Genomic DNA, 56891 nt, shown 5'->3' on the forward strand with positions numbered 1-56891 from the left:
CGGCGGCGGGCGAGCGTGAACACGACCTCTTCGCGGGGGTGGAGGCGTGACCGGCGCCCTGACGGCGGGCCGGATCGCCGGCTGCCTGGGCCTGCTGGTGCTGGGCGCCCTGACCGGCCTGGCCGGCTGGCTGGTCGTGGACCTGTGGTTCCCCGGCGGGCTGCTGCTCGCACTGCTGGCCCTCTTCGGGCTGTTCCTCGGCGGCCGGATCGCCCTCGGGACCGGCCTCGGGGTGGGCGGCGGGGTCCTCGGCTGGTTCCTTTCCTACGTGATGCTCGGCGTCCCGCGCCCCGAGGGGGACTTCCTGCTCAGTTCGTCCGGAATCGGCATGTACGCCTACCTTTTGGGTGGGGCGGTGCTGGCTGTGATGTGTGCCACGGTCACCCTTCCGGCGGATCGGCCGGTTTCGGCCGCACGGTCCGTCAAGTGACGTGGTGTCGGACCTCGTAGGGAGTCCGGCCGAGGTGCGCGGACGGGGTCGCGTACGGCGCTCCGGGGCGGTTCGGCGGGCTCTCTGAGGAACCCCTGATCCCCGGCAGTCAGTTGCGTGCGGGCGGCGGCCAGTATGGTGGACGGGCCGCCGAGCTGCCCGCGCACGGTATGACGGGCGGCGGAGCCAACCGGGAGAACCTGCCTTGAGTCGTGAAACCGACAGTTCGTCCTCCGGGCCCAAGGGGTCCGGTGGAGCCGCCTACCCCTCGGGTACACCGCCGTACGGAACCGGCCAGTACCCGTCCACGACTGTGCCACCCGGGCCTGGCGCGGCGACCGCCCCGGAGGAGAACCCTGTGACCTCGAATCCGTCCACGCCTGAATCCGACGGGCCCAAGACCGAGACCACCCTGACGACCCGGATCCGGATCAACATTCCGGGCTCGCGGCCGATCCCGCCGGTGGTCGTGCGCAAGTCGATGGGCACCAACTCCGGCACGTCCGGCACCGGGGCGCAGACCCCGCCGGAGCCGGGGCAGGGACCCGGGCAGCAGGACAGGCCCCCGCTCGCGCAGCGTCCGGGGCCCCGGCCGACCCGTGTCGAGGCCGCGCCGGAGCCGGACCCGGCCCCGCCGCAGGCCGAGGAGCCGGCCGCCAACAACTGGTTCGCGCCGCGCAAGCCGCCCGCCGCCGCGCCCGCGCCCGCGGCGCCCGCCGCCGCGCAGATGCCGGCGGCCGCCCCGGCGCCGCCGCTCGCCAAGCGGGTGCCCGGCGCGACGCCGACGCCTCCCGCGCCCGGCGCCGCGTACCCGCCGCACGTCCAGGCCCCGCCCGCGCCGGACGCCGGGTACGCCCCGCCGGTGCAGGACGCCGCGTACGCGCCGCCGCGCACCACCCCGCCGCCGCCCGTCGCCGACTACGGCACGGGCTACGCCCAGCCGCAGGCGCCCGCCCCGGCGGCCCCGATGCCCGGCGGCCCCGGCGTCGGAGCGACCCAGGGCTTCCCGGCATACGGCACCGACCACGGCGACGGCGGCCCGTCCACCGAGGCGTTCCCCGTCTACGACAGCCACGCCGACGCTCCCGCCGGCCCCACCGGTGGCCCCGGCTTCGGCTCCGGCCCCGCCGCGGGCGGTCCGGCGGCCGCGGGCTGGCCCGGTCCCGACCTGGACGGCCCGCTGCCCACCCCGGTGCCGGCGCCCGCGCCGGCCGCGCCCCGGCCCACGCCGCCCGCGGACAAGAAGGCCGCCGCCAAGCCCGCCGCCAAGCCCGCCAAGAAGGGCCGCTCGAAGCTGGTCCTCGTCGGCGGCGGCATCGTGGCACTCGTCGGCGTGGCCTACGGCGCCGGGCTGCTCCTGAACCACTCCGACGTCCCCAAGGGCACCACCGTCCTCGGCGTCGACATCAGCGGCAGCCGCGACGAGGCCGCCGCGAAGCTGCAGACGGCCTTCGGCACCCGCGCCGCGGCCCCGATCCAGCTGAGCGTCGGCGGCAAGCCGGTCGAGCTGAAGCCCGACAAGGCCGGCCTGACCCTGGACGCCCAGACCACGGTCCGCAACGCGGCCGGCAGCGACTACAACCCCATCACGGTCATCGGCTCGCTCCTCGGCAACGAGCGGGTCGCCGACGCCGTGATGCCCGTCGACGAGGAGAAGCTCCGGGTCGCGCTGCAGGAACTCGCGGGCACCGCGGGCTCCGTCACCGAGGGCACGATCACCTTCGAGGGCGGCAAGGCCGTCGCCGTCCCCGGCAAGGCGGGCACCGGCCTGGACGTGGACGGCTCGGTCGACCTCGTCACCAAGGCCTTCCGCGACCAGGTCGGCACCGGCAAGGCGGCCGTCGTGCAGCTGCCGACCGCCACCAGGGAACCGGTCGTGGGCCAGGCCGAACTGGACCGCGCGATGAAGGAGTTCGCCGAGCCCGCGATGTCCGCCAACGCCACCGTCAAGGCGGGCGCCAAGTCCATCGCGTTCGGCAAGCTGTCACTGCCCAAGATCCTCAGCATGCAGGCCGTGGACGGCCGCCTCACGGAGAAGTTCGACCTGGAGGCGCTCAAGTCGACCTACGGGAACACCTTCGACGGCGTCCTGATCACCCGAGGCACCGGTGCCAAGACGGCGGTCACCCCGCAGGACGTCGCCGGCGCGCTCGGCAAGGCCCTGCGCGGCAAGACCCCGGCCGAGCGAACCGTGGTCATCGACACCAACCCCAGCTGACATCCGGCACGACGAGGCCCCCCCGGGCGGGGGCCTCGTCATGCCCGCCGGACGGCCTGTTCCGGCGGTGCGTCCGGCGCCCTGCCGGGGCGTCTCCCCGGCCGCGGAACGGAGCCCGGGGCCGGAACGCACGGCAGCGGTGCGTCCGGCGCCCTGCGGGGATCGCCCCGAAGCCCGCGCCGGCGAGCGCACCACGCCCGGTCACGTCGGGGCCGGGTGGATGCCGGGATGATCCCCGCAGGGCGCCGAACGCACCACCGCGCCCGTTCCGGCCCCGAGTACCGTTCGGCGCCCGAGGAGACACCCCGGCGTGCGCCCGGTCCCGGCGTGACCCCGCACCCCCGAGCCCCCGGCGTGGCCCCCGCACCCCCGGCCCCGCACCCCCAGCGGGAGCGGCAGGCGCACGAGGCGTCAGTTCAGCAGGGCGCGCGCCGAGACCGCCTCGGCCCGGATGCGGGCCGCCGCGTCGTCGTCCACCGCGGCGACCACATCGGCGTACGCGTCCAGCTCGGCCGCCCCCTCCCGGAAGGAGCCCCGCTCCACCAGCAGCCGCGCCCTCTCGTACCGCAGCGACGCCGGATGCGACGGCAGCAGCAGCGACAGCTCCAGCGCCCACAGGGCCACGCCCGAGTGCTCCGGACGGGTCGAGGCCCACGCCCGGATGTTGGTCAGGATCCGCAGCACGATGTCCAGCGTCCTGGCGGGCGTACGGGGCCCCGCCGCCAGCTCCGCCGGCCCCGCGCCCAGCGAGGCGCCCCCGGCGAACGGGTCCACGACCACGCCCTCCTCGGGGTCGCCGAAGCCCACCACGAAGTGCCCCGGCAGCCCCAGCCCGTACACCGGCGCGCCCGCCCGCCGGGCGACCTCCAGCCACACCACCGACAGCAGGATCGGCAGGCCACGCCGGCGCCGCAGCACCTCGTGCAGCAGCGAGGACGACAGCCGCTCGTAGTCCGCCGGGGTGCCGTGGAACCCCAGGCGCCCGCCCAGCAGTTCCGTCACCGCCGTGGCCCACGCCCGGCCGCCCCGCAGGCCGTACGGCAACATCCCGGCCAGCCGGTCCAGCTCGATCTGCGCCCGGTCCATGGCCTGTTCGTCCAGCTCCGGGTCCGCCTCCGCCGCCAGCAGCAGGCACATCAGCGCCAGGTCCGGCCGCTCCGACCGGGCCTGCTCCGCGAACTGCTCCCGCCGGGCCGGCGTGCTCACCGGGCCGCCCGGAAGTGGTGGTAGGAGTGGTGCGCCGCGAAGCCCAGCCCGTCGTACAGCGCCAGCGCCCCCGCGTTGTCCGTCTCCACCTGCAGCCACGCCGCCGAGGCGCCCTCCTCCAGCGCCCGCCGCGCCAGGGCGGCCATCACGGCCGTCGCGAGCCCCTCCCGCCGGTGCTCCGGATCGACCGTCACCGCCGCGAAGCCGGCCCACCGGCCGTCCACCACGCACCGTCCGATCGCCCGCCCGCCGGGCAGTGAGGCGAACCAGACCGACGGCCCCTCCACCAGGACCCGCCGGGCCACGTCCGGGTCGGAGACCCTCCCGTAGCGCCCGAGCCACTCCTCGTCCGGGACACGGGTCAGCGTCACGGACCCGCTCGCGGGCGCGTCCACGTCGCCCACCGGGGCCAGCGCCCCGATCCGTACCTCCGCCGACGCCTCGGACGCCCAGCCGCGGCGCTCCAGCTCCGCGCAGAGCAGCTCCTGCGTTCCGGCGGCTCCCGTGGCGGCCTGCACATAGGCCGGAAGTCCTCGTTCCGCGTACCAGGAGGTCACTCGGGCGAGTGCATCGTCCAGCGGTATCCCCGGGTCGCCGGCCGGTAGTACGGAGTTGGCCCGCCGTGTGAACCCCGCTGCCGCGCGCAGCGTCCACCCGCCCAGCGGCTCGCTCTCCAGCGGCTGCCAGGACCGCGCGCAGACCCTCGACAGCTCCTCGAAGGAGGCCGCCGGACCCCGCCGGCGGGCCGGCGCCGCGGGCACGACCTTGCCCGCCACCAGCGACGATTGCGTGATCCGGACGGACTGGCCGTTCTTCTTTGTGATCAGCAGCACACCCTGGTCCCAGGATGTGAGAACTCCGACCGTGTCCGTGAACTCGGGTGATCCGCTCAGTCCGGTCTCCACCCGTCGTACAGAGACACGTTTACCCACGTCAGCCGGGGTGATTCGGACCTCCAGCAGTCCTCCGGCAGTGATTTCCACAGCTCTGTCCGCCCCTCCTGTTCGGATCGTGCCCGGGAACGGAGATACTAGGTGCGGGCATCGACGACGCCGCGCTCCCGCGCGATATGGAAAGCCCTACCGAGGAGGAACGAGAGCGTGACCTACGTCATCGCGGAGCCTTGTGTCGACGTCAAGGACAAGGCATGCATCGAAGAGTGCCCCGTCGACTGCATCTACGAGGGCCAGCGGTCCCTGTACATCCACCCGGACGAGTGCGTCGACTGTGGTGCGTGTGAGCCGGTCTGCCCGGTCGAGGCCATCTTCTACGAGGACGACACTCCGGAGGAGTGGAAGGACTACTACAAGGCGAACGTCGAGTTCTTCGACGAGCTCGGCTCGCCCGGTGGTGCCTCCAAGCTGGGCCTGATCGAGCGCGACCACCCCTTCGTCGCGGGGCTGCCCGCCGGTATCAACGGCGAGCACTGACCTTCACGGCAGAAGCGACCCCCGGTCCCGTACGGCCTTCCCGCCGCACGGGACCGCGGTGTTTTCCGACCCGTCCCACCCGTACGCACAGAGAGCAGAGACCACCGTGGCCGCAGTATCCGACCGTCTTCCCGCCTTCCCCTGGGACAAGCTGGAGCCGTACAAGAAGACGGCGGCGGCCCACCCGGACGGCATCGTCGACCTGTCCGTCGGCACGCCCGTGGACCCGGTTCCGCAGCTGGTCCGGCAGGCCCTGATCGACGCGGCCGACTCCCCGGGCTACCCGACGGTGTGGGGCACGAAGGAGCTGCGCGACGCCATCACGGGCTGGCTGCGCGGCCGGCTCGGCGCGAGCGCCGCCGGGCACCGCAACGTCCTGCCGGTCGTCGGCTCCAAGGAACTGGTGGCCTGGCTGCCGACCCAGCTCGGTCTCGGCGCCGGCGACAAGGTCGCCTACCCCCGGCTCGCCTACCCGACGTACGAGGTCGGCGCGCGGCTGTGCGGCGCCGAGGCGGTGGTCTACGACGACCCCACCGAGCTCGACCCGGCCGGTGTGCGGCTGCTGTGGCTCAACTCCCCGTCGAACCCGACCGGCAAGGTCCTCGACAAGGACGAACTGGTCCGGATCGTGGCCTGGGCGCGGGAGCACGGGATCCTGCTCTTCAGCGACGAGTGCTACCTGGAGCTGGGCTGGGAGGCCGAGCCCGTCTCCGTCCTCCACGACGACGTGTGCGGCGGCTCCTACGAGGGGATCGTGGCGGTCCACTCCCTCTCCAAGCGCTCCAACCTGGCGGGCTACCGGGCGGCCTTCGTCGCGGGCGACGCGGACGTGCTCGGGGAGCTGCTGGAGATCCGCAAGCACGGCGGCATGATGACCCCCGCCCCGGTCCAGGCGGCCACCGTGGCGGCGCTCGGCGACGACCTGCACGTGGCCGAGCAGCGCGGGCGCTACGCGGCCCGCCGTGCGGCGCTCCGGACGGCCCTGGAGGCCCACGGCTTCCGCGTCGAGCACAGCGAGGCGAGCCTGTACCTGTGGGTGACCCGGGACGAGCCCTGCTGGGACACCGTGGCCCACCTCGCGGACCTGGGCATCCTGGTGGCGCCCGGCGACTTCTACGGCGAGGCGGGCGCGCGCTTCGTGCGCGTCGCCTTCACCGCCACCGACGAGCGCGTGGAGGCCGCGGTCAAGCGCCTCGGCTGACCGGTGACATGCCCGAGGGGGCCGGGAGTGTCTGCCACTCCCGGCCCCCTCGGCGTTCTCCGGGCGTCAGCCGCCCAGCGGCAGGCCGCCGGGCAGGCCACCGCCCAGGGGCAGCGAGGAGACCGGCAGCTCCTGGGTCGTGGGCAGGCCGCCGAGCAGGCCGCCCGCCTGGCCGGCCAGGTCGGACGCGGGCGCCGGCAGGGACTTGGTGGCGGCACCCGCGTTGCCGAGGGCGTCGGCGGCCGTTCCCGTGGCCGTCTCGGCGGTCGCCTCGGGGGCGTCCGTGGCGGTGAGTGCGCCCAGCTGCGGCACGGACTCCAGACCGGCGGCGTTGGCTGCGCCGGCCGCACCGACCACGGGAGCTGCCCCGGCTGCGACGAGCAGCGCGGCACGGGCGATCCGACGGGTCAGGGGGAGGGACATGATGCTCCTAAGCGGTAGCGGCTGAGTACGGCCTGCCTAACCGCTCGCGGGGCGGGTGGAGTTGCGGCACCGCCGGGTAAAGGATCGGTAACGCATCGTTTAATCGGCTTCCGCGACAAGCGCACCGGATCGCGCCGACCAGGGGTTCCGTGCGTTCCCGGGCCCGGCGGGCACGATGGTGATCACCCCCGCAGGAGTGATCACTCGTACGCGCGGCCGGGTGCCCCCGGGGTGCTCCCGAACGCCTCCGCGCGCCCCGTGCGGGCTCCGCCCGGCGTCCGCACGGCGTCCGCACGGATCAGCGGGCCAGGAAGATCCGGACCTCGCCGGGGGCCGCGCCGTAGGGATCGGCGTCGCCGTTCTTCGCGCCCGCGCCGCCCTTGTCCTGCCACCGGCCCCGGTCCTTGCCCGCGACCCAGCCGCGCAGGTCGTAGGACACCCTGGCGATCCCCAGCTCGCGCGAGTTGGCCACCGCCCAGTGGGCCATCGCCCGGCTGCGGCGCGTCGCGGCCTCGCCCGCCTCCTTCTTCTCCACCATCGCGACCTCGGGCTCCTGGACCACCCGGCCACCGCCGCCGTTGCGGCCCGCCTGACCGCCCTGGCCGCCCTCCGGCCCGAAGGTGTGCATCCCGTCCTTGCCGAAGATCCGTACCAGGCCCTCCCGCACCTTCTCCGGGTCGCCGGGTTCCGTGGGCGCCGGCCCGCCGCAGTCCAGGACGCCGCCGCCGGCGAAGGCCGCGGTCAGCACGGTCGCGTCCGGCTCGTGCTTGGCGTAGGCCTGCGGGTAACCGCTGCGCTGCACCTTCTGCGCGGCCACCGTCAGCGGCAGCCGCGAGTACCCGGGCACGTCGACGAGATGGTCGTAGAAGATCGCGGCCGAATAGACCGGGTCCGTGATCTGCTCCGGCGTGCCCCAGCCCATCGACGGCCGCTGCTGGAAGAGGCCCAGCGAGTCGCGGTCGCCGTGGTCGAGGTTGCGCAGGGCGGACTCCTGCATGGCGGTCGCCAGGGCGATGGTGACGGCCCGGTCGGGCAGCCCCTTGGCGATGCCGACGGCGGCTATCGTCGCCGCGTTCGCCGCCTGCTCCGGGGACATCTCGTACTTGTCGGAGCTGCCGTCACGACCGGACGCGTCCGCACTGGCGACACAGAAGGGCGCGCCACCGCCGACCGAGGCGCGCTGCACGGCGAAGTACCCGATCACCGAAAGGAGAACGAGCAGGCCGACGACCACACGCAGCAGCCTGCGGCGGCGAGGACGGGGTTCACGGATCTCGGACACGCGGCCCACCGTACTTGAGGCATATGGCGCGTCCACCGGGCGGACGAGGGACGCTTCGCCACACCCCGGGGCGTTAGGGTCAGTTCCATGTCCGAATCCGAGCTGAACCTCACCCTGGACGCCGCCGAGCTGACCGCCCGGCTCGTCGACATCCCTTCCGTGAGCGGCGACGAGAAGGTACTCGCCGACCTCGTGGAAGAAGCGTTGCGCGGCCTGCCCCACCTGACCGTGGACCGCTTCGGCAACAACGTCGTCGCCCGCACGCACCTCGGCCGCGCCGAGCGCGTCGTACTGGCCGGCCACCTCGACACCGTGCCGATCGCCGGCAACGTCCCGTCGCGCCTCGACGAGAACGGCGTCCTGTGGGGCTGCGGCACCACCGACATGAAGTCCGGCGTCGCCGTGCAGCTGCGCATCGCCGCGACCGTGCCCGAGCCGAACCGCGACCTCACCTTCGTCTTCTACGACCAGGAGGAGGTCGCCGCCGACCTCAACGGTCTCGGCAAGGTCGCCGAGGCCCACCCCGACTGGCTCACGGGCGATTTCGCGGTCCTGCTGGAGCCCTCGAACGCCGAGGTCGAGGGCGGCTGCCAGGGCACCCTGCGGGTGCTGCTGCGCACGTCCGGCGAGCGCGCCCACTCCGCCCGCAGCTGGATGGGCTCCAACGCCATCCACGCGGCGAGCCCGATCCTGGCCCGGCTCGCGGCGTACGAGGCCCGCAAGCCCGTCATCGACGGCCTGGAGTACCACGAGGGCCTCAACGCGGTCCGTATCGAGGGCGGCGTCGCCAACAACGTCATCCCCGACGCCTGCACTGTGACGGTCAACTTCCGCTTCGCCCCGGACCGCAGCATGGACGACGCGATCGGCCATGTCCGGGAGGTCTTCGCGGACTGCGGTGTCGACGAGTTCGTGATCGACGACTTCTCCGGCGGCGCCCTCCCCGGCCTCTCCCACCCGGCCGCGGCCGCGTTCATGGAGGCGGTCGGCGGCCGCGCCATGCCGAAGTTCGGCTGGACGGACGTCTCCCGCTTCAGCGCGCTCGGCGTCCCGGCGGTGAACTACGGTCCGGGCGACGCCCTGCTGGCCCACAAGGTGGACGAGCGCGTGGAGACGAAGGCGATCCTGCACTGCGAGGAACGACTCCGCGCCTGGCTGACCTCCTGAATTCCGCTTCCCGTCACCTTCGTGCGCCTACCCTGATCCAACGATCAGCAGGAGGGAGCACATCATGGGCAACCCCGAAGGCAACGCTCGTCGTCGGCCCGAGGAGCAGCAGCTCGGGCCGGTGCTGAGGCGGCGCAGCCAGGTGCAGGCCGGCAGTACGACGGACCAGCGGCTGCTGGACTCCGCCGGGCCCTCCGAGTGGGTGCACACCGATCCCTGGCGGGTCCTGCGCATCCAGTCGGAGTTCATCGAGGGCTTCGGCACGCTGGCCGAGCTGCCGCCCGCGATCAGCGTGTTCGGCTCGGCCCGCACCCCGGAGGGCTCGCCCGAGTACGAGGCGGGCGTGCGGATCGGCGGCGCGCTCGTCGACGCCGGGTTCGCGGTGATCACCGGCGGCGGTCCGGGAGCGATGGAGGCGGCCAACAAGGGCGCCCGCGAGGCGGACGGGATCTCGGTCGGCCTCGGCATCGAGCTTCCCTTCGAGCAGGGGCTCAACCAGCACGTCGATCTCGGCCTGAACTTCCGGTACTTCTTCGTCCGCAAGACGATGTTCGTGAAGTACAGCCAGGGCTTCGTCGTGCTGCCCGGCGGCCTCGGCACGCTGGACGAGCTGTTCGAGGCGCTGACCCTGGTCCAGACCCAGAAGATCACCCGCTTCCCCATCGTGCTGTTCGGCACGGAGTACTGGAGCGGCCTGGTCGACTGGCTGCGGGGCACGGTGATCGCCCAGGGCAAGGCCTCGGAGAAGGACCTCTACCTCTTCCACGTCACCGACGACGTGGACGAGGCGATCGCCCTGGTGACGAAGGAAGTCGGCAAGTAGCACCACCGCCGCGGGCCGGCCGCGGCCGGCCCGCGGGACCGGGCCGGCCGCCGGGGCGTCAGGCCAGGCCGCGGCGGGCTACTGCCGGGGGGCGGTGGCCCTGGATCGAGCGGACCATGTCCAGGATCTGCCGGGTCTCGGCAACCTCGTGGACGCGGTAGACCTGGGCGCCCAGCCAGGCCGAGACGGCCGTGGTGGCGAGGGTGCCCAGCAGCCGCTCCTTGACCGGCTTGTCGAGGGTCTCGCCGACGAAGTCCTTGTTGGACAGGGAGACCAGCACCGGCCAGCCCGTATCCGTCATCTCCGCCAGCCGCCGGGTCGCCTCCAGCGAGTGGCGGGTGTTCTTCCCGAAGTCGTGACCCGGGTCGATCATGATCGCGTCCCGCCGGACACCGAGGGAGACCGCACGTTCGGCGAGCCCGACCGTGACCCGCAGGATGTCCTCCATCACGTCCTCGTACGCGATCCGGTGCGGCCGGGTGCGCGGCTCGACCTCACCGGCGTGCGTACAGACCAGGCCGACGCCGTGGCGCGCCGCGACCTCGGCGAGCCGGGGGTCCACCCCGCCCCACGCGTCGTTCAGCAGGTCCGCCCCGGCCTCGCACACGGCCTCGCCGACCTCGTGCCGCCAGGTGTCCACACTGATCACCACGTCCGGGTGGCGGCGCCGGACCTCGGCCACGAAACCGACCGTGCGCCGCGCCTCCTCGGCCGCGTCCACGTGCTCGCCCGGGCCCGCCTTGACCCCGCCGATGTCGATGATCGCCGCGCCCTCGGCGACCGCCTGCTCCACCCGGTCCAGCGCCGGCTCGTCGCGGAACGTCGCGCCCTGGTCGTAGAAGGAGTCCGGAGTCCGGTTCACGATGGCCATGATCACCGGCTCGTGGGTGTCGAACTCGCGCCTGCCCAGTCGCAGCATCCTGCTCTTTCCTCCTTCGGCGGCCCTCGCGCCTCGCCTGCGACCTTAACCTGGTGGCCGGAGTCTCTCAGGGGAGTTGATCGTGTTCTTCTTCTTGATGATCGCGCTGGTCGTGGTCGTGGCAGCGGTCACTCTCGCGGTGATCGGCGGCGGCTCGGAGGCCGTCCTGCCGGAGGCGGAGCCGGACCGGGTGGCGGACGGGCTGCCGGAGAGCCGGCCCGTGGTGCGGGAGGACATCGACGCGCTGCGGCTGCCGGTCGCGCCGCGCGGCTACCGGATGGCCGAGGTGGACGACGTACTGGAGCGGCTCGCCGCGGAGCTCGCCGAGCGGGACGCGCGGATCGCACAGCTGACGGCCTCCGCGGACGCGTCCGGCCCGGTCGGCCGGGTCGACCTCAGCAAGGGCGGTGACCGGTGAGCGGAGCGGTCGCGGGCCCCGACGGGCTGCTGCGCTGCCCGTGGGCGCTGTCCACGGGCGCCACCGGCGAGTACATCGCCTACCACGACGGCGAATGGGGCCGTCCGGTCCACGGCGACGACGCCCTGTACGAGCGGCTGTGCCTGGAGGCCTTCCAGTCGGGGCTGTCCTGGCTGACGATCCTGCGCCGCCGCGAGGGCTTCCGCAAAGCCTTCTCCGACTTCTCCATCGCCGCGGTCGCGGAGTTCGGCGCGGCCGACGCGGAGCGGCTGCTGGCCGACGAGGGGATCATCCGCAACCGGGCCAAGATCGAGGCGACCCTGGCCAACGCGAAGGTCCTCGCGGGCTGGGAGGCCGGCGAGCTGGACGCCCTGATCTGGTCCCACGCCCCCGAGGAGCCCGGCCCCGCCCCGCTCACGGTCACCGAGGTCCCGGCGGTCACCGCGCAGTCCACGGCCCTCGCCAAGGCCCTCAAGAAGGCCGGCATCCGCTTCGTCGGCCCGACGACCGCCTACGCCCTGATGCAGGCGTGCGGGCTGGTCAACGACCACCTGGCCGCCTGCGCGCTGCGCGACCCGGCCTGAACCGGGCCGCGCGGCCGCGCGGCTCAGCGGCCGAGGTACTTCGGGGGCTGCTTGGCGAGGAAGGCCTGGACGGCGATGGCGTGGTCCTCGGAGGCCCCTGCACGGGTCTGCAGGACGTCCTCGCGGACCAGGGAGTCCGCGAGGGTGTGGGAGGCCCCGTACGCCAGGGACTCCTTCACGGCGGCGTAGGCGACCGTCGGGCCCTCCGCCAGTGCGCGGGCCACGGCCTCGGCCTCGGCGTGCAGGGAGTCCGAGGGCACCAGGCGGTTGACGATGCCGAGCTCGTACGCCTCCTGCGCCTTGATCGAACGCGGGAAGAGCAGCAGGTCGGAGGCGCGGGAGGCGCCGATCAGGCGGGGCAGGGTCCACGAGACCCCGGAGTCGGCGGTCAGGGCCACGCCGGCGAACGAGGTGTTGAAGGAGGCGGTGTCGGCGACGACCCGGAAGTCGGCCGCCAGGGCGAAACCGAAGCCGGCCCCCGCCGCGACGCCGTTGACGCCGGCCACCACGGGCTTCGGCATCTCGGTGAGCGTCCGCACGATCGGGTTGTAGTGCTCCTTGACCGTGTTCATGGTCAGCGAGGAGCCGGTCTCCCGGTCCGAGACGAGATTCCCGATGTGCTCCTTGAGGTCCTGGCCGACGCAGAAGGCCCGGTTGCCCGCGGCGGTCAGCAGGACCGCACGTACGGCGGTGTCCTCGGCCGCCGCCTGCGCCGCGTCGCGCAGGGCGACCTTGGCCTCGGTGTTCATCGCGTTCATCGCGTCGGGACGGTTGATCGTGATGGTCGCGAGTCCGTCGGTCACTTCGTAGAGCACACTGTCGGCCATGGCGGGGGGTCCCCCTTCGTCGCGGGCTTGGCTACCGGCCGGTACCGGCCGGTGCAAGGGTCAGCATGGCGGACCGGACCCGACGCGCACATGTGATGTGCGTCAAACGAACCCGGAGCCGTTTCCCCGGGTGCGGCGGCGAAGTATCGCAGGCGGATCCCCGAAATGAGTGGTTTTGGCCGAGCGCGTTGCGCAAGCGTTCCCGGGTGATGTTGGTCATCGGGTCCTGACATGCGGGATAATGGCTGGGAAGCAATGTGTTCGATGCCGGGTATTAGGCGCCTGAACGGGGCCGTCGGCTGACGATGAGCTGGTTTCAGGAAGGGGAACGAGCATGGCGGCCATGAAGCCGCGGACGGGCGACGGCCCGCTCGAGGTCACCAAGGAGGGGCGGGGCATCGTCATGCGCGTACCGCTCGAGGGCGGCGGTCGGCTTGTCGTCGAGCTGACCCCCGATGAGGCGGACGCCCTGGGTGACGCCCTGAAGAAGGTCGTCGGCTGACCCGCTGACAGCACTTCCACCTTCTGCTTTCGCATTCTCTGCGCTGCCCCGACCGCGATCAGCGGCCGGGGCAGCGTTGTGTCGTGTCCCAGGGCCGTGTCGTGTCCCAGGAACCCCTGTCCCCACCATCCCGGCGGAGCCGCACGTGACCTTCTCCCCGCCCGCGCCGCCGGCCTTCGCCGACTGCACCCCCCGCCAGAAGGCGGCCCGCGTCCTGTCCGACGTGCTGGCGCCGGCGAACCTGGTGGTCGCCCTGCTGCTGGTCGTCGGAGGGCACAGCACCGGGTCGTGGACGGGGCTCGGCTGGGGCCTGCTCGCCGCCCTGTTCTGCGGTGTCGTCCCGATCGGCATCATCACCGCCGGGGTGCGCCGGGGCGCACTGACCGACCAGCACATACGGGTCCGGCGCCAGCGGGTCCTCCCGATGGCCCTGAGCCTGGTGTCCGTTCTCGCCGGGGTCGCCCTCCTGCGCGTCCTGGGCGCCCCGGCGGCGGTCTTCGCGCTCGTCGTGGCGATGCTCGTCGGCCTGGTCTCGTCCCTGCTGGTGACGGTGGTCTGGCAGATATCCATCCACATGTCGGTGGCCGGTGGCACCGTGATGATCCTGCTGCTCGTCTTCGGCCCGGTCGTGCTCCCGGCGGCCGCGGTGGCCGCCGCCGTCGGCTGGTCCCGTCTGGAGCTGCGGGCCCACACGCCGGCCCAGCTGCTCGCCGGCACCGCGCTCGGCGGTACGGCGGCCCTCACCTTCGCGCTCCTGAGCTGACCCGGCCCCGCCCGGCCCCGCCCCGGACCGCTACGGGGTCAGCGGCGCACGGCGCACAGCAGCCCGTCGCCCACGGGGAGCAGCGCGGCCTCCAGCGCCGGGCTCTCCCGGACGCTGCGCAGCAGCTCGCGGACGCGGAGCACCTCCACCGGCTGGGCCGCGGAGTCGACCGTACGGCCGTCGGAGAAGACCCCCTCGAAGCACACCAGCCCCCCGGGGCGCAGCAGGCGCAACGATTCAGCGAGGTAGTCGAGGGACTCGGTCGGGTCCCCGTCGCAGAAGACGAGGTCGTACCCGCCGTCGGCGAGGCGGGGCAGGACGTCGAGGGCGCGGCCGGGGATGAAGCGGGCGCGGTTGCCCGCGAACCCGGCGGCGCGGAAGGCCTGGCGGGCGAAGGCCTGCCGGTCGGCCTCGGGATCGACCGTGGTCAGCACCCCGTCCGGGCGCATCCCGTGCAGGAGGTGGATGCCGGAGACGCCGGTCCCGGTGCCGATCTCGGCGACCGCCTTGGCGTCCGCGGTCGCGGCCAGCAGGCGCAGCGCGGCGCCGGTCCCGGGGGAGACGGAGCGCAGGCCCGCTTCCCTGGACCGGTCGCGGGCCCATCGCAGAGCGTCGTCCTCGGCGACAAACGCGTCGGCGAACGCCCAGCTCGTCTGCCGGTTGCCGGTAATGACCCTCTCCTGTCCCCATAGTTGGCGCAACGGTGACTGTATCCGTTGACGTCGGGAACCCGCAGATGGGACCGGGCGTTGTGAGGGGTGGAGGCGGGACGAGAAGGACGGCGCCGGGCAGATCGGCGGCGGGGACCGCCCCAGGGCCTAAGGCTTGCGTAAAGATACTGCAAAAACCCTTATCCGGAGCTGACAGAGGGGGTGGCTATGGTAGGGACTCCACTGGACACCACCAGAGCCGACAGGGGAGGTGCGGCTGCGCCTGTGGATCGTCGGGGCGTGTTCAGACGCCTCTTCCGGTCGGCGGGTGAGCCGAAATCCGTGACCTACACTGCTGACCGCTTCCACACCGCAGACACCGCAACCACCGCGACCTTTGCCGCAGATGCGGGATCGCAGGCGTGGACCCCTCCCTCGTGGGAGGAGATCGTCAGCACGCACAGCGCGCGGGTCTACCGCCTTGCCTACCGTCTGACGGGCAACCAGCACGACGCCGAGGACCTGACCCAGGAGGTCTTCGTCCGCGTCTTCCGCTCGCTGTCCACCTACACGCCCGGCACGTTCGAGGGCTGGCTGCACCGCATCACCACGAACCTGTTCCTGGACATGGTGCGCCGCAAGCAGCGGATCCGCTTCGACGCGCTCGCCGACGACGCCGCCGAGCGGCTGCCGAGCCGTGAGCCGTCCCCCCAGCAGGTCCTCCACGACACGCACTTCGACGCGGACGTCCAGCAGGCGCTGGACACCCTCGCCCCCGAGTTCCGCGCGGCCGTGGTGCTGTGCGACATCGAGGGCCTGTCCTACGAGGAGATCGCCGCGACGCTGGGCGTGAAGCTCGGCACCGTGCGCAGCCGTATCCACCGGGGCCGTTCGCACCTGCGCAAGGCGCTCAAGCACCGGTCCCCCGCGGCCCGGGCCGAGCAGCGCGCGCTGGCGGGTGTGGCGACGGGCGCGCCGGTCGCCGGGAGAGAGGGCGGAGCCGAGTGACCGCAGCCAGTTCTTCTCCTGCCGAACAGCACCTGGGCGACCGGCTCGCCGCCCTGGTGGACGGGGAGCTGAAGCACGAGGCGCGCGAGCGCGTCCTGGCCCACCTGGCGACCTGCGCCAAGTGCAAGGCCGAGGCCGATGCCCAGCGCCGTCTGAAGACCATGTTCGTGGAGAGCGCGCCACCACCGCTGTCCGCGGGCCTGCTGGCGCGTCTCCAGGGCCTCCCTGCGGGCGGCCTCGACGGACCGGCCGGCCCCATGGGTCCACCGGGGCCGGGAGCCGCCGAGCCCGACCCCTTCGGGGCCTTCGCGTACGGGCTGCCCGTGGCCGCCGCCCGGCCGCAGGAGGGCTTCCGCATCCACGAGGTGGGCCGTCCGCGCCGCCGGTTCGCCTTCGTCGCCGCGGGAGCGGTGTCGCTGGCGGCCCTCGCGCTGGGCGGCACGCTGCCGCTGGAGGCCACGGAGCCGAACGGCCGGGGTGATTCCCCGGCGCCCGCCTCCAGACCCGGCCCCGCCCTGCCCGTGTCCGATGCGGCGGTGCGCGACCGGCTGCCCACTCCCGCCGCCGTACCGTCCCTCCTGACGGCCGTGGCGAGCCCGCCGGCGCCGCTGCAGCCGTCCCCGTCGGCCTCGGCCCGTCCGGTCTCCCTGCTGCGCTGATGCGGGACCTGGTTGAATCGGCCGGACATGCGCACAGGTACGCGGGGAGTTCCCATGTCCGACAGCCAGCAGACCGACCCGGCTCCGCAGTGGTGGAGCCGGCCCGAGGGCACGGCCGACAGCCGGCGTGACGCGGTCCCGGCCCCGCGGCCCGAGGCCGGCGAGTGCGGGGACGGGGACGAGGGGAGCGGGTCCGCCGGGCAGGCGGCCGGCGCTCCCGGTCCGCCGGCCGGCGCGGTCCGCTACGACCCGTGGGGTGCGCAGCCCCTCCAGGTCGTGGACCGGGGCCGGGACCGCCCCGGGTTCCGGCTGTGGCAGGTGGCGGCCCTCGCCGCCGCCACGGCCCTGTTCGCCGGCGGGATCGGCGGCTATGTGGGCGTGCTCGCCGAGCGGCAGAGCGGCACCCGGCTGGAGCTGCCGCAGGCGGCCGTCGCGGACAAGGGCCGGGCACCCGACAGCGTGGCCGGGATCGCGGCGACCGCACTGCCCGGGGTGGTCACCCTGCACGTGCGGGGCGCGAAGAGCAGCGGCACGGGCACCGGCTTCGTGCTGGACCCCCAGGGACACATCCTGACCAACAACCACGTGGTCGCCGACGCGAAGGAGATAGCGGTCACCTTCAGCTCCGGCGAGAGCGTCACCGCCGAGCTGGTCGGCCGGGACTCCGGCTACGACCTGGCCGTGGTCAAGGTCAGCGGGGTGCGCGGGCTGCGGCCGCTCAGCCTGGGCAACTCCGAGAACGTGCAGGTCGGCGACCCGGTCGTGGCCATCGGCGCACCCTTCGACCTCTCCAACACCGTCACCGCCGGCATCATCAGCGCCACCGGCAGGCCGGTCACCGCGGGCGGAGACAAGGGCGACGGCAGTGACATCAGCTACGTCGACGCGCTGCAGACCGACGCCCCCATCAACCCCGGGAACTCCGGCGGCCCCCTCCTGGACGCCAGGGCGCACGTGGTCGGCATCAACAGCGCGATCCGCGGCGCCGACAAGGACGATCCCACCCGGCAGGGCGGCTCCATCGGCCTGGGCTTCGCCATCCCCATCAACCAGGGCAAGCGCGTCGCCGAGGAACTCATCGCCACGGGCCACGCCACGCACCCCGTCATCGGGGTCACCCTCGACATGGACTACACCGGGGACGGAGCCCGGGTGGGGGACAAGGGGGAGGACGGCAAGCCGTCCGTGACCGCCGGCGGACCGGGCGCGCGCGCCGGGATCAGGCCCGGTGACGTGATCACCAAGGTGGACGGACAGCGGGTCCGCGGCGGCGACGAGCTGATCGTCAAGATCCGGGCCCACCGCCCGGGCGATCCGCTCACCCTCACCGTGCTGCGCGACGGCCGGGAACGCACCCTGGACGTTGTCCTCGGGTCGGCGAACGGTTCATGATCATGGGATGGCCGGGGGATGAAACCCCGGCCGGCCCGGTCCGCGTGTAGGGGCCCGCGGGCAAGGCCGGGTACCGTGTGGTGGGGCCCGAAGTGACAGAGAGCCGAGGAGCGGCAAGGTGTTCAACGACATAGGCGCACTCGAACTCGTCACGATCGTGGTGCTGGCCATTCTCGTTTTCGGTCCGGACAAGCTGCCCAAGGTCATCCAGGACGTCACGGGCTTCGTCCGCAAGGTCCGCGCGTTCTCCGACAGCGCCAAGCAGGACATCCGCTCCGAACTCGGTCCAGACTTCAAGGACTTCGAATTCGAGGACCTGAACCCGAAGACCTTCATCCGCAAGCAGCTCTCGGAGAACGAGGACCTCAAGGAGATCCGCAGCAGCTTCGACCTCCGCAAGGAGATGAACGAGGTCTCGGACGCCGTCAACCGTCCGGAGCACGACCCGGCACCGGCCGCCGCCCCGTCCGGCACCGCCGGTCCTGACCTGCTGAAGAAGCCCGAGGCCCCGGCCGCCGAACAGCGCGTGCGCTTCGACGCCGACGCCACCTGACCCAGCCTGCCCGGGGATCCGCGGTCGGATGGCTATCCTCCATCTGTCCGGATCGCGGGACGCCCGAGGGAGGGGGTCCCCCCAGCGCAGCGAGGGGGAGGGCCGTTCCGGACCCCACGGAACGAGAGGCCGCCCAGATGGAGACGACGAGCAGCAGCCTGGTAGGGGCGCAGACCGCCGAGGCACCCGCCGCCGCGGACGCCGCGCAGGAACCGCATACGAGCCCGCACACGGGGTCGCATACCGGCGACCCGGCCGGGTCGCAGCAGCCGGAGGCCGGCGCACCCGTGCCGGCGGCCCGCCGGACGGCCGAGGGCTTCCTGGCCGCAGATTTCCCCTGGTACGGGCTGGACGAAGCCTTCACCGGGCCCCGCTGGCTCATGCAGGTGGGCACCGCCGCCGACGGCACGGTGGAGCACGGCTCCACCGGCCACGGCGACGAGCCCTCCGCCCGGGGCGAGATCGCCACCGGCGAGAAGGAGCGCTTCGCGGTGGTCATCACCGTGGCGAGCAACCCGCTGCGCCGCAGCGGCGACGGTACGGGCGTCCTGGAGGCCACCTCGGTCTCCTCGGCGGCCTGGCTGGCCGGCTCGGGGCTGCTGGCGTACAGCTGGCCCGGACAGATGGACCACGCCCTGCGCAACGACTGGCTCGACCAGCAGACCGAGGCCGCGTGGGAGCTTGCCGACGACCTCGACGGCGAGGACTGGTCCACGCTGTCGCTGCCGGTGGACGGCGAGCCGACGACCTTCCACTACCGCGAGTCCGAGTTCGGCTGGGTGCTCGCGGGCTCCACCGGCAGCGGGGTCCACCTGGGCGCCTACGGCCGCGGCATGAGCGCCTACGGCCTCGGCTTCTCGGCCATCTCGGACCTCGGCACGTACGAGTAGCCGGACGCCCCGGGCGCGGGCACGGGCACGGGCACGGTACGCAGAAGGGCACCGCCGGCCGGCGGTGCCCTTCTCGCGTGTGCCCCTCAGGGGCGGGAGACCTAGAACTTGTTGCGCGGGGTGATGCCCAGGGACATGCCCGACAGGCCGCGTGCGCGGCCGCCCAGCTTGCCCGCGATCGTGCGCAGGGCCGCACCGGCCGGCGAGTCCGGGTCGGACAGGACGACGGGCTTGCCCTCGTCGCCGCCCTCGCGCAGCCGGACGTCGATCGGGATCGAGCCGAGCACCGGCACCGTCGCGCCGACCGTCTTGGTCAGCCCGTCGGCGACCTTCTGGCCGCCGCCCGAGCCGAAGACGTCCACCATCTCGTCGCAGTGCGGGCACGGCAGGCCCGACATGTTCTCGACGACGCCGACGATCTTCTGGTGGGTCTGCACGGCGATCGAGCCGGCCCGCTCGGCCACCTCGGCCGCGGCCTGCTGCGGGGTGGTGACGACAAGGATCTCGGCGTTCGGCACGAGCTGGGCCACGGAGATCGCGATGTCACCCGTGCCCGGCGGCAGGTCCAGCAGGAGCACGTCCAGGTCGCCCCAGAAGACATCGGCGAGGAACTGCTGCAGGGCGCGGTGCAGCATCGGTCCGCGCCACACGACGGGCGCGTTGCCCGGGGTGAACATGCCGATGGAGATGACCTTCACGCCGTTCGCGGACGGCGGCATGATCATGTTCTCGACCTGGGTGGGACGGCCGTCCACGCCCAGCATGCGCGGCACGCTGTGGCCGTAGATGTCCGCGTCGACCACGCCGACCTTCAGGCCGTCCGCCGCCATCGCCGCGGCCAGGTTGACCGTGACCGAGGACTTGCCTACGCCGCCCTTGCCGGAGGCGACCGCGTACACGCGGGTCAGCGAGCCCGGCTTGGCGAAGGGCACCTCGCGCTCGGCGGTGCCGCCGCGGAGCGTGGCCGCCAGGTCCTTGCGCTGCTCGTCGCTCATCACGTCGAGCGACACGCTGACCGAGGTGACCCCGGCGACCTTCTCGACGGCCTCGGTGACGTTCTTGGTGATGGTCTCGCGCATGGGGCAGCCCGACACGGTCAGGTAGACCGTGACCGCGACCTCGCCGCCGTCGCCGATCTCCACCGATTTGACCATGCCGAGCTCGGTGATCGGCCGGTGGATCTCGGGGTCGTTCACCGTCGCCAGAGCGTCCAGGATCGCGTCCTGCTCAGGCACGGCGGCGGAGCTTGTGTCGGTAGCCATGCCCCGATGGTACGGCTCGGTAGCACGGCTCAGGAAAGCCCGTCAGCGGTCGCCTTCATCACGTTCCGCCGGGAATAGACGCCGCTCGTCCATCTCCTTGATCAGGTCCTGGAACTCCGACCTGATCCAGTCACGCGTGGCGACCTCGCCCAGGCCCATGCGCAGGGCCGCGATCTCCCTCGTCAGGTACTCGGTGTCGGCGATGGAGCGCTCGTTCTGCTTGCGGTCCTGCTCGTGCGTGACGCGGTCCCGGTCGTCCTGCCGGTTCTGCGCCAGCAGGATCAGCGGAGCGGCGTAGGAGGCCTGGAGCGACAGCATCAGCGTCAGGAAGATGAACGGGTACTTGTCGAACCGCAGGTTGTCCGGCGCGAAGACGTTCCACAGCACCCAGAGGATGATGACCAGCGTCATCCAGACGATGAACCGGCCCGTGCCCAGGAACCGCGCCACCCGCTCGGAGAGCCGTCCGAAGGCCTCCGGGTCGTATTCGGGCAGCAGGGACCGCCGCGGCGCCCGCGGCAGGTCCAGCCGGACCCGCGGGCGCGTCAGCGCGCTCGCCCCGGTCGGCGCGGACTTCCCCGCCCGCTCGCCGGAACGTTCCGCCGCCTCCGCCGCCTGCCCGTGCTCGCGCGCCGAGTGCAGCCGCGCCTGTTCGCGCCGCTCCCGGATCTGCTCACGGCGCCGCTCGCGCGACTGCTCGCCGCGCCCGCGCTCAGTGCCCACGCAGAGCCTCCTGCGAGTGGAAGTCCGTCTCGCGCCAGTCGTCCGGCAGCAGGTGGTCCAGTACGTCGTCGACCGTCACCGCGCCCAGCAGCGACCCGCTCTCGTCGACCACCGGCACCGCCACCATGTTGTAGGCCGCCAGGTGCGTGGTGACCGCGGGCAGCGAGGCGTCGGGCCGCAGCGGCGGCAGGTCGGTGTCCACGATCGAGCTGACCAGGGTGAACGGGGGGTCCCGCAGCAGCCGCTGGAAATGCACCATGCCCAGGTACTTGCCCGTCGGCGTCTCGTCCGGCGGCCGGCACACGTACACCTGCGCCGCCAGCGCCGGCGACAGGTCCGCCTGCCGCACGCGGGCCAGCGCGTCCGCGACCGTCGCGTCCGGGCGCAGCACGATCGGCTCGGTGGTCATCAGACCGCCGGCGGTGTTCTCCTCGTAGGACAGCAGGCGGCGCACATCGGCCGCGTCGTCGGGCTGCATCAGCGTCAGCAGCCGCTCCTTGTCGTCCTCCGGCAGTTCCGAGAGCAGGTCGGCTGCGTCGTCGGGGTCCATGGCCTCCAGGACGTCCGCGGCGCGTTCCTCCTTCAGCTTGCCGAGGATCTCCACCTGCTCGTCCTCGGGCAGCTCCTCCAGCACGTCCGCGAGCCGGTCGTCGTCGAGGGCGTTGGCCACCTCGGCGCGCCGCTTCGGCGTCAGGTGGTGCAGGACGTTCGCCACGTCCGCCGGGCGCATCTGCTCGAAGGTGGCGACCAGGCTCTCGGCGCCCTGCCCGTCCTCCTCCAGCGAGAAGCCCGTCACCGCCGACCACTCCACCGTCAGGGCCTCGCCGCGCCGGCGCAGCGCACCCGACTTGCCCTTGCGTACGAAGATCCGGTCGATCTCCCAGTCGCGGCGGGCCGGAAGCTGCTGGATGGCCACGTCCAGGACGGTGACCTCCTCGCCGCTGGAGACCAGCGTCACCCGCCGGTCCAGCAGCTCGCCCAGGACCAGCCGCTCGGTGGGGCGCTGCTCGAAGCGCCGCATGTTGATGACGCCGGTGGTGATGACCTGGCCGGACTCGACTCCGGTGACGCGGGTCATCGGCAGGAAGATCCGGCGCCGGCTGACCACCTCGACCACCAGGCCCAGCAGCCGCGGCGGGCGGCCGCCGACCCGGAGCATCGCGACGAGGTCGCGGACCCGGCCGACCTGGTCGCCGTTGGGATCGAAGACGGGCACACCCGACAGATGCGAGACGAAGATCCGCGGGGCGCCTGCAACCATCCGAGCGCCTCCTAGAGCGTTCATCGTGAGTCGTGCCGCCCCTCAGGCTAGCCCGTGCCCCGCGAAAGCGTCCTGGTGGGGAGGTCCGGCCGGGGCCCGGCGGAGCACGGGGAGCGGTCGCGGGCCGCGACACACGGGCGGGTACGCTGCCTGCTGCCCGCAGACGAACGACGAGAGGCACCTGCCCGTGACCGCCTACTTCCCCGCCGCGCGGCTGCGCCGGGCCGCCTTCATCGGTGTGCTGTGCGCGGGTCTCGCCGTGACCGGTACGGGTTGCGGGGACGACCCGGACGAGGGCACGAACGGCGTCGGCAAGCTCTCCGCCGAAAAGATCGAGGCGAAGGCGAAGGCGGCCGCGACCGAGGCCGACTCGGTGCACCTGTCCGGCACGCTGGTGAGCGGCGGCAAGGCCTTCACCGTCGACATGCGGCTCAAGTCGGACGGCGGCTCCGGCGAGGTGAAGTCGAAGGAGGACACCTTCCAGCTGCTGCGCGTGGGCGAGCAGCTCTACCTGAAGGCCAGCGCGGCCTTCTGGGGCCAGACCGACTCGGCCGGCAAGCTCGGCGACAAGTACGTGAAGGTGCCCGAGGGCGACCCCTCCTACAAGCAGTTCCGCGGCTTCACCGACATGGACGTCCTGCTGGACGGGCTGCTCGGTCTGGAGGGCAAGCTCGCCAAGGGCTCCTACACCAAGGTCGGGCACACCCGCGCCGTCCAGGTCACGGCCGACGAGGGCAAGGGCGGCAAGCTCTCGGTGTCCCTGGAGGGGACCCCGTACCCGCTGCTCATGGAGCGCGCCGGCGGGGCGGGCCGGGTGGAACTCGCCGAGTGGGGCAAACCGTTCCAGCTCGATCCGCCCGCGCAGGACCAGACGGTCGACTACGGCAGCCAGCTGCCGACGACCAAGGGGGAGGGTGGCGAGCCCGCCCCGGCCCCCTCGAAGGGCTCGGGCCAGGGCGCGAACCCCACCAAGCCGTAGGCCCTGCCGGCCCGCGGGGGCGTCAGCCCCGGGCGGTCTTCTTCCGCTTCAGCAGGAGCTTCGGCAGGGCTGCCGGGACCGGGCGGCGGGTCGTCGCCGGGGAGCCCAGCGGGGCCGCGGCCAGCGAGCCGTCCGGCAGCTCGGCCCGTACCGACTCCGGCTCCAGCCGCAGCAGCCGGCACTCCCGCGCCCATCGCTCGGTCATCTCCTCGGAGTCCGGCGCGTTCAGCCGCTTGCCCTTGAGCTCGGCGACGGCCGCCTGCCACTCCTCGCCGCGGGGCGCCAGCTCGCGTACGGTCGCCGTCCAGGCCACCAGCCGGCCGCCCTTGTCCTTGCTCCGCACCGTCACCTCGGCGCCCGCGCCGTCCACCAGCCCCGGGAACGGCTGCTCGCCGGGCCCGTCGCCCAGTACGTGGGCCGCGCCGTCCACCCAGGCGTGCCACAGGGCGCGGTCGGCCCCGGCGCCGCGGACCCAGATCAGGCCGGACTTCTTGGTGGCCTCCTCGACGAGGGCCAGGTCGAGCGTGCTGAGAGTCATGGGCACAGGGTAGGGGGTGCCCCCGCGCCCCCTACAGCCAGCCGTGGCGGCGCAGCGCCCGGTGGATGGTGAAGCACGCACCGAAGATCGTCCCCATCACCATCGGGTAGCCGTACTCCCACCGGAGCTCGGGCATGTGGTCGAAGTTCATCCCGTACACCCCGCAGATCATCGTCGGCACGGCGATGATGGCCGCCCAGGAGGTGATCTTGCGCATGTCCTCGTTCTGCGCGACCGTCGCCTGCGCGAGGTTGGCCTGCAGGATGGAATTCAGGAGCTCGTCGAAGCCCACCACCTGCTCGTGCACCCGCGCGAGGTGGTCGGCGACGTCCCGGAAGTACTTCTGGATGTCCGGGTCCACCAGCCGCATCGGCCGCTCGCTCAGCAGCTCCATCGGCCGCAGCAGCGGCGACACCGCCCGCTTGAACTCCAGCACCTCGCGCTTGAGCTGGTAGATCCGGCCCGCGTCGCCGCCGCGCGCACGGCCCTTGGCGGGCGCTGCGAAGACATCGCTCTCCACCTCGTCGATGTCGTCCTGCATCGCCGCCGCGACCGCGATGTAGCCGTCGACGACGTGGTCGGCGATGGAGTGCAGAACGGCCGAGGGGCCCTTCGACAGCAGTTCGGGGTCGTCCTGGAGACGGTGGCGCAGGCCCTTGAGGGAGCCCTGCCCGCCGTGCCGGACGGTGATGACGAAGTCGGGGCCGGTGAAACACATCACCTCGCCCGTCTCCACCACCTCGCTGGTGGCGGTCAGTTCGGCGTGCTCCACGTAGTGGATCGTCTTGAAGACGGTGAAGAGGGTGTCGTCGTACCGCTCCAGCTTCGGCCGCTGGTGCGCGTGCACCGCGTCCTCCACGGCCAGCGGGTGCAGTCCGAAGGTCGCGGCGATCCCCGCGAACTCGGCCTCCGTCGGCTCGTGCAGGCCGATCCAGGCGAAGCCGCCGTCCTCGCGGACCCGGCGGATCGCCTCACGGGGCGTCAGGCACGCGGGCCCCAGCACCCGTCGGCCGTCGCGGTACACGGCGCAGTCGACCACCGCGCTGCTCGCCGACGGGTCGCGGGTCGCGTCGTAGCCGGGCTGTACGGGAGTGGACTTGCGCAGGGACGGGCGGACGGCCGCACGCAGGTAGGGCAGCATCGACATGGCAGGCTCCTTCGCACGCACGGCTGCGGACCGCACGGGTGGGAGACCCTCCGGCACCGCAGGCGGGCAGGCCCGGGCAGGCGGGAGGGAACAGGACGGGAGGACAACGTTCTGCCGTCGCTCTTCTACTGATCAGAAGATCACAGGGGGCGGGAAACGCCCGCCGGAGAAGCGGAAGAGCGATTGGTACTGCACGATCGACTTCGGTCCACCGCAGCCCCACCTCCTCCGGCCGGTCCCCCGTAGGGGACGTCCTGTCTCCGGGGCCTTGAAACAACGCTTCTGCGTGCGGCCCCGAACAGCTGTCAACACTATCAGCCGACGGATGGTCAAGACCCGCCCTTTACCCGGCTGATACGAGTTCTATGCTCGTTTCATGGCAGAAATTCTGGCCCTCGTCGAGGCCCGGCTGCGCACCGCGTTCGGTGAACCCGACGCCCGCGCCGCCGTCACCTTCCTGGGCACCGACCGCATCGAGGTACTCCGTTTCGCCGAGGGCGACCTCGTGCGGTACGCGACCCTCGGCATGTCCGCGAACCCGATGACCGATCCGACCGCCGTGCTCGCCGACCCCGTACGGGGCCCGCGCGCCGAACTGCTGCTGACCGTACGGGCAGGGCTGGCGGACACCGACAAACTGCTCAGGCCGCTCGCGGTGCTGGCAGCCTCCCCGCAGGTGGAGGGGCTGGTCGTGGCCCCCGGGGCCTCGCTCGACGTGGGCGAGCCGCTGTGGGAGGGGGCGCCGTTCAGCTCCGTCCTCGTGGCGGAACCGGGCGGCCTGGTCGAGGACCTGGAGCTCGACGAGCCCATGGAGGCGGTGCGGTTCCTGCCGCTGCTGCCGATGACGGCGAACGAAGCGGCCTGGAAGCGGGTCCACGGCGCGGCCGCCCTCCAGGAGCGCTGGCTCGCGCGCGGAACGGACCTGCGGGACCCTCTGCGCAGCGCCGTCGCACTGGACTGACAGCCCGGACGGGTGACCATGCCTTGACGGGCGGCCGGGCGGGGAGGAGCGTGGCTACCTATGAGGGGTGAACCAACTTGCCCGAAGTGCGGTGGCCGGGTCAGGGCGCCCGGACTCTTCTCCGACTCCTGGCAGTGCGCGGTGCACGGCGCTGTCCACCCCCTGCAACCCGTGATCCCGCCGAGCGTGGAGGGTCTGGGCGTGGTCGTGCACCGGGCGCGGGTGCCGGTGTGGATGCCGTGGCCGCTGCCGCTCGGATGGCTGTTCACCGGGGTGGCGTCCGCCGGTGACGACCGCAGCGGGGGCCGGGCGACGGTGGTCGCCTGCTCGGGTCCCGGACCGGTGGGAGGCATGGGGGAGCTGCTGCTGATCGCGGAGGAGCTGGGCGTCGGCCTGGGCGCCCGGTATGCGGGCATCGACGGCGTGGACCCCGGCCGGTCCATCAACATGGACGGGCCGCCGCACACCAAGGTGGTCGCGGCGGGCCGGCCGACACCGCTGTGGAACGTCGGCGGCGGTCCGGACGACCGGGCCGTCTTCGCCGGCGAGGCGCGCGGCCTGTGGCTGTGGGCGATCGTCTGGCCGCAGCAGTCCGGCCTCCTGCTGTACGACGAGCTGGTCCTGACCGACCTGCGCGAGGGGGGTGCCGAGGTCGAACTCCTGCCCTGCGGGGCGCTGAGCCCGCGCATCCTGGGTCCCGTCTAGATCACCGCGGCCGTCCGCAGGGAGATCCTTCCGGCGAAAGCGGACCTTCCGCCCGGTTATCCTGAGGTGTCCCCCCGTCCGTACGACCCATGGAGTTCGGCTGTGCGCATCGACCTGCACGCCCACTCCACGGCATCCGACGGTACGGACACCCCCGCCGAGCTGGTGCGCAACGCCGCCGGCGCCGGGCTGGACGTGGTCGCGCTGACCGACCACGACACCGTGGGCGGGTACGGGGAGGCCCTCGCGGCGCTGCCCGCCGGACTGACGCTGGTGACCGGCGCCGAGCTGTCCTGCCGGCTCGACGGGACCGGCGTGCACATGCTCGCCTACCTCTTCGACCCCGAGGAGCCCGAGCTCGCCCGCGAGCGGGAACTCGTCCGGGACGACCGGGTCCCGCGGGCCCGGACCATGGTCGCAAAGCTGCGTGACCTCGGCGTGGACGTCACCTGGGAGCAGGTGGCGCGGATCGCGGGGGACGGTTCGGTCGGGCGGCCGCACATCGCCACCGCCCTGGTCGAGCTGGGCGTCGTGGCCACCGTCTCGGACGCCTTCACGCCGGACTGGCTCGCCGACGGCGGCCGCGCGTACGCCGAGAAGCACGAGCTCGACCCCTTCGACGCCGTACGCCTGGTCAGGGCGGCCGGCGGCGTCACCGTCCTCGCGCACCCCGCCGCGGTCAAGCGCGGCCGGTGCGTGCCGGAGTCCGCGATAGCCGAGCTGGCGGCCGCGGGCCTGGACGGCATCGAGGTGGACCACATGGACCACGACGCCGGCACCCGCGCGCGCCTGCGCGGTCTGGCGGCGGAGCTCGGGCTGCTCACCACCGGCTCCAGCGACTACCACGGCAGCCGCAAGACCTGCCGTCTGGGCGAGTACACGACCGACCCCGAGGTCTACGGCGAGATCACGCGCCGCGCGACCGGGGCCTTCCCGGTGCCCGGCGCCGGCGGACGCGAGCGCTGACCGGCCACTTCGCGGCCCGCTCGACCCGTCCCACACTTCTTCTTCGCGACACCCCTCTCTCCTGCAAGGCATCACTGTGTTCGACTTCGCCGTCTTCGGATCCCTTTTTCTCACCCTTTTTGTGATTATGGACCCGCCCGGTATCACGCCGATCTTCCTGGCGCTGACCTCCGGCCGTCCCGTCAAGGTGCAGCGCCGCATGGCCTGGCAGGCCGTCTGCGTGGCCTTCGGCGTCATCGCGGTCTTCGGTCTCTGCGGTCAGCAGATCCTCGACTACCTGCACGTCTCCGTCCCGGCGCTGATGATCGCCGGTGGTCTGCTGCTCCTGCTGATCGCGCTCGACCTGCTCACCGGCAAGACCGACGAGCCCAAGCAGACCAAGGACGTGAATGTAGCCCTGGTGCCGCTCGGCATGCCGCTGCTCGCCGGGCCCGGTGCGATCGTCTCCGTCATCCTGGCCGTCCAGAAGGCCGACGGGGCGGCCGCCCAGGTCTCCGTCTGGGCCGCGATCATCGCCATGCACGCCGTGCTGTGGATCACCATGCGCTACTCGCTGGTGATCATCCGGGTCATCAAGGACGGCGGCGTCGTCCTCGTCACCCGGCTCGCCGGCATGATGCTGTCGGCGATCGCCGTCCAGCAGATCATCAACGGCGTGCTTCAGGTGGTCCAGGGAGCCTGACGGCCCGGGACCCCGCGTACGCGAACGCCCCCGCACCGGTCCCGGTGCGGGGGCGTGGACGTTTCGCGCGGAGCGTCAGGAGGACGCACTCTCGGCCGGTCGGATCAGGATGCGCTGGCCGACCGACGCGGCGTGCTGCACGATCCGGTTGACGGAGGCCGCGTCCACGACGGTGCTGTCCACGGCGGTCCCGTCGACGTCGTCCAGGCGCAGAATCTCGAAGCGCACGGGCTTCTCCCTTCGTCAGTGTTCTCCTTGCACAGGGTCAACGAAGTGTAAGCCGCAATCATTCCCTACGCTAAGGAAATTTTTTCACTGGCTAACTACGCACCGGTGGTGGAGTCCCAGAAGGAGGCCAGCGCCGCGGCCGTGGTCGCCGGGTCCTCGGCGTTCGGGGAGTGCTCGGTCCCCGGGACGATCACCCTCCGCGCGTCCAGCCGCAGGGCCATCGCGTCCATCAGCGGGACCGGCCAGGCGTAGTCCACGGCCCCCGACAGCACCAGCTTCGGCAGCGCCACCCGGGCCAGCTCGTCCACCCGGTCGGGCTCGCAGATCAGCGCCCGGCCCGTGACGATCAGCTGCTCCGGGACGGTGGCCAGCCACCGCTCGCGCAGGAAGTGCGTCAGCTCGGGGGAGTCCTGGGTCGCGTCCTGCGCGTCGTGCGCCCGCATCGCCGCCCAGATGCCCGGCATGTCGTCGCCCATCGCCTCCAGCGCGGCGACCAGCAGCTTCGTGCGCGCCTGCTGCTCCTCGGCGATCGCCGCCGGGCCGCTGCTCAGCAGGGTGAGCGAGGCGAAGGGCGAGGCGTCGCGCAGCACGGCGGCGCGCGAGACCAGCCCGCCGAGTGAGTGGCCGACCAGGTGCACGCGGTCCGGGCCCAGGGCGCGGGCCTGCGCGAGGACGTCGCGGGCCAGTTCCTCCAGGCCGTACGCCGCCTCCTCGCGCGGGCCGGGCGTCTCGTACTGGCCGCGTCCGTCGACGGCGACCACCCGGTAGCCGGCCGCGGCCAGCGGCTCCAGCAGCGCGATGAAGTCCTCCTTGCTGCCCGTGAAGCCGGGGACCAGCAGGGCGGTGCCGCGGACCGGCTCGCCGGCCTCGTGCACGGCGAAGGAACCACGGTCGGTGGACAGGTGGTACGCACGGGCGGCGGACGGCAGCGTGAGGCGCGGGGGCTTGCTCATGCCCCGAGGTTACCGGCCCGTAGCTTCCGGCGTGGCCCGGGTACGCCGACGGCCCCGGCCCCCTCGGAAGGGGGACGGGGCCGTCGGGCGTACTGCCGGGTCCTACGCCTCGGGCGCGGCCGCAGCCTTGCGCGTACGGGTCCGCTTCGGCTTCGCGGGGGCCTCCTCGGCCACCGCGACCGTCTCGGCGGCGACCGGCGCGGCCGCGGCCTTGCGGGTACGGGTCCGCTTCGGCTTCGCCGGAGCCTCCTCCGCCACCACGACGGCCTCCGCGGCGACCGGAGCGGCCTCCGCGACCTTGCGGGTACGGGTGCGCTTCGGCTTGGCCGGAGTCTCCTCGGCCACGGCCGCCGCCGGGGCCTCGGCGACCGGGGTCACCGGAGCGGCCGCGGCCTTGCGGGTGCGCCGCGCCCTGACCGGCTCGACCGGCGGAGCCATCTGGAAGTCGGGCTCGGGCGCCGTCTCCACGATCCGGCGCGGGCGCCGCGGCCGGACGGGCGCCGGCTCGACGAGCGGGGCCATCTGGAAGTCCGGCTCCGGGGCACTCTGCACGGCCTTGCGGACGCGGGCGCGCCGCGGCTTGGCCGGGGCCTCCTCGGCGACCGTGGCCGCCGCCGGAGCGGCCACCGCGGGAGCCTCGACCACGGGGGCCACAGGGGCCACAGGGGCCACGGGAGCCTCGGCCGTCACGGCCGGGGCGGACTGCACCGGCACCGCACCCACCCGGGTCCGGCGGCGGCGCGGCCTGCGCGGCTCGTCACCGGCCGGAGCCTGCGGGGCCTCGGCCTCGGCCACGGGGGAGACCACGGCCTGCTCGGCGGCGACCTCGGACCCGCCCCGCGTACGGCGGCGCTGGCGCGGCGTACGGGTACGGGCCGGACGCTCCTCCGTCGCGGCGGCCTGCGCGGAGCGGCCGCCACGGCCACCGCGGCCGCCGGTCTCGCCCAGGTCCTCCAGGTCCTCGGCCTTCAGGCCGGCCCGCGTGCGCTCCGCGCGCGGCAGGATGCCCTTGGTGCCGGCCGGGATGTTCAGCTGCTCGAACAGGTGCGGCGACGTGGAGTACGTCTCGACCGGCTCGTGGAAGTCCAGCTCCAGCGCCTTGTTGATCAGCTGCCAGCGCGGGATGTCGTCCCAGTCGACCAGGGTGACGGCGATGCCCTTGTTGCCCGCGCGGCCGGTACGGCCCACACGGTGCAGGAAGGTCTTCTCGTCCTCCGGAGTCTGGTAGTTGATGACGTGGGTCACACCCTCGACGTCGATGCCGCGCGCGGCGACGTCGGTGCACACCAGCACGTCGACCTTGCCGTTGCGGAACGCGCGCAGGGCCTGCTCGCGGGCGCCCTGGCCCAGGTCGCCGTGGACGGCGCCGGACGCGAAGCCGCGCCGCTCCAGCTGCTCGGCGATGTCGGCCGCCGTGCGCTTGGTACGGCAGAAGATCATGGCCAGGCCACGGCCCTCGGCCTGCAGGATGCGGGAGACCAGCTCCGGCTTGTCCATGTTGTGCGCACGGAAGACGTGCTGCGTGATGTTGGCGACGGTCGCGCCCTCGCCGTCCTCGGAGACGGCGCGGATGTGCGTCGGCTGCGTCATGTACCGGCGGGCCAGGCCGATGACCGCGCCCGGCATGGTCGCCGAGAACAGCATCGTCTGACGCTTCGCGGGCAGGTAGGCCATGATCTTCTCGACGTCGGGCAGGAAGCCCAGGTCGAGCATCTCGTCGGCCTCGTCCAGGACGAGCGCCCGGACGCGCGACAGGTCGAGCTTGCGCTGGCCGGCCAGGTCGAGCAGGCGGCCCGGGGTGCCGACGATCACGTCGACGCCCTTGTTCAGGGCCTCGACCTGCGGCTCGTAGGCGCGGCCGCCGTATATGGCCAGGACGCGGACGTTGCGGACCTTGCCGGCGGTGAGCAGGTCGTTGGTCACCTGGGTGCACAGCTCGCGGGTCGGAACCACCACGAGGGCCTGCGGGGCGTCGGTCAGCTGGTCGGGCGTGGCCCGGCCGGCCTCGACGTCCGCGGGGACGACGACCCGCTCCAGCAGCGGAAGCCCAAAACCGAGCGTCTTGCCGGTTCCGGTCTTGGCCTGGCCGATGACGTCCGTGCCGGAAAGGGCGACGGGGAGGGTCATCTCCTGGATCGGGAAGGGGGACACAATGCCGACGGCTTCAAGGGCTTCGGCCGTCTCGGGAAAGATCCCGAGGTCTCGGAACGTAGTCAGGGTGCTGCCTCTTCTGTGAGACGCGGCGCGAGGCGGCGAGGGGGGTCCTACCGTGCTGTGCTTGCAGTACTGCCACGTACGAAGCTGCGCGGGACCACTGGCCTTCGCTCAAGCGCTCTGCCGCTGAGGGGGCCCCTCGTGGGAGGCGGTATGCATGTGCGTACGCACCACACCGAGGGCGGTCGGTTGGAGCCGATCGGGCCACCGACCGGGCATCCTCATTCGGATGGCCCGCCGAGTATTCGGCAGGCGCATTACCACTGTACCTCGGAATCGCGCAGGTGTGTCGGGTGAATTCACCGGGCCGGTGGGTTTAGGTGGACAGGCTGTGAGTAGACGTGGTGACTTGAGACGCCTTTCGGCGGGCTATTGTGCGGAGCATGCCGACCGTAGAAAACGCCTCGCCCGCCGACGACAGCAACCCCGCCGAGGCCACGGGGATCGCCTCGCAGGACTGGGCGACCGCCTCTGCCTCGCCGCAGTACCGGGCCGCCGTCGTGGACCTGCTCGGCGCGCTCGCGTACGGGGAGCTCGCGGCCTTCGAGCGCCTCGCGGAGGACGCGAAGCTCGCGCCCACCCTGGACGACAAGGCCGAGCTCGCCGCGATGGCCTCCGCCGAATTCCACCACTTCGAGCGGCTCCGCGACCGCCTCGCGAAGATCGAGGCCGAGCCCACCGCGGCCATGCAGCCCTTCGCCCAGGGCGTCGACGACTTCCATCGCCAGACCGCCCCGTCGGACTGGCTGGAGGGTCTGGTCAAGGCGTACGTCGGCGACTCCATCGCCAGTGACTTCTACCGCGAGGTCGCCTCCCACCTGGACACCGACACCCGCGCGCTGGTCCTCGGCGTGCTCGACGACACCGGCCACGGCAACTTCGCCGTCGAGAAGGTGCGCGCCGCGATCGAGGCCGACCCGCGCTGCGGCGGCCGGCTCGCCCTGTGGGCCCGCCGCCTGATGGGCGAGGCCCTCTCGCAGGCCCAGCGGGTGGTCGCCGAGCGCGATGCGCTCTCGACCATGCTGGTCGGCGGCGTCGACGGGATGGCGGCGGGCTTCGACCTCGCGGCCGTCGGTGAGATGTTCACCCGGATCACCAAGGCCCACACCAAGCGGATGGCTGCCCTCGGCCTCGCCGCCTGACCGGACGGTCCCGTACGCCGTCGGCCCCGGCGCGCTATGTGCGCGCCGGGGCCGACGTACGTGGTCACCGGGGAGGGAGCGGGCTCATGGTGTCCCGCCCTCAGGGGTCATCCTCGCGACGGGAGTGAAAACGGAGTCCTGTGGGGGCGCCTGCGGGACGCGTGGGCCGGACGGAGCAGCAGGGACAGCACCACGGCCGACACCAGCACCGCCCCGACGAACGAAGCCATCAGGGTGTACTGCCCCGGGCCGAGCGCGAAGTGGGTGAGATACGCCCCGAACAGCGCCCCCAGCACTCCGCTGACCAGCACCACCCTCCGGGAGGGGAGTCGGGGCGCGAGAGCCCGGACGGCTGCGGCGGACAGGGCGAGGCCCAACAGCGCGGAGCCGAGCACTTCCATCAGCAGCATCGGGTCTCTCCCATACGTCAGGGCAAACCGGGTCACTGCGGTCCTACCCGAAGCGGAAGAAAGAGAAACGGCCCGGTGGAATCAACCACCGGGCCGTTTCGGACAGTTCTCAAGAACGTGTCAGAGCTTCTCAGAGCGCTCCGAAACCGACCTTGCGTGCGGTCGGCTCACCCAGGTCGACGTACGACAGGCGGTCGGACGGCACCAGGACCTTGCGGCCCTTGCTGTCGGTGAGGCTCAGCAGCGGCTCGTTGCCGGACAGCGCGGCGCTGACGATGCTCTCCAGCTCCTCGGCGCTCAGGTCGCTCTCCAGCACGATCTCCCGGGGTGCGTGCTGCACGCCGATCTTGACCTCCACGGCTTTGTCCCTCCGACGATCCGGTTCGCGCGATCAGCCGCGCCGTACGCGGTCCACATTAGCCCGGAGAGGGGATGCGGACCGCGCAGAGCGGACACGCTGGCAGCGAACACCGGAGGTGGCGCCCCCGGGACCCGGAGGTGGCGCCCCCGGGAGGGCTCAGGACTCCGCGCCGGACTCCGTGCCGTGCAGCGGGAAGCCGGCGATGCCGCGCCAGGCGAGCGAGGTCAGCAGACCGACCGCCGTCTCGCGGGCGACCGGGCTCTCGCTGGAGAGCCAGTAGCGGGCCACGACCTGCGAGACCCCGCCCAGGCCCACGGCCAGCAGCATCGACTCGTCCTTGGACAGGCCGGTGTCCTCGGCGATGACGTCGGAGATGGCCTCCGCGCACTGCAGCGAGACGCGGTCGACACGCTCGCGCACCGCCGGCTCGTTCGTCAGGTCGGACTCGAAGACCAGCCGGAAGGCGCCGCCCTCGTCCTCCACGTACGCGAAGTAGGCGTCCATCGTGGCGGCCACGCGCAGCTTGTTGTCGGTCGTCGACGCGAGCGCCGTGCGCACGGCCAGCAGCAGCGCCTCGCAGTGCTGGTCCAGCAGGGCCAGGTACAGGTCGAGCTTGCCGGGGAAGTGCTGGTACAGCACCGGCTTGCTGACCCCGGCGCGCTCGGCGATGTCGTCCATCGCGGCCGCGTGGTAACCCTGGGCGACGAAGACCTCCTGGGCCGCGCCCAGCAGCTGATTGCGCCGGGCCCGGCGCGGCAGTCGCGTGCCCCGCGGACGCGCTGCCTCGGTCTGCTCGATGGCTGTCACGCCGCCTCCCACTTTCTCTCGGAACACAGGCGCTCTGCGCCGCGCCGCCATCGTACTTTTCGGTAACCCGTTCTGGGGGGTCCAAGCCGAGTTTTCTCGCGGTACGGACGGCCCGGAGGCCCTGGTCAGCGGTCGGTCGGCAGTCCGTCAGCGGTAGTCGTCCTCGTCGAGCTGCACCACGCGCGCCTGCTCGGCGGCGTCGCCGTCCGCGGCCTGGCCCGCCTCTCCGCCGGTGGCGGGGTCGTCGTCGCCCGGTCGGAGATCGGCCTGCTGCTCCGCCACATCCGCCTCGGGGGCCTCAGGATCGAGGGATTCCGGAAACCGCTCCCGGAAGGTGTCCGGCTCCGCAGGGTCGACAGTCATGCCGCTCCCCTCGCTTCCTTGTGTCACTTACGAGCCTAGGAGGATCGCGGATGCACCGCTATGCGGATCCGTACAGCGGTATGTCCGCGATGAGACTGTGACCGCGAACACAACAAGTGGAACGTGATCCTCTCGTAACATTGCCCGCATGTCTTCGACCGAGCTGCCTGGCGTACGGTCCACCGTCGCACCGCCCTCCCCAGCGGGAGCGGTCCGGCTGGCCGACGGGGAGCAGCTGCGCACCGCGGTGCTGCCCGGACTGGAACTGGCCGTCCGGGTCCGCCCGCCACAGCGCGCCGACCTGCCGCCCGCCCTGTTCGTGCACGGGCTGGGCGGCTCCTCGCAGAACTGGTCGGCCCTCATGGCGCAGCTGGCGGACACCGTCGACGGCGAGGCCGTGGACCTGCCCGGCTTCGGCTGGTCCCCGCCGCCCGCCGACCGCGACTACTCCGTCACCGCGTTCGCCCGCGCCGTCATCCGCCACCTCGACGCCGCGGGGCGCGGGCCGGTGCACCTCTTCGGCAACTCCCTCGGCGGAGCCGTCTCCACCCGGGTCGCGGCCGTCCGCCCCGACCTCGTGCGCACGCTGACACTCGTCTCGCCGGCCCTTCCCGAGCTGCGCGTGCAGCGGGCGGCCGTGCCGACGGCGCTCCTGGCCCTGCCCGGGGTGGCCGCACTCTTCAGCCGCATGACCCAGGCCCTCAGCGCCGAACAGCGCACCCGGGGGGTGACGGAGCTCTGTTACGGAGACCCCTCCCGGGTGACTCCCGAAGGGTTCCGCAACGCGGTGGAGGAGATGGAGCGCCGGATGGCGCTCCCGTACTTCTGGGACGTGATGACCCGCACCTCGCGCGGCATCGTCGACGCCTACACCCTCGGCGGCCAGCACGGACTGTGGCGGCAGGCGCAGCGGGTGCTCGCCCCGTCCCTGCTGGTCTACGGTGGCCGGGACCAACTCGTCTCGTACCGTATGGCGCACAGGGCGGCAGCGGCCTTCCGGGGTTCGCGGCTGCTGTGTCTGCCGGAGGCCGGGCACGTGGCGATGATGGAGTACCCCGAGGTGGTGGCCGCCGCCTTCACGGAGCTGCTGCGCGACACCCGCGCGGAGGCTGCGGACCGGGACACCGAAGACGGCAGGGGCTGAGGGGTCGTGGGACGACACAGTCGAAAATCCGGGGCGCCCGCCCCGGAGTCCGCTCCGGCGCAGGCGCCCGCCGCAGCGCGCCCGCAGGCGCAGCCGGATCCCGCCGGTTACGAGGACCCGTACCCGTACGACGCGTTCGGCAACGAGGCGTTCGCCGGCGACGTCCACGGCGGTGACGCCTTCGGCGACGACGTGTTCGGCAACGGGGCCCCGTACGCCGGGTGGCCCGAGCCGACCGTCACCCACCAGGGATACGTGTCGCAGTACCTGCCCGCCGCCGGTGAGCGGGCCGACGGCCACCCGCAGCAGTACGAACCGGGCGGCGCCTGGGGCGCCCGGCCCGACTCCGGCCCCGACTCCGGCGCCGTGTACGGGGACTGGCGCGGGGTGCCGCGTTCCCGCCCCGAGGCCCCCGCGGCCGGGGCGGCGGGGCAGGCCGCGCTCCTGGACTCCGGCACCCCGGCCTTCGGCACGCCCGCCGTGGGCTTCCCGCAGGTCACCCTGACGCCGCCGGCGCAGGTCCCCGCGTACAGGGGGCCGGAGGCCGACGCCTTCACCTCCACCGGATCGCACCGCCGGGTGCCCGGCCCGCGCAGGCCGGCCGACGCCGGGACGGTGGCCGCCGAGCCCGCCGAGCCCGCCGAATTCGCCGCCGAGCCCGCCGAGCCCGCCGAGGGTGAGTCCGCCGCCGAGAAGTCCGGCCGTGGCAAGAAGGCCCTCGCGTACACCGGCATGGCCATGGCCGCGGCCGCGGTCACCACAGTCCTCGCGGTCGTCGTCGGGGGCCAGACGTTCCTCGACGGCGACGCCGACGAGACCAGGGCCGGCGGGCCCGCCGCCACCGACAAGGACCGCAGCGACCCGGCCGCCTCCCGCTCCGACGGGCGCCCGACCCCGAACGGCGGCGCGGCCGTACCCGTCGCACCGCCCGCCGTCGCGCCCGCGCCCGAGCTGACCTACGAGCAGCAGATGGCCGCGCAGCTGCCCCTCGACCCGAAACTCGCCGGCCCCGGCACCTTCGACACCGTGCCCGGCGTGGCCAAGGCCCCCGGCAAGGGCAAGATCGTGCGCTACCGCGTCGACGTCGAGCAGGGCCTGGGCCTGGACCCGCAGCTCTTCGCCGAGGCCGTGCACCGCACCCTCAACGACGACCGCAGCTGGGGCCACGGCGGCACCAGGACCTTCGAACGGGTGCCGGGCGGCAAGGCCGACTTCGTGATCACCCTCGCCAGTCCCGGCACCACCGGGATCTGGTGCGCCAAGTCGAATCTCGACACCGTCGTCGGCAACGTCTCCTGCGACTCGGCGAGCACCGAGCGGGTGATGATCAACGCCTTCCGCTGGGCCCAGGGCTCCGAGACCTACGGCCCCGACCAGATGCTGACCTACCGTCAGATGCTGATCAACCACGAGGTCGGGCACCGGCTCGGACACGACCACGTCAACTGCCGCACCCCCGGAGCGCTCGCCCCGGTCATGCAGCAGCAGACCAAGTCCCTCAACATCGACGGCATCCAGTGCAAGCCCAACCCCTGGGCGTTCCCGGAGAACTGACGCACCCCGACCGGCTTCCCCTGCCCGGCGGCCCGGCCCCCCTGCCGCGGAGCTTTCGAGGCTGTACTTCTAGCGTGCTCGAACGCGAACCGTACGGGAAAGTTACGACTCTTCACCCCTTCCGGTGGCGCGACGGACAACCGTCCGTCGCGCCTGCGGCAGATCCGCTTGAGTTCTCCAGCGGCGGGTCGCCTGACCGACGGCGACCGCCTGAACCGGGAGATCGGGGGTGCCACTCGTGCGGATCGGACTGCTCACGGAAGGTGGTTATCCGTATGCGACGGGCGAGGCCAGGCTGTGGTGCGACCGGCTCGTGCGCGGACTCCCGCAGCACGAGTTCGAGCTCTACGCGCTGAGCCGCAGCGCCGAGCAGGAGCGCACCCGGGTCCCGCTGCCCGAGCACGTCACCCGGGTCCGCACGGCCGCCCTGTGGGCACCCGCCGACGACGGGCGGACCTACTCCCGGCGCGAGCGGCGGCGTTTCGCCGGCTGCTTCGAGGAGCTGGTCCACGGCATCTGCGCCGCGGCGCCGGAGGCCTTCGCCACCGGACTGTACGGACTCGCCGGCCTCGCCCGCGAACAGGGCGGACTGTACGCGGCCCTGCGCTCCGAGTCCGCGGTGCGGGCGCTGGAGGCCGCCTGCCGGGCCCCGGGCGCGAGCCGCTCCGTACAGGCGGCGCAGGTGACCGACCTGCTCCGGTTCGTCGACGAACTGGAGGCCATGCTGCGGCCGCTGTCCCTCGACTGGTACGAGGAGAACGCCCGGGGCGAGGGACTCGGCGCGGTCGATGTCTGCCACGCCGCCGCGGGCGGGGTGGCGGCGCTCCCCGGTCTTCTGGCCAAACGCTTCTTCGGGGTCCCGCTGCTGGTCACCGAGTACGGGGTCCAGCTGCGCGCCCACTACCTGCCCCACCTCGGCGCGGGGGAGGGCGAGGAGCCCCGCCCCGCCGTGCGGGCCCTGCTCGGCGCCTTCCACCTGCGGCTCGCCTCCGAGATCTACGCCCGCGCCGACTTCCTGACCCCCGGCAACGCCCACGCCCGGCGCTGGCAGGAGCGCTGCGGCGCCACCCGCGACCGGCTGCGGACCGTCCACCCGGGGATGGAGGCGGACCGATTCGCCACCGTCGGGGAGGCCGCCGACCGCGGGGACCCCGACACGCTCGTCTGGGTCGGCCGGGTGGAGCCCGCCAAGGACCTCGTCGCCCTGCTGCACGCCTTCGCCGAGGTCCGCAGGGCCGAGCCGCGCGCCCGGCTGCGGATCTTCACCACGGCCGCCGACCCCGGCTACCTCGCCGACTGCCGCTCCCTTGCCGCGCAGCTGTTCCCCGACGAGGCCGCCGACTGCGTCACCGTCGGCGAGAACCCGGTCGCCTTCGAGGAGATCGGCGGACCCGAGGCGCCCTGCGCGGCCGAGGCGTACGGCGCCGGACGGGTCGTCGTGCTGTCGTCCGTGATCGAGGGCTTCCCGGTCACCCTGGCCGAGGCGATGCTCTGCGGCCGCGCCACCGTATCCACCGACGTGGGCGCGGTGCGCGAGGTCATCGGCGGCACCGGACTCGTCGTCCCGCCCCGCAACCCGCGCGCGCTCGCCGAGGCCTGCCTGTCCCTGCTCGGGGACACCGAGCGGGCACAGCGCCTCGGTGCGGCCGCCCGGGCACGGGCCCTGGAGCTGTTCACCGTCGAGCAGAACATCACCGCCTTCCAGGAGATCTACCTGCGGCTGCTGGCCAAGGGCTCCGAACGGCCCGACGGCGGCGTCCCCTTCGCCCGGCCCCCGGAGGCGCGGGTGCCCGGCCACTGGACCAGCCCGACCTGGGCCAAGCCCGCACCGGACCCGACCTCGGAGGCTGCCGTATGACCACCGTCGACCCCGGCACGGCGGTTCCGCCGGCACCCGGGGCCCGGGCCCCCGGCGACAGCGCCCCCACCGCACCGCCGAACTCCTCCGACCGGGCCGGTAGCCTGCGGGCAGCGACACCGCAGGCGCGACCGCGGGTCGCGGGGGATCCCGTCAAGGCCCTGCTGCACCGGCACCGCGAGCTGTGCGAGCGGGCCGTGGACCCCCTGGAGATCGCCGCCGGGCTGGAGGCCCACGGCATCACCGACCGCACCGCCGCCCGCTTCCGCCACCGCGACGTCTTCTCCCTCGCCGAGGAGCTGTACGCCCGCAGCCCGCGCGGAGAGGCGCCCGCCGCCGCGCCGGCCCTGGTCCCGGCCGGGCCGGCCGCCTACCGCCGCTTCGGCTGCGCGCTGCTGCCCGGAGCCCTCGCCGCCGGTGCGGCCGCCGCGGGCCAGACCTGGGCCGGGCCCGCCGCCGTGGCCGCCACCGTCGCCGCGCTGGTGTGGCCGGGGCGGGCCGCCGGGGGCAGGTTCCCCTGGCTCGCGCACCTGCTCGCCGCCGCCGTCACCGGCTGGGCGGCGTACCGGTACGGCACCGCCCTCGCGGTCGGCCTCGCACTGGCCGTCGCTCCCGGGCACCTGCTCGCCGCCGGCTTCGCCGCCGGGGCCCGGGCCCGGCTCGACGCGAGCCGCGCCCTGGAGGACTTCGCCGACCGGGTCCGGCCGCTGCTCTTCACGGCCGTCGCCGGCTTCACCGCGGTCGCCGCCGCGGCGGCAGCGGTCGCCGGCGCACCCCTCACGGCGGCCGTGCCGCTCGCCCTGCTGCTCTTCCTGGCCCGGCTCCTGCTGCGGCACGGATCCCGTCGCGGACCCGTCGCCGCCGCACTCGCCCTCGCCCTGGTCCCGGTCCCGGCGGCGGCCCCCGCCGCCGCGGCCGCCCTCCTCGTCCACGCCGTCCTCGCCCTGTCCCGCGCATCCGCGCACGCGAGGCCCTGACGCCCCCGGGACCGCAGCCAGCCCTTCGGAGCCGACGCCGAGGAGCCCTGCCCGTACCCCGTCCGTCCATTCGTCCATCCGTCCGCAAGGAGAAACAGACATGACCGGCCAGCCAACCGACCAAGGGGTCACGCGATGAGGGTGTTGCTGATCGGAGCCAACGGATACCTCGGCCGCTACGTCGCCGACCGGCTGCTCGCCGACCCCGCCGTCCAGCTCACCGCGCTCGGCCGCGGCGACGACGCCGACGTCCGCTTCGACCTCGCCACCGGCAGCCCCGGAGCCCTCACCCGCTTCCTCGACGCCGTCCACCCGGGCGTCGTCATCAACTGCGCCGGAGCCACCCGGGGCGGGGCCCGCGAACTCACCCGGCACAACACCGTCGCCGTCGCGACGATCTGCGAGTCACTGCGCCGCAGCGGCTGCGGGGCCCGGCTCGTGCAGCTCGGCTGCGCCGCGGAGTACGGACCCAGCCAGCCCGGATCCTCCACGGCCGAGGACGCCGTGCCGAGACCCGGCGGACCGTACGGCGTCAGCAAACTGGCCGCCACCGAGCTGGTGCTGGGCTCCGGGCTGGACGCCGTCGTGCTGCGGATCTTCTCGCCCGTCGGCCCCGGCACCCCCGCCGGATCACCGCTGGGCCGGCTCGCCGAGGCCATGCGGCGCGCGATGCAGGCGGGCGACGGCGAGCTGAAGCTCAGCGGGCTCGGCGTGCAGCGCGACTTCGTCGACGTACGGGACGTGGCGCGGGCCGTGCACGCCGCATCCCTGTCCGCCGCCCAGGGCGTGGTGAACATCGGCACCGGCCGCGCGGTCCGGCTGCGCGACGCGGCGGCCGTCCTGGCCCGGGTCGCCGGGTACGGCGGAGCCCTGCACGAGCTGGACGTGCCGCACGGCGGACCCCAGCAGGGCCACGGCCACGGACACCCCGGCCGGCCGGCCGGGCTCGCCTCCATCGGGTCGCCCCGCTCCGAGGCCACCGTCGAGCAGCTCGCCGCCACAGCCCCCCAGCCGTTCCCGTACCCCGACGGCTGCGGGGCCTGGCAGCAGGCGGACGTGCGCACCGCCCGCGACCGGCTCGGCTGGCGTCCCCGGATCGGGCTGGAGGAGTCCCTCGCGGACATCTGGATGGAGGCGGCGTGCCGCATCTGACCACGCCTCCCGGAGCGCTCGCGGCGGCCGCCACCGGGGCCGGCCGCCTCGGGCTGGGCATCCCCGGCTACGCGCACCCGCTGCTCGCCCCCGTGGAATGGGCCGAGCTGACCCGCCCCGGCACCCCGCTGCACTGGGCCGTCCTGAACGTCGCGGACGGCCCGGGCGGGCGGCCCGATCCGCACTGCACCGAAGCGGCCGCCAAGCTGCACGGCGCCGGCGGCACGGTCCTCGGCCATCTCGCGATGCGGGACGGATCGAGGTCCTTCGGGGAGCTGGTCTCCGACGCCCACCGCTTCCGGGACTGGTACGGGGTCGGCGGCTTCTACCTCGCCGGGACCCCGTCCGACCGGGCGGACCTGGCCTCGGTGCGGCGGGTCGTCGACAGCCTGCGCGGCCTGGGCGAGGACCTGTGGATCGTGCTGGGACACGGCACGCACCCGTACGAGGGCTACGCGGAGGCCGCCGACCAGCTGGTCACCTTCTCCGGGGCCTGGACCGACTACCGCTGGTCGCAGGTGGCGGAGTGGACCGCGGACCATCCGCCCGAGCGGTTCTGCCACCTGGTCCACGGGGTGCCGCGCACCCATCTGGAGGAGGCGATGCGGATCGCCCGCTGGCAGGGCGCCGGCACCATCTGGTTCACCGACCGCCGCGCCGTCGGCGATCGCGACCCGTGGGCGTCCATGCCCGGGTACTGGGACGAAATCGTCTCACGTATCGGAACAGGTGTCTTGGAATGAAGACGGGCGTGGCAGTGTTACGGAGAGAACCACCGTTAAGTCGTAACCATCTACGGAGTCCCCGTGTCGCTGCCACCCCTGGTCGAGCCGGCTGCTGAGCTCACCGTTGACGAGGTCCGTCGGTACTCCCGCCACCTGATCATCCCGGATGTCGGGATGGACGGTCAGAAGCGCCTGAAGAACGCCAAGGTGCTGGCCGTGGGCGCGGGCGGCCTCGGTTCGCCCGCCCTCATGTACCTGGCCGCGGCCGGCGTCGGCACGCTGGGCATCGTGGAGTTCGACGAGGTCGACGAGTCGAACCTGCAGCGTCAGATCATCCACAGCCAGTCGGACATCGGCCGCTCCAAGGCCGAGTCCGCCCGCGACAGCGTGCTGGGCATCAACCCGTACGTGAACGTGGTCCTTCACGAAGAGCGGCTCGAGGCCGAGAACGTGATGGAGATCTTCAGCCAGTACGACCTCATCGTCGACGGCACGGACAACTTCGCCACGCGCTACCTCGTCAACGACGCCTGCGTGCTGCTGAACAAGCCGTACGTGTGGGGTTCGATCTACCGCTTCGACGGCCAGGCCTCGGTCTTCTGGTCCGAGCACGGCCCCTGCTACCGCTGCCTCTACCCGGAGCCCCCGCCGCCGGGCATGGTCCCGAGCTGCGCCGAGGGCGGCGTCCTGGGCGTGCTCTGCGCGTCCATCGGCTCCATCCAGGTCACCGAGGCCGTCAAGGTCCTCACCGGTGTCGGCGAGCCGCTGGTCGGCCGCCTGATGATCTACGACGCCCTGGAGATGCAGTACCGCCAGGTCAAGGTCCGCAAGGACCCCGACTGCGCGGTCTGCGGTCCGAACGCGACCGTCAAGGAACTCATCGACTACGAGGCCTTCTGCGGCGTCGTGTCGGAGGAGGCCCAGGAGGCCGCCGCCGGCTCCACGATCACTCCGAAGCAGCTCAAGGAGTGGATCGACACCGAGGAGCCGATCGAGATCATCGACGTCCGCGAGGTCAACGAGTACGAGATCGTCTCGATCCCGGGCGCGAAGCTGGTCCCCAAGGGCGAGTTCCTGATGGGCAAGGCCCTCCAGGACCTGCCGCAGGACAAGCGCATCGTCCTGCACTGCAAGACGGGTGTCCGCAGTGCGGAAGTCCTCGCGGTCCTGAAGTCCGCGGGCTTCGCGGACGCGGTCCACGTGGGCGGCGGCGTCATCGGCTGGGTCCACCAGATCGAGCCCGAGAAGCCGGTCTACTGATCCGTTCACGGGACTGATCCGTTCACGGGGAATCCGTTCACGAAGGGGCCCTACCCGCACGCTCGTCGCGGGTAGGGCCCCTTCGTGCTGCCTCAGGTGCCGAGGGGTTCCACCGGGGCCGACGGCTGTGCGGGGGACTGGGTGGCGTCCGGCGGCGGGGTGCAGACGGTGTTCGCGGCGGGCACCTTCCCGTCCAGCAGGTAGGAGTTCACCGCCCCCTGCACGCACGGGTCGCCGCTGTTGTACGCCCCGTGCCCCTCGCCCTTGTACGTGAGCTCCACGCCGACGCCGGGGCCGAGCCGCTCGGCCATCTTGCGGGCGCCCTCGTAGGGGGTGGCCGGGTCGCCGGTGTTGCCGATCACCAGGATCGGGTCGGCCCCCGGGGCGGAGACGTCCGGGGTCGAGGAGGTGCCGGGCACCGGCCAGCCGGTGCAGCCCATCATGGCCCAGCCGAGGAAGTCCCCGAAGACCGGCGAGGCGGCGCGGAACTCCGGCAGCTTGGCCCTGGTCTGCTCCAGGGTGTACCGGTCCTTGGAGTCGACGCAGTTGATCGCCGTGTTGGCGGCGCCGATGTTGCTGTAGTTGCCGTTCTGGTCACGGCCGTTGAGGGCGTCGGACAGCGCCATCAGCAGCTGCCCCTGGCCGCCCTCCGCCTCGTCCAGCCCCTGTTCCAGCAGCGGCCACAGCTCCTGCGAGTAGAGGGCCTGGGCGATGCCGTTGGTCGCCGAGGACTCGGTGAGCATCCGGTCGCCGATCCCCGGGATGGGTTTGGCGGCCAGCTGCTTCTGCAGCTTGATGACGTTGTCCTCGATCTCCTTGACGGTGCTGCCCTGGAGCCGGCACTCGTCGCCGCGGTCCACACAGTCCTGCGCGAAGTTGCCGAGGGCCAGCTGGAAGCCCTTGGCCTGGCCGAGTGCCCCCTCCTCGGAGGTCGCGGTCGGGTCGACGACGGCGTCGAAGACGGCCCGGCCGACCTTCTCCGGGAAGAGGTGGGCGTAGACGCCGCCGAGCTCGGTCCCGTAGGAGATCCCGAAGTAGTTGAGCTTCTCGTCGCCGAGGGCCTGGCGGATCCGGTCGAGGTCGCGGGCGGCGTTCTCGGTGCCGACGTACGGCAGCACCTTCCCGGACTTCGCCTCGCAGGCCTGCTGGTACCTGCGGGTGTTGTCGAGGTACGCCTTCACCGCCTCCGGGGTGTCGGGGGAGGACTCCGAGGCGTAGTACGCGTCGAGCTGCTTGTCGTCCAGGCACAGGACGGGGGCGCTGCGCCCCACCCCGCGCGGGTCGAAGCTCACCAGGTCGTAGCGCTCGCGCAGGGCCTCGTACTCCTTGGCGGCGCCGGGCAGGGTGGTGATCCCGGACCCCCCGGGGCCGCCGAAGTTGAACACGAGCGAGCCGAGGCGCTCGTCCTGCTTCCTGGCCTTCGCCCTGATCAGGGCGAGAGGAATCGTTTCTCCTTCGGGGTCCGCGTAGTCGAGCGGCACATGGAGCGTGGCGCACTGCCACCCCTTGGGCGGTGCCTGCCCGCCCCCCTCGGCGGCGGTCGGAGCCTCGCAGTCCCCCCACTTCAGGGGTGGCGCCCCTTCGGTGCCGCCGGCCTTGGGCGTCTTCTCCTCCCCGCTGTCGGAACAGCCACTGGTACCGGCCGCACCGGCCAGGAGAGCGACGGCGACGGCGACCCGCAGGAGGTATTTGGGCATGTCACCATCCTGCGCGTCCCCGCCGTGCCCCGCCCGCGCGCTGACCCGTTCGGGTAGCCCGGAGCCCGTCCGCGTTTGCCCCCTGCGCGCCCTGCGCCAGTACCTGCCGGGCCGGTTCGGTGGCCTACCACGCGGCGGCCCTGGCGGTGGCCGTCTGCCTCTCGCCCTGGCCGGCGCCCCCCTTCACGGCCTGCCCGGCCCGAGCGGCCGCCCTCCCCGGCCGATCCCTCGGGGTCCCGGTGGTAGGCGCCACCGGGATCTCCTGCTCCCCGGCCCTCCTCACAACGCTCCTCCCGGTCTTCTGACCCGAGCCCCGCCACATCCAGCCCCGCCGGCGCTTGAGGCGCAGACCGAGCCGGAGGCCAGTGCTGTGGCCGGCAAGGTTCACCGGGTCGCGACGCCCGGCACGGCACCTCGCCGCGTTGTCAGACCGCGCAAGTACGACCAGTACGAGCCGCGGCCCTCCGCCTTGCGATGCACCGCACCGGACGCCGCGCCCCGGCAAACCTTTCCGGCCACAGCACTAGATCGCTTCCTTGCGGGTCAGGAAGTTGAACGAGATCCACCCCGGCAGCACCGGCAGCCAGAACGTCATCAGACGGAACAGCAGCACCGCCGAGATCGCGACCTCCTTCTCCAGCCCCGCCGCGATCAGCCCCAGCGTCAGGGTGGTCTCCACCGCGCCCATACCGCCCGGCGTCGGCGCCGCCGACCCCAGCGCGTTGCCCGCGAGGAACACCACCGCGATGCTCGCGTAGCTGATGGCCTCGCCGCCCCCGAACGCCCTGATCGACGCGTCCAGGCACATCACGAAGCAGCCGGTCAGCAGCAGCATCCCGCCGATGCCGGTCATCAGCTTCTTCGGCCGCTGGAGCACGTCCAGCATGCGCGGCACCACGCCCGCGAACAGCGCCCGCACCCGCGTGACCACGAACTTCCGCATGAACGGGACCGCCGTCACCACCAGCACGAGGACCGCCACCGTCAGCAGCCCTGCGATGACCGCCCGGGACGGGGTCATCTCCGGGGTCTTCTCGGTCCCGGTCAGGTAGCCGAAGGACAGCAGCAGCAGGATGTGGCTAGCCAGACCGAACAGCTGCGAGGCGCCCACGCTCGCGACCGCCAGCCCCGGCCGGACGCCCGCCCGCTGCAGGAAACGCGTGTTCAGCGCGACGCCGCCGACCGCCGCCGGGGCCACCAGCTTCACGAACGACCCGGCCACCTGTGCGACGACCGTCCGCAGGAACGACACCCGCTCCGGCACGAAGCCCAGCAGGCTCATCGCCGCCGCGAAGTAGCTGAGCGCCGAGAAGGCGAGCGCCGCCCCGACCCAGCCCCACTGCGCGTCGCCGATGATGGTCCCGAAATCCACATGAGCCAGCTGCGTGAGCAGGAAGTACGCACCGAAAGCGCCCGCGATGAACGACACCAGGGTGCGCGGCCGGATCCGCTCCAGCCGGGCCGGCTCCACCGGCGCCTGCGGGCGGATCAGCAGCACCTGCCGGCGGATCTGGCTCAGCAGGTCCTCCTCGCGGACCTCGTCCATCGCGTCGTCGAGGGCCCGTTTCTCGGCCTTGCGTTCGGCGGCGGCCGAGGTCGGGGCCGAGTCGGCCGTGGATCCCGCCTCGCGCGCGGCCTTCGCCGCCCGCGAGGACTCCAGTACGGCCTCCCGCTCGCGCTCCGCCCGCTCCCGGGCCCGCTTGCGCAGCGTCGCCCGGGTGGAACGGCTCAGCGCGATCGGCTGGAGCAGCGGCAGACAGTCCGCCACGATGTCGGGGCCGAGCACCGACACCGCCGATGCCACCGCGCGTTCCGCCCCGATCCGCAGGCCCAGGGTGGCCAGCAGCTGCGCGACGTCCATCCGGAGCACCAGGTCACCGGCCGCGATCTCGCCGCCGCGCAGGTCGGTCAGGATGACGTTGCCGGAACGATCCACCACCAGCGCGTCCCCGGTGAGCCTGCGGTGCGCGATCCGCCGCGACTGCAGGGCGTGCACCTGTTCCCACGCGTTGCGGATCAGGTCGTCGGTGATCTCCTCGTCGGACAGGGAGTCCAGGGTCCGGCCGCCCAGGTGCTCGTAGACGAGCATCACCGCGTCCGGGCCCAGCTCGGACGTCGCGATCAGCTTCGGTGCGTTCGCCCCGGCCGCGATGGCCGCGTACGCGAGGAGCGCCTCCTGCTCCAGGGCCTGCCGCAGCGACTGCAGGCTGCGGCGGGTGGTGATGCCGCGCAGGGTGAGCCGGCGCCAGACCCGGTAGAAGAAGCCCTGGGCCTGCTGCTCGCGGTCGACGACGGTCACGTCGAGCGGAGGACCGTCCTCCAGGGTGACGTGGTAGCGGCGGCCGCGGTCGCCGGTATCGGACGCCTCGGGGCCGTCGGGCATCTCGGCGCGCATCGCGCTGACCGGCTGGAAGCCGACGCGGCGCAGACCGGCGAGGAGGTTCTGCCCGGTGGGGCGGACGTTCGGGGAGCCGACGGCGTACAGGGTGCCGTAGGCCACGCTCCAGCCGATCAGCACGGTGAGGATGATCGAGAAGGGGGTGGTGTAGCCGTTGACCAGCATGGTGAACGCGTTGAGCAGCAGGACCACCCACAGCGCGACGCGCCAGTGGGGTCTGCGGGTCATGCCCACCGCGGTCATGTAGGCGATCACCGGCGCGAGGTAGCCGTGCACGGGATCGGTGAGGGTCCCGCCGCCCGCGGGACGGGTGAGGGCGTCCTGGATGGTGTCGGGGGCGGCCTGGGAGACCCACAGGTCGGTGGCGAGGGTGACGCCGTGCGCGAGGACGGCGGCGAGCACGCCGTCGGCGATGCGCAGCCCGTCGCGTTTGATCAGCCGTTCGATGGCGAAGGCCACGGGGAGCAGCAGCACCGCGATGCTGGAGACCAGCGCGGCGACCTTGATCAGCAGGTCCGGCGCCTGGCCGGTGCCCTTGCTGATGTCCTCCTCCAGGCCGACGGTGGTGCCGTGGGCGAAGGCGGCGATGCCGAGCAGGACGGCGATGCCGAGGATGCCGACGAGGAGGCGTACGAGGTCGGAGGGACGGTGCACGCGGGCGGCGAGCAGCGGTTCGTCGACCTCGACCCGGTCGGCGGCGGTCGGGGCGTGCCCGTGCGGGGCCTCGGCGTCCTCCGGGTTCCCGGTGTCCTCCGTGCCGTCGGCGGCCGCGCCGCGGGTGCGGCCGGCCGGGAGTCCCGGGGCGTGGCCCGGCGCGAGGTCCCGGAGGCGGTCCTGCGGGCGGTCCGGCAGAGGGTCCCGGGGGCGGTCCTGCGGGGGGTCCTGGGGGCGGTTCTGCGGGTGGTCCTGCGGGCGGGAGGCGGGGCCGTCGTCAGGGCGCGCGCCATCGTCCCCCGCCGCGCCTTCCGGAGGGCTCACACCCTGCTCCTTCGTCGTCACATCCGTCTCTTCTTGATCACGTATCACCAGTCACCGCCCGGAAGATGGTGGCACGGACCGAAGGGCCCTCGGGGCATCAGGGTGCGCGCCGGTCCGGAACCACAACTTCCACCGACGGGGGGCCGGCGTACTGCACCATGTGCCGAATGAGTGATGAGCTGCCCGCGTACGCGGAGCGCGTACTGGAGGTCGTCGAGAGTATTCCGCCCGGCCGGGTGATGACATACGGGGACGTCGCCGAATGGCTCGGCGAGGGCGGGCCGCGCCAGGTCGGCCGCGTCATGGCCCTGTACGGCGGAGCCGTGCCCTGGTGGCGGGTGGTGCGGGCGGACGGCATGCCGCTGCCCGGGCACGAGGCGCGGGCCCTGCAGCACTACCGGACCGAGGCGACGCCGCTGCGCCCGACCGCCGGCGGCGAGCCGCGGCTGGACATGCGCCGGGCACGCTGGGACGGGTCCTGCGGACAGGACGGCGGACCTGGCGGACAGGGCGGCGGGCCCGGCGGACCGGACGGCGGGCGCGACGAGGCTCACACCTGACAGCTTCGGCCATGCGGCGCCGGGGCGGGCGGTCGGACGACGGTGCGAACGCCCGTCCGGGGTACCCGGGGGGACTGCGCGGCGCGCGCCGGTTGCCGTAGCGTTGCCTCTTCGGCTTCCGCGCGAGCCGGCACGGCACCACCGCCCCACCACGCAGACCCACCAGGACCGGCACCTCACGTGATCACCTCTTCTTCCGGCCGCACCGAACGGCGGCGTACGCGGACCTCCGACGCGTACCGCCTCGTGCGCACCGGGCCGGAACGGGTGGATCCCCCTGTGCTGGACGCAGCGCAGCGGGCGGTGGTTGAACACCCCGGCGGACCATTGCTGGTCCTGGCCGGACCGGGCACCGGGAAGACGACCACGCTGGTCGAGGCCGTCGCCGCCCGGGTGGAGGCGGGTACGGATCCCTCCCGGATCCTGATCCTCACCTTCAGCCGCAAGGCGGCGGTCGAACTGCGCGACCGGGCCGCCCTGCGGCTCGGCGGTGCCCGCGCTCCGCAGGCCACCACCTTCCACTCCTTCTGCTACGGCCTGGTCCGGGCCCACCAGGACACCGACCTCTTCGCCGACCCGCTGCGGCTGCTGTCCGGCCCCGAGCAGGACGTGATGGTCCGGACCCTGCTGGAAGGCCAGCGCCGGATCCGCTCGATCCGCTGGCCGGACGACCTGCGGGCCGCGCTGACCACGCGCGGGTTCGCCGACGAGGTCCGGGCGGTCCTCGCCCGCGCCCGCGAGCTGGGTCTGGGCCCGACGGCCCTCGCCGACTTCGCGGAGCGCATCGGCCGCCCCGACTGGAAGGCAGCGGCGGCCTTCCTCTCCGAATACCTGGACGTCCTGGACATACAGGGCACGCTGGACTACGCGGAACTCCTGCACCGCGCGGTCCTCCTCGCGGAGCGCACACCGTCGCTGGCCTCCGCCTACGACGCGATCTTCGTGGACGAGTACCAGGACACGGACGCCTCGCAGCTGCGGCTGCTGCGGGCCCTGGCCGGGCGCGGCGGCACGCTGGTCGCCTTCGGCGACCCGGACCAGTCGATCTACGCCTTCCGCGGAGCCGACATCAACAACGTGCTGGACTTCGCGTCCGCCTTCCCGGGCGCGCAGGTCAGGGCCCTGACGGTGGGCCGCCGCTCGCGCGCCGCCATCCTGGAGGCGACCCGCCTCCTCACCACCCGCATGCCGCTGCCCCGTCTCCCCGCGGACGTGGTCCGCGCGCACCGCGCGCTGCGGGCCACGCGGGAGGGCGGCCGGGTGGAGGTCTTCACCTACCCGACGGCCGGCGCCGAGCTGGACAACATCGCCGACATCCTGCGCCGGGCCCACCTGGAGGACGGCGTGCCCTGGCAGGACATGGCCGTCCTGGTCCGCGCGGGCGGCCGCACCCTGCCGGCGATGCGCCGCGCCCTGATCGCGGCGGGAGTCCCGGTCGAGACGGACGCCACGGACACCCCCCTCCGCCACGAACCTGCGGTGGCGCCCCTCCTGACGGCCCTGCGCCTCACGGCAACCTGGCCGACGGGTCTCCCGGGCGAGCCCGGCCCGCCGCCGCAGCACGCGGACACGGCCCCGGCAGCGGGCCCCGTGCCGCCTGCGGCCCGTCCGCCGGACGAGGCCGCGGACCCCGCCGACAGGTCGGGGGCGTACCCCGGCGAATCCGACGCGGGGCGGGAGGGCGGGGCCGGTGGGGACTTTGCCGAGGCCGGCGTGGGGGCCGGGGGCGGGACCGGAGAGTCCGGCGACCCCGCCGGAGGCGTCGAGGCGGCGCTCACCCTGCTCACCTCCCCCCTCGGCGGCATGGACACCGCCGACCTGCGGCGGCTCGGCCGCGCCCTGCGCGACGAGGAGCGCGCCGCAGGCGTCAAGGTGCCCGCACCCTCCGACGTACTGCTCGCCCGCGCCCTCGCCGAGCCCGAGCGCCTCACCGCGCACGACCCGGCGTACGCCCGCGGCGCGCAGCGCCTCGGCCTGCTCCTGCGCAAAACCCGCGAGCTCCTCCAGGGCGGCGGCACCGCCGAAGAGGCCCTGTGGATCCTCTGGGACGGCACCCCCTGGCCCGACCGCCTCGAACGCCAGGCCCGCCGTGGCGGCCCGGCCGGCCGCAACGCCGACCGCGACCTCGACGCCGTCTGCGCCCTCTTCGACACCGCCGCCCGCGCCGAGGACCGTACCGGCGGCAGCGGCGCGCTCAACTTCCTCGAACAACTGGAGGCGGAGGACATCGCCGCCGACACGTTGACGGCCCGCACCACCCGCCCCGACGCCGTCCGGCTGATGACCGCCCACCGCTCCAAGGGCCTGGAGTGGTCCCTCGTCGTCGTCGCCGGCGTCCAGGAGGGCCTGTGGCCCGACCTCCGCCGCCGCGGTTCCCTCCTGGAGGCCGACCGCATCGGCCGCGACGGCCTCGCCGAACCCCTCACCCCCGGGGCCCTCCTGGCCGAGGAACGCCGCCTCTTCTACGTCGCCGCCACCCGCGCCCGCGACCGCCTCGTCGTCACCGCCGTCAAGGCCCCCGCCGAGGACGGCGACCAGCCCTCCCGCCTCATCACCGAGCTCGGCGTCACCCCGAAGGACGTCACCGGCCGGCCCCGCCGCCCCCTCGCCGTCCCGGCGCTCGTCGCCGAGCTGCGCGCCACCACCGTCGACCCGGACGCCTCGCCCGCCCTGCGCGACGCGGCCGCCCGCCGCCTCGCCCGCCTCGCCGCGCTCACCGACGACGAGGACCGCCCCCTGGTCCCCGCCGCGCACCCGCAGCGCTGGTGGGGTCTGTACGAGCCCACCCGCAGCAGCGTCCCGCTGCGCGACCGGGACCGGCCCGTCGCCCTCTCCGGCAGCGCCCTGGACCAGCTCGCCAACACCTGCTCCCTGCAGTGGTTCCTCGGCCGCGAGGTCAAGGCCGACGCCCCCTCCACCGCCGCCCAGGGCTTCGGCAACGTCGTCCACGTCCTCGCCGACGAGGTCGCCTCCGGCCGCACCCCGGCCGACCTGGCCGTCCTCATGGAACGCCTCGACTCGGTCTGGGACGCCCTCGCCTTCGACGCGCCCTGGAAGTCGGCCCAGGAGAAGGACAACGCCCGGGCCGCCCTCGAACGCTTCCTGCGCTGGCACACCACCGACCGTGGGGGCCGGGCGGCCGTGGCCACCGAGCACGAGTTCGACGTCACGCTCGAAGCCGGCGACGTCGCCGTCCGCGTCCGCGGCTCCATGGACCGGGTCGAGACCGACCCGCAGGGGCGCGCGTACGTCGTCGACTTCAAGACGGGGAAGTCCGCGCCCACCAAGGACGAGGTCGCCCGCCACCCCCAGCTCGCCGTGTACCAGCTCGCCGTCCGCGAGGGCGCCGTCGACGAGGTCTTCGACGGACTGCGCCCCACCCCCGGCGGCGCCGAGCTCGTCCAGCTCCGCCAGGGCGCCGCGATCCGCGAGGGCGGCGACGCGGTCCCCAAGGTGCAGGCCCAGGAGCCGCTCGACGGGGAGTGGGTCGGCGACCTGCTCGCGACCGCCGCGGGCCGGGTCCTGGACGAGCGGTTCGCACCCGCCGCGGGCCGCCACTGCGACCACTGCTCCTTCCGCAGCTCCTGCAGCGCCCGCCCGGAGGGCCGCCAGACGGTCGAGTGAGCCCGGCGGCCGCCCGAGCCCGGAGGCCGCCGGCAGGGCCCGGGAGCTGCCGCCTCAGGCCGGAGCCCAGCCGCCCGAGCAGCCCGCAGGCTGCCCGAGCCCGGAGACGGCTGCCCCGGCCCGGCGGCCGCGCGCTCCGCGGTCGGGGCTGTCGGTGGGTGCGGCTAGCCTTTTCACGTGTCCGCGCGTGCGTCCGTACTGACCGATCCCGAGCAGCTCAAAGAGCTCCTCGGGATCCCCTTCACGCCCGAACAGATGGCCTGCGTCACCGCCCCGGCCGCCCCGCAGGTCGTCGTCGCCGGCGCCGGATCCGGCAAGACCACCGTCATGGCCGCCCGCGTGGTCTGGCTCGTCGGGACCGGCGCCGTCGCCCCCGAGCAGGTCCTCGGCCTCACCTTCACCAACAAGGCCGCCGGAGAACTGTCCGAGCGCGTACGGGGCGCCCTGGCCCGGGCCGGCATCACCGACCCGGACCCCTCCCCGGCCGACGCCGCAGACGCCGGCGGCGAGCCGCGCATCTCCACGTACCACGCCTTCGCCGGCCAGCTCCTCAAGGACCACGGCCTGCGCATCGGCCTGGAGCCGAGCTCCCGGCTCCTCGCCGACGCCACCCGCTTCCAGCTCGCCGCGAAGGTGCTGCGCGACGCCCCCGGCCCGTACCCCTCGCTCACCAAGTCCGTCCCCGACCTGGTCGGAGACCTCCTCGCGCTCGACGCCGAACTCTCCGAGCACCTGGTCGGCCCCGACGCCCTGCGCGCCCACGACACCGAGCTCCTGGACACCCTCGCCGGCACCAGGCTCACCAACGAGGACCTGCGCAAGGTCCCCGAGGCCGTGCGCGGCCGCCTCGAACTGCTGGAGCTCGTCGGCCGCTACCGGGCCGCCAAACGCTCCCGCGACCTCTTCGACTTCAGCGACCAGATAGCCCTCTCCGCACAGCTCGCCACCACCCGGCCCGAGGTGGGCGCGCTGCTGCGCGAGGAGTTCCGGGTGGTCCTCCTCGACGAGTACCAGGACACCTCGGTCGCACAGCGCCTGCTGCTGTCCGGCCTGTTCGGCGCGGGCACCGGCCACGCCGTGACCGCCGTCGGCGACCCCTGCCAGGCGATCTACGGCTGGCGCGGGGCCTCCGTGGCCAACCTCGACGACTTCCCCGAGCACTTCCCGCACGCCGACGGCACCCCCGCCACCCGGCTCTCCCTCAGCGAGAACCGGCGCAGCGGCGGCCGCCTCCTCGACCTCGCCAACGGGCTCGCCGCCCCGCTGCGGGACATGCACGAGGGCGTGGAAGCGCTGCGCCCCGCGCCGGGGGCGGAGGGCGCGGGCCAGGTCCGCGTCGCCCTGCTGGAGACCCACGCCCAGGAACTCGACTGGCTCGCCGACTCCGTCGCCCACCTGGTGCGCACGGGCACGGAGCCGCGCGAGATCGCCGTCCTGTGCCGGTCCGCCGGGGACTTCGCGCAGATCCAGGCCGTGCTCGTGGACCGGGACGTGCCGGTGGAGGTCGTCGGCCTGTCCGGGCTGCTGCACCTGCCCGAGGTCGCCGACCTCGTGGCCGTCTGCGAGGTCCTCCAGGACCCGGGCGCCAACGCCTCCCTCGTCCGGCTCCTCATCGGCCCGCGCTGGCGGATCGGCGCGCGCGACCTGGCCCTGCTGGGCCGCCGGGCGCGGCTCCTGGTGGGCCGCGCGACCCCGGACGGGGCGGACCCGGACGAGCGGCTCGCGGCGGCCGTGGAAGGCGTGGACCCGGCGGAGATCGTGTCCCTGGCCGACGCCCTGGAGACCTTCCTCGACGGCGGCGGACAGACCCCGGACGACCTCCCCTTCTCCGCCGAGGCCAGGGTCCGCTTCGCGCACCTCGCGCAGGAGCTCCGTGACCTGCGGCGTTCCCTCGCCGACCCGCTGATGGACGTCCTGCACCGGGTGCTGTCCACCACCGGGCTGGAGGTGGAACTGTCCGCGTCCCCGCACGCGCTGGCGGCCCGCCGGCGCGAGACCCTGTCGAACTTCATGGACGTCGCGGCCGGTTTCGCCGCGCTCGACGGGGAGGCCACGCTGCTGGCCTTCCTGGCGTTCCTGCGCACGGCCGCCCAGTACGAGAAGGGCCTCGACCACGCCCTGCCCGGCGGCGAGAACACCGTGAAGGTCCTCACCGCCCACAAGTCCAAGGGCCTGGAGTGGGACGTGGTGGTGGTGCCGGACCTGTGCGCGGGGTCCTTCCCGAAGGAGAAGCCGCCGGAGGCCTGGACCTCGTACGCGAAGGTCCTCCCGTACGCGCTGCGCGGCGACGCCGCCACCCTGCCGGCGGACCCGGCCTGGACCTCGGCCGGCCTGAAGTCCTTCAAGGCCGCCCTCAAGCACCACAAGTCGGTGGAGGAGCTCCGCCTCGGCTACGTGACCTTCACCCGCCCGCGGTCCCTGCTGCTGGCCTCGGGCCACTGGTGGGGCCCGACCCAGAAGAAGCGCCGCGGCCCGTCGCAGTTCCTGCAGGCCCTCTACGAGCACTGCGCGGCCGGCTTCGGCGAGATCGAGGCCTGGGCGGACGAGCCCGAGCCGACCGCCGAGAACCCGGCCCTCGCGGGCGAGTCCGCGGCCGACCACTCCTGGCCGCTGCCGCTCGACCCGCACTCCCTCACCCTGCGCCGCGCGGCGGCCGCCCTGGTCGAGTCCTACCTGGCCGCCCCGCCGCCGCAGGAGGACGAGGCCTACCTCTGGCCCCCGGACTGCGAAGACCCGTCCTACGACACCGAACCCTGGCCCCCGGACCCCGACCCCCTCTGGTCCGGCGGGTCCGGCGAGCCCGGGCCCGACCACTGGCCCGAGGGCCCGGGCGCCCTCTGGGCCGACGCCGACCGGCCGACGGGCCCGAGCCCCCGCGCCGTACCCCGGCCACGCGACGCACGCCCCGCCGCCCCGCCGGCACGCCCCGCTGCCCGCGAGGCAGACCCGGCGGCGGAGCCGCACCAGGGCGTGCACCCGCCCGCCTCCGCGGCCGACCCGCAGGACACGTGGGCCGACGAGGCCTGGGCGGCGGAGCCCGGCGTCCGCGGGGCCGACGCTGCGGCCGAGCCGCGGTTCCCGGGGGCCGACCTCGCCGGAGGCGGGCCGCTCGCGCCTGAGGAGGCGCGGGCCATCGCCTCCTGGGACCGGGACCTCGACGCCCTGGAGGGCGAGCTCCGCCGGTCCCGCGCGGCCGTTCGCGACGTGGTGCTGCCCTCCGCCCTCTCCGCCAGCCAGCTGCTCCGGCTCGCCGCCGACGAGCAGGGCTTCGTACGCGACCTCGCCCGCCCCATGCCCAAGCCCCCGCAGCCCGCGGCCCGCCAGGGCACCCGCTTCCACGCCTGGGTCGAGTCCCGCTTCGACGAGCTTCCGCTCCCCTTCCTCGACGTCCTCGACCCCGTCGCCGACCTCCCCGGCGCCGACACCGGCTTCGCCGCCGGCCAGGACATCGCCGACGAGGCCGACCTCGCCGACCTCAAGGCCGCCTTCGAGCGCAGCCCGTACGCGGACCGCCCGCCCCACCGCATGGAGGCCCCGGTCCAGCTCACCCTCGCCGGCCGCGTCATCCGCGGCCGGATCGACGCCGTCTACCGGACCACCGACGAGAACGGCGTCGACAGCTACGAGATCGTCGACTGGAAGACCGGCCGGACCACCGAGGCCGATCCGCTCCAGCTCGCCGTCTACCGCCTGGCCTGGGCCGAGGCCACGAACACCCCGCTCGACCGGGTCACCGCCGCCTTCCTGCACGTCCGCAGCGGTCGGGTGATCCGCCCCCGCAACCTCCCCGGCAGGGCCCGTCTTGAGCGGATCCTCCAAGGCGGATCGGGCCCCGACGGTGACCACCCGGCGGACGGCTAGGCTCGGGGCATGAGCGACCCCCAGCCGGACAGCGTCGTCCGCACGTACATCGACAC

Annotated in this window: 54 protein-coding genes (2 of these 54 cut by a window edge); 33 read left to right on the top strand and 21 right to left on the bottom strand. The window is 73.5% G+C overall.

Translation table 11 applies throughout. The annotated features are described in order from the left end of the window. The 3 genes from mshB to AAT21_RS34895 all read left to right on the top strand — a co-directional run. Nucleotides 1-50, top strand: partial view of an N-acetyl-1-D-myo-inositol-2-amino-2-deoxy-alpha-D-glucopyranoside deacetylase gene (mshB, locus tag AAT21_RS07820; protein ID WP_046776008.1) — the end only. 847 nt of this gene lie to the left of the window's left edge; the window shows 50 of its 897 coding nt (coding positions 848-897); its start codon lies off the left edge, out of view; it ends in the stop codon at nucleotides 48-50. Beyond that, entirely contained in the window at nucleotides 47-430 is a 384-nt protein-coding gene (locus AAT21_RS07825) for a DUF6113 family protein (protein WP_046776009.1), read from the top strand. The genes mshB and AAT21_RS07825 overlap by 4 nt, the downstream gene beginning before the upstream one ends. Nucleotides 431-635: 205 nt before the next feature. Further along, nucleotides 636-2648: a peptidoglycan binding domain-containing protein gene (locus AAT21_RS34895; protein WP_046776010.1), complete on the top strand. Its 2013-nt coding sequence runs from the start codon at nucleotides 636-638 to the stop codon at nucleotides 2646-2648. Between the two features lie 411 nt (nucleotides 2649-3059). On the opposite strand, the gene AAT21_RS07835 is transcribed toward AAT21_RS34895, so the two are convergent. Both AAT21_RS07835 and AAT21_RS07840 read right to left on the bottom strand, forming a co-directional pair. Beyond that, nucleotides 3060-3953 (bottom strand): transglutaminase-like domain-containing protein, encoded by an 894-nt coding sequence (locus AAT21_RS07835; RefSeq protein WP_412180302.1) that lies wholly within the window; start codon nucleotides 3951-3953, stop codon nucleotides 3060-3062. Beyond that, nucleotides 3851-4837, bottom strand: coding sequence for a GNAT family N-acetyltransferase (locus AAT21_RS07840; protein WP_046776012.1), 987 nt, complete (start codon nucleotides 4835-4837; stop codon nucleotides 3851-3853). Before AAT21_RS07840 ends, AAT21_RS07835 begins: the two co-directional genes overlap by 103 nt. A 117-nt stretch (nucleotides 4838-4954) precedes the next feature. Here AAT21_RS07840 and fdxA point away from each other — a divergent pair, with 117 nt between their 5' ends. Beyond that, nucleotides 4955-5284 carry a ferredoxin gene (gene fdxA, locus AAT21_RS07845; protein WP_030027294.1) on the top strand — a complete coding sequence of 110 codons (330 nt, stop codon included), beginning with the start codon at nucleotides 4955-4957 and terminating at the stop codon, nucleotides 5282-5284. 106 nt (nucleotides 5285-5390) lie between these two features. Next, on the top strand, nucleotides 5391-6485 hold the full coding sequence (dapC, locus tag AAT21_RS07850) for a succinyldiaminopimelate transaminase (RefSeq protein ID WP_046776013.1): 1095 nt from the start codon (nucleotides 5391-5393) through the stop codon (nucleotides 6483-6485). Between the two features lie 66 nt (nucleotides 6486-6551). Here dapC and AAT21_RS07855 read toward each other — a convergent pair whose 3' ends face one another. Together AAT21_RS07855 and AAT21_RS07860 are read right to left on the bottom strand one after the other, a co-directional pair. Further along, on the bottom strand, nucleotides 6552-6908 hold the full coding sequence (locus AAT21_RS07855) for a hypothetical protein (RefSeq protein WP_046776014.1): 357 nt from the start codon (nucleotides 6906-6908) through the stop codon (nucleotides 6552-6554). A 298-nt stretch (nucleotides 6909-7206) separates the two neighbouring features. Then, nucleotides 7207-8199: a hypothetical protein gene (locus AAT21_RS07860; protein ID WP_046776015.1), complete on the bottom strand. Its 993-nt coding sequence runs from the start codon at nucleotides 8197-8199 to the stop codon at nucleotides 7207-7209. Between the two features lie 78 nt (nucleotides 8200-8277). On the opposite strand from AAT21_RS07860, the gene dapE reads away from it, so the two are divergent. Beyond that, nucleotides 8278-9357 carry a succinyl-diaminopimelate desuccinylase gene (gene dapE / locus AAT21_RS07865; protein WP_046776016.1) on the top strand — a complete coding sequence of 360 codons (1080 nt, stop codon included), beginning with the start codon at nucleotides 8278-8280 and terminating at the stop codon, nucleotides 9355-9357. Between the two features lie 64 nt (nucleotides 9358-9421). After that, on the top strand, nucleotides 9422-10180 hold the full coding sequence (locus AAT21_RS07870) for an LOG family protein (protein ID WP_046776017.1): 759 nt from the start codon (nucleotides 9422-9424) through the stop codon (nucleotides 10178-10180). 58 nt (nucleotides 10181-10238) lie between these two features. Here the strand turns inward: AAT21_RS07870 and folP are convergent, their stop codons facing one another. Beyond that, nucleotides 10239-11099, bottom strand: a complete 861-nt coding sequence (gene folP / locus AAT21_RS07875) for a dihydropteroate synthase (RefSeq protein WP_046776018.1) — start codon at nucleotides 11097-11099, stop codon at nucleotides 10239-10241. 76 nt (nucleotides 11100-11175) lie between these two features. On the opposite strand from folP, the gene AAT21_RS07880 reads away from it, so the two are divergent. Then, the gene (locus tag AAT21_RS07880) at nucleotides 11176-11517 is read left to right on the top strand and encodes a DivIVA domain-containing protein (protein ID WP_046776019.1); all 342 of its coding nucleotides are present in this window, start codon (nucleotides 11176-11178) and stop codon (nucleotides 11515-11517) included. Beyond that, nucleotides 11514-12101, top strand: coding sequence for a DNA-3-methyladenine glycosylase I (locus AAT21_RS07885; RefSeq protein WP_046776020.1), 588 nt, complete (start codon nucleotides 11514-11516; stop codon nucleotides 12099-12101). The genes AAT21_RS07880 and AAT21_RS07885 overlap by 4 nt, the downstream gene beginning before the upstream one ends. Nucleotides 12102-12124: 23 nt before the next feature. Here the strand turns inward: AAT21_RS07885 and chcB are convergent, their stop codons facing one another. After that, on the bottom strand, nucleotides 12125-12928 hold the full coding sequence (gene chcB, locus AAT21_RS07890; protein WP_046776021.1) for a 2-cyclohexenylcarbonyl CoA isomerase: 804 nt from the start codon (nucleotides 12926-12928) through the stop codon (nucleotides 12125-12127). A gap of 334 nt (nucleotides 12929-13262) precedes the next feature. Here chcB and AAT21_RS35240 point away from each other — a divergent pair, with 334 nt between their 5' ends. Then, nucleotides 13263-13430: a DUF3117 domain-containing protein gene (locus tag AAT21_RS35240; protein WP_003966491.1), complete on the top strand. Its 168-nt coding sequence runs from the start codon at nucleotides 13263-13265 to the stop codon at nucleotides 13428-13430. Nucleotides 13431-13575: 145 nt separating this feature from the next. Continuing rightward, a complete protein-coding gene (locus AAT21_RS07895) occupies nucleotides 13576-14193 on the top strand; it encodes a hypothetical protein (protein ID WP_046776022.1) in 618 nt (205 codons plus the stop codon). Nucleotides 14194-14231: 38 nt separating this feature from the next. Here the strand turns inward: AAT21_RS07895 and AAT21_RS07900 are convergent, their stop codons facing one another. Further along, the gene (locus tag AAT21_RS07900) at nucleotides 14232-14894 is read right to left on the bottom strand and encodes an O-methyltransferase (RefSeq protein WP_030032218.1); all 663 of its coding nucleotides are present in this window, start codon (nucleotides 14892-14894) and stop codon (nucleotides 14232-14234) included. A 177-nt stretch (nucleotides 14895-15071) separates the two neighbouring features. Here AAT21_RS07900 and sigE point away from each other — a divergent pair, with 177 nt between their 5' ends. The 5 genes from sigE (at nucleotide 15072) to AAT21_RS07925 (ending at nucleotide 19345) form a co-directional block, all read left to right on the top strand. Further along, on the top strand, nucleotides 15072-15851 hold the full coding sequence (sigE, locus tag AAT21_RS07905) for an RNA polymerase sigma factor SigE (protein WP_079025505.1): 780 nt from the start codon (nucleotides 15072-15074) through the stop codon (nucleotides 15849-15851). After that, nucleotides 15848-16510 (top strand): zf-HC2 domain-containing protein, encoded by a 663-nt coding sequence (locus AAT21_RS07910; RefSeq protein WP_046776024.1) that lies wholly within the window; start codon nucleotides 15848-15850, stop codon nucleotides 16508-16510. The genes sigE and AAT21_RS07910 overlap by 4 nt, the downstream gene beginning before the upstream one ends. A gap of 54 nt (nucleotides 16511-16564) precedes the next feature. Then, nucleotides 16565-17902: a S1C family serine protease gene (locus AAT21_RS07915; protein ID WP_046776025.1), complete on the top strand. Its 1338-nt coding sequence runs from the start codon at nucleotides 16565-16567 to the stop codon at nucleotides 17900-17902. Nucleotides 17903-18020: 118 nt separating this feature from the next. Beyond that, nucleotides 18021-18455 carry a sec-independent translocase gene (locus AAT21_RS07920; RefSeq protein ID WP_046776026.1) on the top strand — a complete coding sequence of 145 codons (435 nt, stop codon included), beginning with the start codon at nucleotides 18021-18023 and terminating at the stop codon, nucleotides 18453-18455. A 137-nt stretch (nucleotides 18456-18592) separates the two neighbouring features. Beyond that, the gene (locus AAT21_RS07925) at nucleotides 18593-19345 is read left to right on the top strand and encodes a hypothetical protein (RefSeq protein ID WP_046776027.1); all 753 of its coding nucleotides are present in this window, start codon (nucleotides 18593-18595) and stop codon (nucleotides 19343-19345) included. A 101-nt stretch (nucleotides 19346-19446) separates the two neighbouring features. Here AAT21_RS07925 and AAT21_RS07930 read toward each other — a convergent pair whose 3' ends face one another. The 3 genes from AAT21_RS07930 to AAT21_RS07940 all read right to left on the bottom strand — a co-directional run bounded on the left by AAT21_RS07930 (nucleotide 19447) and on the right by AAT21_RS07940 (nucleotide 22591). Then, nucleotides 19447-20607: an Mrp/NBP35 family ATP-binding protein gene (locus AAT21_RS07930; RefSeq protein WP_046776028.1), complete on the bottom strand. Its 1161-nt coding sequence runs from the start codon at nucleotides 20605-20607 to the stop codon at nucleotides 19447-19449. A 42-nt stretch (nucleotides 20608-20649) separates the two neighbouring features. Further along, entirely contained in the window at nucleotides 20650-21156 is a 507-nt protein-coding gene (locus tag AAT21_RS07935; RefSeq protein WP_046777154.1) for a DUF1003 domain-containing protein, read from the bottom strand. A 163-nt stretch (nucleotides 21157-21319) separates the two neighbouring features. Further along, complete coding sequence (locus AAT21_RS07940; protein ID WP_046776029.1) at nucleotides 21320-22591, bottom strand: magnesium transporter MgtE N-terminal domain-containing protein; 1272 nt, start codon at nucleotides 22589-22591, stop codon at nucleotides 21320-21322. Between the two features lie 187 nt (nucleotides 22592-22778). Between AAT21_RS07940 and AAT21_RS07945 the strand changes: the two genes are divergently transcribed. Further along, a complete protein-coding gene (locus tag AAT21_RS07945) occupies nucleotides 22779-23570 on the top strand; it encodes a hypothetical protein (protein WP_046776030.1) in 792 nt (263 codons plus the stop codon). 22 nt (nucleotides 23571-23592) lie between these two features. Here the strand turns inward: AAT21_RS07945 and AAT21_RS07950 are convergent, their stop codons facing one another. Then, a complete protein-coding gene (locus AAT21_RS07950) occupies nucleotides 23593-24108 on the bottom strand; it encodes a hypothetical protein (RefSeq protein ID WP_046776031.1) in 516 nt (171 codons plus the stop codon). Between the two features lie 31 nt (nucleotides 24109-24139). Beyond that, nucleotides 24140-25255, bottom strand: a complete 1116-nt coding sequence (locus AAT21_RS07955) for a magnesium and cobalt transport protein CorA (RefSeq protein WP_046776032.1) — start codon at nucleotides 25253-25255, stop codon at nucleotides 24140-24142. Nucleotides 25256-25631: 376 nt separating this feature from the next. Between AAT21_RS07955 and AAT21_RS07960 the strand changes: the two genes are divergently transcribed. The 4 genes from AAT21_RS07960 (at nucleotide 25632) to AAT21_RS07975 (ending at nucleotide 28569) form a co-directional block, all read left to right on the top strand. Then, nucleotides 25632-26216, top strand: coding sequence for a suppressor of fused domain protein (locus AAT21_RS07960; RefSeq protein ID WP_046776033.1), 585 nt, complete (start codon nucleotides 25632-25634; stop codon nucleotides 26214-26216). A gap of 60 nt (nucleotides 26217-26276) precedes the next feature. After that, nucleotides 26277-26921: a DUF6758 family protein gene (locus AAT21_RS07965; RefSeq protein WP_046776034.1), complete on the top strand. Its 645-nt coding sequence runs from the start codon at nucleotides 26277-26279 to the stop codon at nucleotides 26919-26921. A gap of 102 nt (nucleotides 26922-27023) precedes the next feature. Then, complete coding sequence (locus AAT21_RS07970; protein ID WP_046776035.1) at nucleotides 27024-27887, top strand: PHP domain-containing protein; 864 nt, start codon at nucleotides 27024-27026, stop codon at nucleotides 27885-27887. Between the two features lie 76 nt (nucleotides 27888-27963). Continuing rightward, nucleotides 27964-28569, top strand: a complete 606-nt coding sequence (locus tag AAT21_RS07975; RefSeq protein ID WP_030962530.1) for a MarC family protein — start codon at nucleotides 27964-27966, stop codon at nucleotides 28567-28569. A 75-nt stretch (nucleotides 28570-28644) separates the two neighbouring features. Here the strand turns inward: AAT21_RS07975 and AAT21_RS37945 are convergent, their stop codons facing one another. The 3 genes from AAT21_RS37945 to AAT21_RS07985 all read right to left on the bottom strand — a co-directional run bounded on the left by AAT21_RS37945 (nucleotide 28645) and on the right by AAT21_RS07985 (nucleotide 31877). Next, nucleotides 28645-28797, bottom strand: a complete 153-nt coding sequence (locus AAT21_RS37945; RefSeq protein ID WP_167350565.1) for a hypothetical protein — start codon at nucleotides 28795-28797, stop codon at nucleotides 28645-28647. Between the two features lie 95 nt (nucleotides 28798-28892). Continuing rightward, a complete protein-coding gene (locus AAT21_RS07980) occupies nucleotides 28893-29750 on the bottom strand; it encodes an alpha/beta fold hydrolase (RefSeq protein WP_046776036.1) in 858 nt (285 codons plus the stop codon). A 102-nt stretch (nucleotides 29751-29852) separates the two neighbouring features. Further along, nucleotides 29853-31877: a DEAD/DEAH box helicase gene (locus AAT21_RS07985; RefSeq protein WP_052757815.1), complete on the bottom strand. Its 2025-nt coding sequence runs from the start codon at nucleotides 31875-31877 to the stop codon at nucleotides 29853-29855. 470 nt (nucleotides 31878-32347) lie between these two features. Here AAT21_RS07985 and AAT21_RS07990 point away from each other — a divergent pair, with 470 nt between their 5' ends. Beyond that, nucleotides 32348-33106: a ferritin-like fold-containing protein gene (locus AAT21_RS07990; RefSeq protein WP_046776038.1), complete on the top strand. Its 759-nt coding sequence runs from the start codon at nucleotides 32348-32350 to the stop codon at nucleotides 33104-33106. A 107-nt stretch (nucleotides 33107-33213) separates the two neighbouring features. Here AAT21_RS07990 and AAT21_RS07995 read toward each other — a convergent pair whose 3' ends face one another. The 4 genes from AAT21_RS07995 to AAT21_RS08010 form a co-directional block, all read right to left on the bottom strand. Next, nucleotides 33214-33516, bottom strand: a complete 303-nt coding sequence (locus AAT21_RS07995; protein WP_200904352.1) for a hypothetical protein — start codon at nucleotides 33514-33516, stop codon at nucleotides 33214-33216. Between the two features lie 130 nt (nucleotides 33517-33646). Beyond that, nucleotides 33647-33874 carry a DUF3107 domain-containing protein gene (locus AAT21_RS08000; protein WP_030029459.1) on the bottom strand — a complete coding sequence of 76 codons (228 nt, stop codon included), beginning with the start codon at nucleotides 33872-33874 and terminating at the stop codon, nucleotides 33647-33649. Between the two features lie 159 nt (nucleotides 33875-34033). Next, on the bottom strand, nucleotides 34034-34684 hold the full coding sequence (locus AAT21_RS08005; RefSeq protein ID WP_046776039.1) for a TetR/AcrR family transcriptional regulator: 651 nt from the start codon (nucleotides 34682-34684) through the stop codon (nucleotides 34034-34036). A 147-nt stretch (nucleotides 34685-34831) separates the two neighbouring features. Then, nucleotides 34832-35047, bottom strand: coding sequence for a hypothetical protein (locus AAT21_RS08010; RefSeq protein ID WP_046776040.1), 216 nt, complete (start codon nucleotides 35045-35047; stop codon nucleotides 34832-34834). A gap of 148 nt (nucleotides 35048-35195) precedes the next feature. Here AAT21_RS08010 and AAT21_RS08015 point away from each other — a divergent pair, with 148 nt between their 5' ends. The 7 genes from AAT21_RS08015 to moeZ all read left to right on the top strand — a co-directional run bounded on the left by AAT21_RS08015 (nucleotide 35196) and on the right by moeZ (nucleotide 43717). Then, on the top strand, nucleotides 35196-36191 hold the full coding sequence (locus AAT21_RS08015; RefSeq protein ID WP_046776041.1) for an alpha/beta fold hydrolase: 996 nt from the start codon (nucleotides 35196-35198) through the stop codon (nucleotides 36189-36191). Nucleotides 36192-36197: 6 nt separating this feature from the next. Then, nucleotides 36198-37745 (top strand): DUF3152 domain-containing protein, encoded by a 1548-nt coding sequence (locus tag AAT21_RS08020; protein WP_046776042.1) that lies wholly within the window; start codon nucleotides 36198-36200, stop codon nucleotides 37743-37745. Nucleotides 37746-37983: 238 nt separating this feature from the next. Further along, complete coding sequence (pelF, locus tag AAT21_RS08025) at nucleotides 37984-39603, top strand: GT4 family glycosyltransferase PelF (protein ID WP_046777156.1); 1620 nt, start codon at nucleotides 37984-37986, stop codon at nucleotides 39601-39603. Continuing rightward, nucleotides 39600-40580 (top strand): hypothetical protein, encoded by a 981-nt coding sequence (locus AAT21_RS08030; RefSeq protein ID WP_046776043.1) that lies wholly within the window; start codon nucleotides 39600-39602, stop codon nucleotides 40578-40580. The genes pelF and AAT21_RS08030 overlap by 4 nt, the downstream gene beginning before the upstream one ends. A gap of 135 nt (nucleotides 40581-40715) precedes the next feature. Further along, the gene (locus AAT21_RS08035) at nucleotides 40716-41732 is read left to right on the top strand and encodes an NAD-dependent epimerase/dehydratase (RefSeq protein WP_046776044.1); all 1017 of its coding nucleotides are present in this window, start codon (nucleotides 40716-40718) and stop codon (nucleotides 41730-41732) included. Next, the gene (locus AAT21_RS08040) at nucleotides 41720-42475 is read left to right on the top strand and encodes a spherulation-specific family 4 protein (RefSeq protein WP_046776045.1); all 756 of its coding nucleotides are present in this window, start codon (nucleotides 41720-41722) and stop codon (nucleotides 42473-42475) included. The genes AAT21_RS08035 and AAT21_RS08040 overlap by 13 nt, the downstream gene beginning before the upstream one ends. 63 nt (nucleotides 42476-42538) lie before the next feature. After that, nucleotides 42539-43717, top strand: coding sequence for an adenylyltransferase/sulfurtransferase MoeZ (gene moeZ / locus AAT21_RS08045; protein ID WP_046776046.1), 1179 nt, complete (start codon nucleotides 42539-42541; stop codon nucleotides 43715-43717). A gap of 92 nt (nucleotides 43718-43809) precedes the next feature. Here moeZ and AAT21_RS08050 read toward each other — a convergent pair whose 3' ends face one another. Continuing rightward, entirely contained in the window at nucleotides 43810-45414 is a 1605-nt protein-coding gene (locus AAT21_RS08050) for an alpha/beta hydrolase (protein WP_046776047.1), read from the bottom strand. A 523-nt stretch (nucleotides 45415-45937) separates the two neighbouring features. After that, complete coding sequence (locus tag AAT21_RS08060; RefSeq protein WP_079025507.1) at nucleotides 45938-48838, bottom strand: lysylphosphatidylglycerol synthase domain-containing protein; 2901 nt, start codon at nucleotides 48836-48838, stop codon at nucleotides 45938-45940. A 17-nt stretch (nucleotides 48839-48855) separates the two neighbouring features. On the opposite strand from AAT21_RS08060, the gene AAT21_RS08065 reads away from it, so the two are divergent. From AAT21_RS08065 to AAT21_RS08080, 4 genes are all read left to right on the top strand, one after another. Further along, nucleotides 48856-49350 (top strand): MGMT family protein, encoded by a 495-nt coding sequence (locus tag AAT21_RS08065; RefSeq protein WP_079025508.1) that lies wholly within the window; start codon nucleotides 48856-48858, stop codon nucleotides 49348-49350. Between the two features lie 180 nt (nucleotides 49351-49530). Then, nucleotides 49531-52974 carry an ATP-dependent helicase gene (locus AAT21_RS08070; protein ID WP_063838072.1) on the top strand — a complete coding sequence of 1148 codons (3444 nt, stop codon included), beginning with the start codon at nucleotides 49531-49533 and terminating at the stop codon, nucleotides 52972-52974. Nucleotides 52975-53151: 177 nt separating this feature from the next. Then, nucleotides 53152-56835 (top strand): UvrD-helicase domain-containing protein, encoded by a 3684-nt coding sequence (locus AAT21_RS08075; protein ID WP_046776051.1) that lies wholly within the window; start codon nucleotides 53152-53154, stop codon nucleotides 56833-56835. 9 nt (nucleotides 56836-56844) lie between these two features. Continuing rightward, nucleotides 56845-56891, top strand: the 5' portion of a protein-coding gene (locus tag AAT21_RS08080) for a dipeptidase (RefSeq protein WP_046776052.1). It continues 1369 nt past the right edge of the window; only the first 47 of its 1416 coding nucleotides appear in the window; its start codon is at nucleotides 56845-56847; its stop codon lies beyond the right edge, outside the window.

The sequence above is a fragment of the Streptomyces yangpuensis genome, assembly GCF_001005295.1.
In the GTDB taxonomy this organism is placed as follows: Bacteria; Actinomycetota; Actinomycetes; order Streptomycetales; family Streptomycetaceae; genus Streptomyces; species Streptomyces yangpuensis.

Coding starts and splice junctions, on each gene's coding strand:
- AAT21_RS07855 (WP_046776014.1), bottom strand. CDS start 6,908: ATGTCCCTCCCCCTGACCCGTCGGATCGCCCGTGCCGCGCTGCTCGTC.
- dapE (WP_046776016.1), top strand. CDS start 8,278: ATGTCCGAATCCGAGCTGAACCTCACCCTGGACGCCGCCGAGCTGACC.
- AAT21_RS07870 (WP_046776017.1), top strand. CDS start 9,422: ATGGGCAACCCCGAAGGCAACGCTCGTCGTCGGCCCGAGGAGCAGCAG.
- folP (WP_046776018.1), bottom strand. CDS start 11,099: ATGCTGCGACTGGGCAGGCGCGAGTTCGACACCCACGAGCCGGTGATC.
- chcB (WP_046776021.1), bottom strand. CDS start 12,928: ATGGCCGACAGTGTGCTCTACGAAGTGACCGACGGACTCGCGACCATC.
- AAT21_RS35240 (WP_003966491.1), top strand. CDS start 13,263: ATGGCGGCCATGAAGCCGCGGACGGGCGACGGCCCGCTCGAGGTCACC.
- sigE (WP_079025505.1), top strand. CDS start 15,072: ATGGTAGGGACTCCACTGGACACCACCAGAGCCGACAGGGGAGGTGCG.
- AAT21_RS07915 (WP_046776025.1), top strand. CDS start 16,565: ATGTCCGACAGCCAGCAGACCGACCCGGCTCCGCAGTGGTGGAGCCGG.
- AAT21_RS07925 (WP_046776027.1), top strand. CDS start 18,593: ATGGAGACGACGAGCAGCAGCCTGGTAGGGGCGCAGACCGCCGAGGCA.
- AAT21_RS07930 (WP_046776028.1), bottom strand. CDS start 20,607: ATGGCTACCGACACAAGCTCCGCCGCCGTGCCTGAGCAGGACGCGATC.
- AAT21_RS07940 (WP_046776029.1), bottom strand. CDS start 22,591: ATGGTTGCAGGCGCCCCGCGGATCTTCGTCTCGCATCTGTCGGGTGTG.
- AAT21_RS07950 (WP_046776031.1), bottom strand. CDS start 24,108: ATGACTCTCAGCACGCTCGACCTGGCCCTCGTCGAGGAGGCCACCAAG.
- AAT21_RS07955 (WP_046776032.1), bottom strand. CDS start 25,255: ATGTCGATGCTGCCCTACCTGCGTGCGGCCGTCCGCCCGTCCCTGCGC.
- AAT21_RS07960 (WP_046776033.1), top strand. CDS start 25,632: ATGGCAGAAATTCTGGCCCTCGTCGAGGCCCGGCTGCGCACCGCGTTC.
- AAT21_RS07965 (WP_046776034.1), top strand. CDS start 26,277: ATGAGGGGTGAACCAACTTGCCCGAAGTGCGGTGGCCGGGTCAGGGCG.
- AAT21_RS07980 (WP_046776036.1), bottom strand. CDS start 29,750: ATGAGCAAGCCCCCGCGCCTCACGCTGCCGTCCGCCGCCCGTGCGTAC.
- AAT21_RS07985 (WP_052757815.1), bottom strand. CDS start 31,877: ATGACCCTCCCCGTCGCCCTTTCCGGCACGGACGTCATCGGCCAGGCC.
- AAT21_RS07990 (WP_046776038.1), top strand. CDS start 32,348: ATGCCGACCGTAGAAAACGCCTCGCCCGCCGACGACAGCAACCCCGCC.
- AAT21_RS07995 (WP_200904352.1), bottom strand. CDS start 33,516: ATGCTGCTGATGGAAGTGCTCGGCTCCGCGCTGTTGGGCCTCGCCCTG.
- AAT21_RS08010 (WP_046776040.1), bottom strand. CDS start 35,047: ATGACTGTCGACCCTGCGGAGCCGGACACCTTCCGGGAGCGGTTTCCG.
- AAT21_RS08015 (WP_046776041.1), top strand. CDS start 35,196: ATGTCTTCGACCGAGCTGCCTGGCGTACGGTCCACCGTCGCACCGCCC.
- AAT21_RS08030 (WP_046776043.1), top strand. CDS start 39,600: ATGACCACCGTCGACCCCGGCACGGCGGTTCCGCCGGCACCCGGGGCC.
- AAT21_RS08035 (WP_046776044.1), top strand. CDS start 40,716: ATGAGGGTGTTGCTGATCGGAGCCAACGGATACCTCGGCCGCTACGTC.
- AAT21_RS08050 (WP_046776047.1), bottom strand. CDS start 45,414: ATGCCCAAATACCTCCTGCGGGTCGCCGTCGCCGTCGCTCTCCTGGCC.
- AAT21_RS08065 (WP_079025508.1), top strand. CDS start 48,856: ATGGTGGCACGGACCGAAGGGCCCTCGGGGCATCAGGGTGCGCGCCGG.